52 protein-coding genes and 1 tRNA gene (2 of these 53 only partly in view) are annotated in these 57671 nt (G+C 57.8%); 32 read left to right on the top strand and 21 right to left on the bottom strand.

Annotated elements, in window-relative coordinates; all coding sequences use genetic code 11:
* The 3 genes from recF to dnaA all read right to left on the bottom strand — a co-directional run.
* Nucleotides 1–311, bottom strand: partial view of a DNA replication/repair protein RecF gene (gene recF / locus S7A_RS04390; protein ID WP_009088288.1) — the start only. Its footprint begins 775 nt before the window's first position; the window shows 311 of its 1086 coding nt (coding positions 1–311); its start codon is at nt 309–311; its stop codon lies off the left edge, out of view.
* A gap of 210 nt (nt 312–521) precedes the next feature.
* Nucleotides 522–1622: a DNA polymerase III subunit beta gene (dnaN, locus tag S7A_RS04395; RefSeq protein ID WP_009088289.1), complete on the bottom strand. Its 1101-nt coding sequence runs from the start codon at nt 1620–1622 to the stop codon at nt 522–524.
* A 4-nt stretch (nt 1623–1626) separates the two neighbouring features.
* A complete protein-coding gene (gene dnaA / locus S7A_RS04400) occupies nt 1627–3042 on the bottom strand; it encodes a chromosomal replication initiator protein DnaA (RefSeq protein ID WP_009088291.1) in 1416 nt (471 codons plus the stop codon).
* A 597-nt stretch (nt 3043–3639) separates the two neighbouring features.
* On the opposite strand from dnaA, the gene rpmH reads away from it, so the two are divergent.
* The 6 genes from rpmH to S7A_RS04420 all read left to right on the top strand — a co-directional run bounded on the left by rpmH (nt 3640) and on the right by S7A_RS04420 (nt 8321).
* A complete protein-coding gene (gene rpmH, locus S7A_RS20685; protein ID WP_003849659.1) occupies nt 3640–3780 on the top strand; it encodes a 50S ribosomal protein L34 in 141 nt (46 codons plus the stop codon).
* Nucleotides 3781–3794: 14 nt separating this feature from the next.
* Nucleotides 3795–4154 (top strand): ribonuclease P protein component, encoded by a 360-nt coding sequence (gene rnpA, locus S7A_RS04405; RefSeq protein WP_008926396.1) that lies wholly within the window; start codon nt 3795–3797, stop codon nt 4152–4154.
* Nucleotides 4118–4375 carry a membrane protein insertion efficiency factor YidD gene (gene yidD / locus S7A_RS20690; protein ID WP_008926397.1) on the top strand — a complete coding sequence of 86 codons (258 nt, stop codon included), beginning with the start codon at nt 4118–4120 and terminating at the stop codon, nt 4373–4375. The genes rnpA and yidD overlap by 37 nt, the downstream gene beginning before the upstream one ends.
* A 2-nt stretch (nt 4376–4377) precedes the next feature.
* A complete protein-coding gene (gene yidC, locus S7A_RS04410; RefSeq protein ID WP_009088294.1) occupies nt 4378–6024 on the top strand; it encodes a membrane protein insertase YidC in 1647 nt (548 codons plus the stop codon).
* 91 nt (nt 6025–6115) lie between these two features.
* Entirely contained in the window at nt 6116–7480 is a 1365-nt protein-coding gene (gene mnmE, locus S7A_RS04415; protein ID WP_009088296.1) for a tRNA uridine-5-carboxymethylaminomethyl(34) synthesis GTPase MnmE, read from the top strand.
* Nucleotides 7481–7730: 250 nt separating this feature from the next.
* Entirely contained in the window at nt 7731–8321 is a 591-nt protein-coding gene (locus S7A_RS04420) for a malonic semialdehyde reductase (RefSeq protein ID WP_009088297.1), read from the top strand.
* 78 nt (nt 8322–8399) lie between these two features.
* Here the strand turns inward: S7A_RS04420 and S7A_RS04425 are convergent, their stop codons facing one another.
* Both S7A_RS04425 and S7A_RS04430 read right to left on the bottom strand, forming a co-directional pair.
* The gene (locus S7A_RS04425) at nt 8400–8867 is read right to left on the bottom strand and encodes a helix-turn-helix domain-containing protein (RefSeq protein WP_009088299.1); all 468 of its coding nucleotides are present in this window, start codon (nt 8865–8867) and stop codon (nt 8400–8402) included.
* 144 nt (nt 8868–9011) lie between these two features.
* Nucleotides 9012–9380: a DUF4440 domain-containing protein gene (locus S7A_RS04430; protein ID WP_009088301.1), complete on the bottom strand. Its 369-nt coding sequence runs from the start codon at nt 9378–9380 to the stop codon at nt 9012–9014.
* Between the two features lie 200 nt (nt 9381–9580).
* Here S7A_RS04430 and S7A_RS04435 point away from each other — a divergent pair, with 200 nt between their 5' ends.
* The gene (locus tag S7A_RS04435; RefSeq protein WP_009088303.1) at nt 9581–10330 is read left to right on the top strand and encodes a 4'-phosphopantetheinyl transferase superfamily protein; all 750 of its coding nucleotides are present in this window, start codon (nt 9581–9583) and stop codon (nt 10328–10330) included.
* 41 nt (nt 10331–10371) lie between these two features.
* Here the strand turns inward: S7A_RS04435 and S7A_RS04440 are convergent, their stop codons facing one another.
* On the bottom strand, nt 10372–11685 hold the full coding sequence (locus S7A_RS04440; protein WP_009088305.1) for an NCS2 family permease: 1314 nt from the start codon (nt 11683–11685) through the stop codon (nt 10372–10374).
* A 152-nt stretch (nt 11686–11837) separates the two neighbouring features.
* Between S7A_RS04440 and yieH the strand changes: the two genes are divergently transcribed.
* Nucleotides 11838–12497 carry a 6-phosphogluconate phosphatase gene (gene yieH / locus S7A_RS04445; protein WP_009088307.1) on the top strand — a complete coding sequence of 220 codons (660 nt, stop codon included), beginning with the start codon at nt 11838–11840 and terminating at the stop codon, nt 12495–12497.
* Nucleotides 12498–12505: 8 nt separating this feature from the next.
* Nucleotides 12506–13438 carry a GlxA family transcriptional regulator gene (locus S7A_RS04450; RefSeq protein ID WP_009088309.1) on the top strand — a complete coding sequence of 311 codons (933 nt, stop codon included), beginning with the start codon at nt 12506–12508 and terminating at the stop codon, nt 13436–13438.
* On the opposite strand, the gene S7A_RS04455 is transcribed toward S7A_RS04450, so the two are convergent.
* Nucleotides 13423–14418: an acyltransferase gene (locus S7A_RS04455; protein WP_009088311.1), complete on the bottom strand. Its 996-nt coding sequence runs from the start codon at nt 14416–14418 to the stop codon at nt 13423–13425. The genes S7A_RS04450 and S7A_RS04455 overlap by 16 nt on opposite strands.
* Before the next feature lie 220 nt (nt 14419–14638).
* Between S7A_RS04455 and glyQ the strand changes: the two genes are divergently transcribed.
* Nucleotides 14639–15550: a glycine--tRNA ligase subunit alpha gene (glyQ, locus tag S7A_RS04460; protein WP_003849680.1), complete on the top strand. Its 912-nt coding sequence runs from the start codon at nt 14639–14641 to the stop codon at nt 15548–15550.
* Between the two features lie 9 nt (nt 15551–15559).
* Nucleotides 15560–17629, top strand: a complete 2070-nt coding sequence (gene glyS, locus S7A_RS04465; RefSeq protein ID WP_009088313.1) for a glycine--tRNA ligase subunit beta — start codon at nt 15560–15562, stop codon at nt 17627–17629.
* Nucleotides 17630–18232: 603 nt separating this feature from the next.
* Here glyS and S7A_RS20700 read toward each other — a convergent pair.
* Nucleotides 18233–18442, bottom strand: coding sequence for a SymE family type I addiction module toxin (locus S7A_RS20700; RefSeq protein WP_009088315.1), 210 nt, complete (start codon nt 18440–18442; stop codon nt 18233–18235).
* A 368-nt stretch (nt 18443–18810) separates the two neighbouring features.
* Here S7A_RS20700 and S7A_RS04470 point away from each other — a divergent pair, with 368 nt between their 5' ends.
* Nucleotides 18811–19095, top strand: a complete 285-nt coding sequence (locus S7A_RS04470) for a DNA-damage-inducible protein J (protein ID WP_009088317.1) — start codon at nt 18811–18813, stop codon at nt 19093–19095.
* Nucleotides 19092–19391 (top strand): type II toxin-antitoxin system RelE/ParE family toxin, encoded by a 300-nt coding sequence (locus tag S7A_RS04475; RefSeq protein WP_009088318.1) that lies wholly within the window; start codon nt 19092–19094, stop codon nt 19389–19391. The genes S7A_RS04470 and S7A_RS04475 overlap by 4 nt, the downstream gene beginning before the upstream one ends.
* 136 nt (nt 19392–19527) lie before the next feature.
* Here S7A_RS04475 and S7A_RS04480 read toward each other — a convergent pair whose 3' ends face one another.
* Genes S7A_RS04480 through fdnG form a run of 5 tightly spaced genes read right to left on the bottom strand, consistent with a single transcriptional unit; the run spans nt 19528 to nt 25687 of the window.
* Nucleotides 19528–20139, bottom strand: a complete 612-nt coding sequence (locus S7A_RS04480) for a glutathione S-transferase (protein WP_009088320.1) — start codon at nt 20137–20139, stop codon at nt 19528–19530.
* A gap of 21 nt (nt 20140–20160) precedes the next feature.
* Nucleotides 20161–21084 carry a formate dehydrogenase accessory protein FdhE gene (fdhE, locus tag S7A_RS04485; RefSeq protein WP_009088322.1) on the bottom strand — a complete coding sequence of 308 codons (924 nt, stop codon included), beginning with the start codon at nt 21082–21084 and terminating at the stop codon, nt 20161–20163.
* Complete coding sequence (gene fdoI / locus S7A_RS04490) at nt 21084–21725, bottom strand: formate dehydrogenase cytochrome b556 subunit (RefSeq protein ID WP_009088324.1); 642 nt, start codon at nt 21723–21725, stop codon at nt 21084–21086. Before fdoI ends, fdhE begins: the two co-directional genes overlap by 1 nt.
* Nucleotides 21725–22624 (bottom strand): formate dehydrogenase subunit beta, encoded by a 900-nt coding sequence (gene fdxH, locus S7A_RS04495; RefSeq protein WP_009088325.1) that lies wholly within the window; start codon nt 22622–22624, stop codon nt 21725–21727. The genes fdoI and fdxH overlap by 1 nt, the downstream gene beginning before the upstream one ends.
* A 12-nt stretch (nt 22625–22636) precedes the next feature.
* Nucleotides 22637–25687, bottom strand: coding sequence for a formate dehydrogenase-N subunit alpha (gene fdnG / locus S7A_RS04500; protein ID WP_009088327.1), 3051 nt, complete (start codon nt 25685–25687; stop codon nt 22637–22639).
* A 393-nt stretch (nt 25688–26080) separates the two neighbouring features.
* Here fdnG and fdhD point away from each other — a divergent pair, with 393 nt between their 5' ends.
* Nucleotides 26081–26905 carry a formate dehydrogenase accessory sulfurtransferase FdhD gene (fdhD, locus tag S7A_RS04505; RefSeq protein ID WP_009088329.1) on the top strand — a complete coding sequence of 275 codons (825 nt, stop codon included), beginning with the start codon at nt 26081–26083 and terminating at the stop codon, nt 26903–26905.
* A 22-nt stretch (nt 26906–26927) separates the two neighbouring features.
* Here fdhD and S7A_RS04510 read toward each other — a convergent pair whose 3' ends face one another.
* Nucleotides 26928–27704 carry a DeoR/GlpR family DNA-binding transcription regulator gene (locus S7A_RS04510; protein WP_009088330.1) on the bottom strand — a complete coding sequence of 259 codons (777 nt, stop codon included), beginning with the start codon at nt 27702–27704 and terminating at the stop codon, nt 26928–26930.
* Nucleotides 27705–27910: 206 nt separating this feature from the next.
* Between S7A_RS04510 and S7A_RS04515 the strand changes: the two genes are divergently transcribed.
* The 3 genes from S7A_RS04515 (at nt 27911) to S7A_RS04525 (ending at nt 31320) form a co-directional block, all read left to right on the top strand.
* The gene (locus tag S7A_RS04515; RefSeq protein ID WP_009088333.1) at nt 27911–29251 is read left to right on the top strand and encodes an aspartate aminotransferase family protein; all 1341 of its coding nucleotides are present in this window, start codon (nt 27911–27913) and stop codon (nt 29249–29251) included.
* 282 nt (nt 29252–29533) lie between these two features.
* Nucleotides 29534–30151 carry a superoxide dismutase [Mn] gene (sodA, locus tag S7A_RS04520; protein WP_009088335.1) on the top strand — a complete coding sequence of 206 codons (618 nt, stop codon included), beginning with the start codon at nt 29534–29536 and terminating at the stop codon, nt 30149–30151.
* 200 nt (nt 30152–30351) lie between these two features.
* Nucleotides 30352–31320, top strand: coding sequence for a VirK/YbjX family protein (locus S7A_RS04525; RefSeq protein WP_033736120.1), 969 nt, complete (start codon nt 30352–30354; stop codon nt 31318–31320).
* 8 nt (nt 31321–31328) lie between these two features.
* On the opposite strand, the gene S7A_RS04530 is transcribed toward S7A_RS04525, so the two are convergent.
* The 6 genes from S7A_RS04530 to S7A_RS04555 all read right to left on the bottom strand — a co-directional run bounded on the left by S7A_RS04530 (nt 31329) and on the right by S7A_RS04555 (nt 38543).
* Nucleotides 31329–31691 (bottom strand): YibL family ribosome-associated protein, encoded by a 363-nt coding sequence (locus tag S7A_RS04530; RefSeq protein ID WP_009088339.1) that lies wholly within the window; start codon nt 31689–31691, stop codon nt 31329–31331.
* A 102-nt stretch (nt 31692–31793) separates the two neighbouring features.
* The gene (mtlR, locus tag S7A_RS04535; protein WP_181161962.1) at nt 31794–32339 is read right to left on the bottom strand and encodes a mannitol operon repressor MtlR; all 546 of its coding nucleotides are present in this window, start codon (nt 32337–32339) and stop codon (nt 31794–31796) included.
* A 64-nt stretch (nt 32340–32403) separates the two neighbouring features.
* Nucleotides 32404–33552 carry a mannitol-1-phosphate 5-dehydrogenase gene (gene mtlD, locus S7A_RS04540; RefSeq protein WP_009088343.1) on the bottom strand — a complete coding sequence of 383 codons (1149 nt, stop codon included), beginning with the start codon at nt 33550–33552 and terminating at the stop codon, nt 32404–32406.
* Nucleotides 33553–33646: 94 nt separating this feature from the next.
* Nucleotides 33647–35581 (bottom strand): PTS mannitol transporter subunit IICBA, encoded by a 1935-nt coding sequence (locus S7A_RS04545; protein ID WP_009088344.1) that lies wholly within the window; start codon nt 35579–35581, stop codon nt 33647–33649.
* A gap of 443 nt (nt 35582–36024) precedes the next feature.
* Complete coding sequence (locus S7A_RS04550) at nt 36025–36741, bottom strand: DUF3053 domain-containing protein (RefSeq protein WP_009088346.1); 717 nt, start codon at nt 36739–36741, stop codon at nt 36025–36027.
* Nucleotides 36742–36944: 203 nt separating this feature from the next.
* Nucleotides 36945–38543 (bottom strand): gamma-glutamyltransferase family protein, encoded by a 1599-nt coding sequence (locus tag S7A_RS04555; RefSeq protein WP_009088349.1) that lies wholly within the window; start codon nt 38541–38543, stop codon nt 36945–36947.
* A gap of 731 nt (nt 38544–39274) precedes the next feature.
* Between S7A_RS04555 and S7A_RS04560 the strand changes: the two genes are divergently transcribed.
* A complete protein-coding gene (locus S7A_RS04560; protein ID WP_009088351.1) occupies nt 39275–39571 on the top strand; it encodes an HTH-type transcriptional regulator in 297 nt (98 codons plus the stop codon).
* Nucleotides 39572–39608: 37 nt separating this feature from the next.
* Here S7A_RS04560 and S7A_RS04565 read toward each other — a convergent pair whose 3' ends face one another.
* Nucleotides 39609–40205, bottom strand: coding sequence for an HD domain-containing protein (locus S7A_RS04565; protein ID WP_009088354.1), 597 nt, complete (start codon nt 40203–40205; stop codon nt 39609–39611).
* Between the two features lie 61 nt (nt 40206–40266).
* Between S7A_RS04565 and S7A_RS04570 the strand changes: the two genes are divergently transcribed.
* From S7A_RS04570 to S7A_RS04640, 14 genes are all read left to right on the top strand, one after another.
* Nucleotides 40267–40731 carry a MarR family winged helix-turn-helix transcriptional regulator gene (locus S7A_RS04570; RefSeq protein WP_009088355.1) on the top strand — a complete coding sequence of 155 codons (465 nt, stop codon included), beginning with the start codon at nt 40267–40269 and terminating at the stop codon, nt 40729–40731.
* A 95-nt stretch (nt 40732–40826) separates the two neighbouring features.
* Nucleotides 40827–41255: an organic hydroperoxide resistance protein gene (locus S7A_RS04575; protein ID WP_009088357.1), complete on the top strand. Its 429-nt coding sequence runs from the start codon at nt 40827–40829 to the stop codon at nt 41253–41255.
* Between the two features lie 305 nt (nt 41256–41560).
* Nucleotides 41561–43252: a kdo(2)-lipid A phosphoethanolamine 7''-transferase gene (gene eptB, locus S7A_RS04585; RefSeq protein ID WP_009088360.1), complete on the top strand. Its 1692-nt coding sequence runs from the start codon at nt 41561–41563 to the stop codon at nt 43250–43252.
* A gap of 125 nt (nt 43253–43377) precedes the next feature.
* Nucleotides 43378–43454: transfer RNA gene (locus tag S7A_RS04590), tRNA-Pro, on the top strand.
* A 929-nt stretch (nt 43455–44383) separates the two neighbouring features.
* Nucleotides 44384–45994 (top strand): dipeptide ABC transporter periplasmic-binding protein DppA, encoded by a 1611-nt coding sequence (gene dppA, locus S7A_RS04595; protein ID WP_009088361.1) that lies wholly within the window; start codon nt 44384–44386, stop codon nt 45992–45994.
* Nucleotides 45995–46165: 171 nt separating this feature from the next.
* Entirely contained in the window at nt 46166–47185 is a 1020-nt protein-coding gene (dppB, locus tag S7A_RS04600; protein ID WP_009088364.1) for a dipeptide ABC transporter permease DppB, read from the top strand.
* Nucleotides 47186–47194: 9 nt separating this feature from the next.
* The gene (gene dppC / locus S7A_RS04605) at nt 47195–48097 is read left to right on the top strand and encodes a dipeptide ABC transporter permease DppC (protein ID WP_009088366.1); all 903 of its coding nucleotides are present in this window, start codon (nt 47195–47197) and stop codon (nt 48095–48097) included.
* Between the two features lie 12 nt (nt 48098–48109).
* Nucleotides 48110–49096, top strand: coding sequence for a dipeptide ABC transporter ATP-binding protein (gene dppD / locus S7A_RS04610; RefSeq protein WP_009088368.1), 987 nt, complete (start codon nt 48110–48112; stop codon nt 49094–49096).
* The gene (gene dppF / locus S7A_RS04615) at nt 49086–50108 is read left to right on the top strand and encodes a dipeptide ABC transporter ATP-binding subunit DppF (RefSeq protein ID WP_009088370.1); all 1023 of its coding nucleotides are present in this window, start codon (nt 49086–49088) and stop codon (nt 50106–50108) included. The genes dppD and dppF overlap by 11 nt, the downstream gene beginning before the upstream one ends.
* A 453-nt stretch (nt 50109–50561) precedes the next feature.
* Nucleotides 50562–51176, top strand: coding sequence for a cellulose biosynthesis protein BcsO (gene bcsO, locus S7A_RS04620; RefSeq protein ID WP_009088372.1), 615 nt, complete (start codon nt 50562–50564; stop codon nt 51174–51176).
* The gene (gene bcsQ / locus S7A_RS04625; protein WP_009088374.1) at nt 51167–51970 is read left to right on the top strand and encodes a cellulose biosynthesis protein BcsQ; all 804 of its coding nucleotides are present in this window, start codon (nt 51167–51169) and stop codon (nt 51968–51970) included. The genes bcsO and bcsQ overlap by 10 nt, the downstream gene beginning before the upstream one ends.
* Before the next feature lie 52 nt (nt 51971–52022).
* Complete coding sequence (gene bcsA, locus S7A_RS04630; RefSeq protein WP_009088376.1) at nt 52023–54134, top strand: UDP-forming cellulose synthase catalytic subunit; 2112 nt, start codon at nt 52023–52025, stop codon at nt 54132–54134.
* On the top strand, nt 54131–57196 hold the full coding sequence (bcsB, locus tag S7A_RS04635) for a cellulose biosynthesis cyclic di-GMP-binding regulatory protein BcsB (protein WP_009088378.1): 3066 nt from the start codon (nt 54131–54133) through the stop codon (nt 57194–57196). Before bcsA ends, bcsB begins: the two co-directional genes overlap by 4 nt.
* 11 nt (nt 57197–57207) lie before the next feature.
* Nucleotides 57208–57671: the 5' end (the start) of a cellulose biosynthesis protein BcsC gene (locus tag S7A_RS04640; protein WP_009088379.1), read on the top strand. It continues 3340 nt past the right edge of the window; the window shows 464 of its 3804 coding nt (coding positions 1–464); the start codon lies at nt 57208–57210; its stop codon lies beyond the right edge, outside the window.

Consider the following 57671-nt stretch of genomic DNA (forward strand, 5'->3'; position numbering starts at 1 on the left):
TTGTGACCGTCGCTGCCATCAATGCGCACTTTGCTGTCACCGGCCCGGTTTTTGGTCAGTCCGACCGAAATTTCCCGCTCTTTGCTCTCGAGCCGTCCGTGCAGCACAAAGGCCGCCTCGTCGTGACGGATGACGCGCCCCGCCTGCAGGCTGCGAAACGACCGGCCATGCCCCAGCGTATGGATCGCCTCTAACACGCTGGTTTTGCCGCTGCCGTTGACGCCGACCAGAAAATTAAAGCCGGGAGCCAGTTGCAGGTCAGCCTGTTCGATATTACGAAAATCTTTAATAAGAAGGCGGGTTAAAGCCATGAATCAGTCCAGCGTGAGGGGCAATGATCGGGATAAAATGGGTTTTGCCTTGTAAAAATTCAGGATTTACCAGCACCAAACCAGGCCGTCGGCGTCGCAGCTACGTTGCGCCCCGCCAGCGCAGGGCCACCGGAGCGCACTGAAGTACGTGAGGATGGCGAGCACTGCCGGGGCGCAACGTAGCAAGTAAGCCAGGCCGATATATAACACCTACAAGCGCATGGGCATGACGACATAGGCCGCAGCAGGACTCGCCACATCCTCAATCTGCACGCTCGACACCGAATCGGTCAGCAGCAGACGCACGTTCTCACATTTCAGCGCGTTCAGCACATCCAGCACGTAACTGACGTTAAAGCCAATCTCCAGTTCGGTGCCGTTATAGCTGACATCCAGCATCTCTTCCGCCTCTTCCTGTTCAGGGTTATTGGCGGTGATCTTCAGCTGGTTTTCGGTGATATAGAGGCGCACCCCGCGGAACTTCTCGTTGGAGAGGATCGCCGCACGGGCAAACGCCTGTTTGAGCAGGTCACAGCCCGCTTCCAGCACTTTGTCGGGATTCTTCGGCAACACGCGGCGATAATCGGGGAAACGGCCATCAACCAGCTTAGAGGTGAAGATGTAGTCGCCGACGTGTGCACGAATATTGCTGCCGCCTATCTGCACCTGCAGCGGCGTCTCGCCGCCATCCAGCAGACGCAGCAGCTCAATCACGCCTTTGCGCGGCACAATCACCGAATGACTCGGCAGCGCCTGGCCAACCGGCATTGAGCAGACGGCCAGACGGTGACCGTCCGTCGCCACGGTGCGCAGTTCTTCCCCTTCGGTTTCAAACATCATGCCGTTGAGGTAGTAACGCACATCCTGATGCGCCATGGAGAACTGGGTCGCTTCGATCAGCCGCTTCATCGTCGCCTGCGGCAGGGTGAATTCGACTTCACTCTGCCAGTCGTCAAGATTCGGGAAGTCACTGGCGGGCAGGGTGGACAGCGAAAAACGGCTGCGTCCTGAGCGCACCAGCATGCGATCGCCTTCCAGCGCCAGCGTGATCTCTGCGCCATCCGGTAAGCCACGACAGATATCGAGGAATTTACGCGCCGGAACGGTGGTCGCGCCAGGCTCATGCGCCTGCGTCAGCGCCACGCGTGCCACCATCTCCATTTCCAGATCGGTACCGGTCAGCAGCAGCGAACCTTCTGTTACCTGCAGCAGCAGGTTTCCGAGGATTGGCAGCGTTGGACGCCCGCCCAGCGGGCCACTTACTTGTTGCAGCGGCTTCAGCAGCTGCTCACGTTCAACAATAAATTTCATAGCGTCACGAAGATAATGTTCTGATGAGATTAGAGAAATCTTCTTTGATATCGTGGCTCTCTTCACGCAGCTGCTCAATCTTGCGGCAGGCGTGAAGCACCGTTGTATGGTCGCGTCCCCCAAAAGCGTCGCCGATTTCCGGCAGGCTATGGTTCGTCAACTCTTTCGCCATCGCCATCGCCATCTGGCGCGGACGTGCAACCGAACGCGAACGGCGCTTGGAAAGCAGATCGGCGACCTTGATTTTGTAGTACTCAGCCACGGTCTTCTGAATATTATCGATGGTGACCAGCTTTTCCTGCAGCGCCAGCAGATCGCGCAGCGCTTCACGCACGAAGTCGATCGTAATCGCCCGACCGGTAAAGTTGGCGTTGGCGATCACGCGGTTCAGTGCGCCTTCCAGCTCACGCACATTGGATCGTAAACGCTTGGCAATAAAGAAGGCGACTTCACCCGGCAGGCGGATGTCATTCTCATCCGCTTTTTTCATCAGGATCGCCACCCGCGTTTCCAGCTCAGGCGGCTCGATCGCCACCGTTAACCCCCAGCCGAAACGGGACTTAAGACGATCTTCCACCCCGTTGATCTCTTTGGGGTAACGATCCGAGGTGAGGATGATCTGCTGATTGCCCTCTAATAAGGCATTAAAGGTGTGGAAGAACTCTTCCTGCGATCGCTCTTTATTGGCAAAGAACTGAATGTCATCGATCAGCAGGGCATCCACTGAACGGTAATAGCGTTTGAACTCTTCGATCGCATTGTTCTGCAGGGCCTTAACCATGTCCTGCACAAAACGCTCGGAGTGCATGTAAACCACTTTTGCATTGGGTTTACGGGCAATGATGCCGTTACCTACCGCATGCAGCAGGTGCGTTTTACCCAGACCGGTGCCGCCATACAGAAACAGTGGGTTATACGCGCCGCCGGGATTATCCGCCACCTGACGTGCCGCCGCGCGCGCCAGCTGGTTGGATTTACCCTCGACGAAGTTATCGAAGTTATGACGGTTATTCACATTCGAGCGGTAGGTCACGTCGGCCGGTGCCGGCACATTATCCCAGCTGGGACGCACGATCTGCGTCGGTGCCGGACGAACATGGCTCTGCACGGGCATCACCGGTGCGCTGACGCTGGCCATGACCGGCTGGCTGACCGCTGCCGCCTGCTGCTGAACCGGGCGCGTGCCGACTTCAAAACGCAGCGCGGGCACGTTCGGGCCACAGAATTCATTCAGCAGCGCATTGATACTATTGAGGTATTTATCCCGGACCCAGTCGAGTACGAAGCGATTTGGAGCATACAAGGCAAGCGTATTGTCGTTTAACTCAGCCTGCAGTGGACGGATCCACATGCTGAATTCGGTGGCAGGAAGCTCATCCTGCAAACGGGCAAGACACTGTTGCCAAAGCGTAAGTGACACGGCGGACTCCACTCGTACAAATTCGATAAGAATAGTAGGCGTTACTCTAAGAAACGTTCATTTTTTGACACAGACGAAAGAAAGCGCCTGCGACCGCTATCAGCGGTTTTCCAGCCTGCAATCAGCGGAGGATCGTCAGCGGAAGGGCGGATCATAGCGCAAAGCGAGACAGAGATCTTCCCTTTCTACACAGTTTTGATCCTTTTTATCCACAGGTCTGAGGCGCGCAAAGAAGTTTACGCCAGTTGCCGGAAAAACCCGCAGGGATCTGGCGAAAAGCGTCAGAATTTCGGACGATGTCTCGTTTTATCCCCACGATCCCGCCCCCCGATCGTAATAAGATCCCGTACGATCCTTGCGCTTTAGAGCGGAGCCCGTATAATTCCCCACCCGACATTGCGCCCCAAAGCAAAATGTCGGAACTCAGCGGGCTGTATGCGGGTTTTCAGGTACCGTGCCACGCGAAGTAAATTGACTCGGGACTGTACAATTATTACAATCCCGCCTCTTTATTAAAGACACATTGAGGCGTCGGTCGATTTACTGGCCCGAAACGCGTCACCCAGTGAAAATTTTCAAGTTTAGGTAGAAACCGCCATGAAACGCACTTTTCAACCGTCCGTACTGAAGCGCAACCGTTCACACGGTTTCCGTGCTCGTATGGCAACAAAAAATGGTCGTCAGGTTCTGGCACGTCGTCGTGCTAAAGGCCGTTCTCGTCTGACCGTTTCTAAGTAATAAAGCTAGCCCTCATGGGTAAGCTCGCATTTCCCAGGGAGTTACGCTTGTTAACTCCCACTCATTTCACTTTCGTCTTCCAGCAGCCACAACGGGCTGGCACGCCGCAAATCACTATTCTCGGCCGCCTTAACGCGCTGGGGCATCCCCGCATCGGTCTTACCGTCGCTAAAAAACATGTGAAACGCGCCCACGAACGCAACCGGATCAAGCGATTGACCCGCGAAAGCTTTCGTCTGCGTCAACATGAACTGCCGTCGATGGACTTCGTGGTGGTCGCGAAGAAGGGGGTTGCCGATCTGGATAACCGTATGCTGGCGGAAGCGTTGGAGAAATTATGGCGTCGTCACTGTCGCCTGGCGCGCGGCTCCTGATCGTCCTGATACGCGTCTATCAACGCGGTATCAGTCCATTACTGGGACCACACTGTCGGTTTCACCCGACCTGCTCTCATTACGGAATTGAGGCGTTACGCAGGTTCGGCCTGATAAAAGGCAGTTGGTTGACATTAAAACGCGTATTAAAATGCCACCCCTTGAACCCGGGTGGTGACGATCCTGTGCCGCCAAAAACCTTTGATACCAGAGAACATTAACGATGGATTCGCAACGCAATCTCTTTCTCATCGCTTTTCTGTTCGTGACCTTTATGATCTGGCAAGCCTGGCAGACGGACCACGCTCCGCAGCCACAGCAGACGCAGACCACACAGGGCACCAACAGCGTAGCGGGTGATACCGCCAGTCAGGGTGTACCGGCCAGCGGTCAGGGCCAGACGATCACCGTTAAGACCGATGTCCTGTCATTAAATATCAACACCCGCGGCGGTGATGTAGAACAGGCACAGCTGCTGACTTTCCCGGACAAACTGGGTTCTGACCAGCCGTTCCAGCTGCTTGAAACGACGCCAGCCTTCCTTTATCAGGCGCAGAGTGGTTTAACCGGCCGTAATGGTCCGGATAACCCGAACAACGGTGCGCGTCCGCTGTTCACCACGGCACAGGATCACTTCGAGCTGGCTGATGGCCAGGCTGAACTGCGTGTGCCGATGACCTATACCGCTGAAAATGGCGTGGTTTACACCAAAACCTTCATCTTCAGGCGTGGCGAATATGCCGTTAATGTCGACTATCATGTCAACAACACCACCCAGCAGCCGCTGGAAGTGTCGCTGTTTGGCCAGCTGAAGCAGACTATCGATCTGCCTAAGCATCGTGATACCGGCAGCAACAACTTTGCACTGCATACCTTCCGTGGCGCGGCGTACTCCACCAGCGAGTCGAAATATGAGAAGTACAAATTCGACACCATCGCGGATAACGAGAACCTGAACACCACCACCAGCAATGGCTGGGTGGCGATGCTGCAGCAGTACTTTGCAACCGCATGGGTTCCGCGTACCGAAGGCACCAACACCCTTTACACCAGCAACCTGGGTAACGGCGTGGCGGCGATTGGCTATAAATCTGCACCGGTGACCATCGCGGCAGGCGCACAGCAGAATCTGGGCGCAACCCTGTGGGTCGGCCCGGAAATTCAGGACAAGATGGCTGCTATTGCGCCGCACCTTGATCTGACCGTGGATTACGGCTGGTTGTGGTTTATCTCTCAGCCGCTGTTCAAGCTGCTGAAATTTATCCACAGCTTCATCGGTAACTGGGGCTTCTCCATTATCGTGATCACCTTCATCGTGCGCGGCATCATGTACCCGCTGACCAAAGCGCAGTACACCTCGATGGCGAAGATGCGCATGCTGCAGCCGAAAATTCAGGCGATGCGTGAGCGTCTGGGTGATGACAAGCAGAAGCAGAGCCAGGAAATGATGGCGCTGTATAAAGCAGAGAAGGTGAATCCGCTGGGTGGCTGTCTGCCGCTGGTGATTCAGATGCCTATCTTTCTGGCGCTCTACTACATGCTGTCAGGCTCGGTTGAACTGCGTCATGCGCCATTCATTCTGTGGATCCATGACCTGTCTGCGCAGGACCCGTACTACATCCTGCCGATTCTGATGGGCATCACCATGTTCTTCATTCAGAAGATGTCACCGACCACCGTGACCGATCCGATGCAGCAGAAGATCATGACGTACATGCCGGTGATCTTCACCGTCTTCTTCCTGTGGTTCCCGTCAGGTCTGGTGCTGTACTACATCGTCAGCAACCTGGTCACCATTCTCCAGCAGCAGCTGATTTATCGCGGCCTGGAAAAACGTGGTCTGCATAGCCGCGACAAGAAGAAAGCGTAAGCGATCCAGCGCGGGAGCCATCCCGCCCTATATAGTCTATTCTCAGGCGGTCAAAGCGACCGCCTGTGTTTTTTGTAGCGAGAGAAAATTTATGAGCCACAGCGATACCATTGTTGCCCAAGCAACACCGCCCGGACGCGGCGGCGTCGGCATTCTGCGCGTCTCTGGCGCACAGGCGGCAGAGGTCGCCCGCCAGCTGCTGGGCAAACTGCCTAAGCCACGCTACGCCGATTATCTGCCGTTTACCGACAGCGACGGCAGCGTGCTGGATCAGGGTATCGCGCTGTGGTTCCCTGGCCCCCACTCCTTTACCGGCGAAGATGTGCTGGAGCTGCAGGGCCACGGCGGCCCGGTGATCCTCGACCTGCTGCTGAAGCGCATCGTGGCCCTGCCAGGCGTGCGGATTGCTCAGCCGGGTGAGTTTTCCGAACGGGCGTTCCTGAATGACAAGCTCGATCTGGCGCAGGCCGAAGCGATTGCCGATCTGATTGATGCCAGCTCCGAACAGGCCGCTCGTTCAGCCGTTAACTCGCTGCAGGGCGCTTTCTCGGCCCGTATTCATCATCTTGTGGAAGCACTCACGCATCTGCGCATCTACGTCGAAGCCGCGATCGACTTCCCGGATGAGGAGATCGATTTCCTCTCTGACGGCAGAATTGAAGCGCAGCTGAATACGGTGGTCAGTGATCTGGATGCCGTCCGTGCCGAAGCGCGTCAGGGCAGCCTGCTGCGTGAAGGGATGAAGGTGGTGATTGCAGGCCGGCCAAATGCCGGTAAATCGAGCCTGCTGAATGCGCTGGCGGGCCGTGAAGCCGCCATCGTGACCGACATTGCGGGCACCACCCGCGACGTGCTGCGCGAGCATATTCATATTGATGGCATGCCGCTGCACATCATCGACACCGCCGGTCTGCGTGAGGCCAGCGACGAAGTGGAGCGCATCGGGATTGAGCGCGCCTGGCAGGAGATTGAACAGGCGGATCGCGTGCTGTTTATGGTGGACGCCACCACCACCGATGCCACCGAAGCGGCGGCCATCTGGCCCGATTTCGTTTCGCGTCTGCCGCCACAACTACCGATCACGGTCGTGCGTAATAAAGCGGATGTGACCGGTGAGTCTCCCGGTCTGACGGACGTCAATGGTCACTCACTGATTCGTCTGTCGGCACGCACCAGCGAGGGCGTCGATGCGCTGCGGGATCACCTGAAGCAGAGCATGGGCTTCTCCGGCAATATGGAAGGCGGCTTCCTGGCGCGTCGCCGTCATCTGCAGGCGCTGGAGTTAGCGGCAACCCACCTGCAGCAGGGCAAAGCACAGCTGCTCGGCGCCTGGGCGGGCGAGCTGCTGGCTGAAGAGCTGCGCCTTGCTCAGCAGGCGTTAAGCGAGATCACCGGCGAGTTCACCTCTGACGATCTGCTGGGACGCATCTTCTCCAGCTTCTGTATCGGTAAATAATCCCTCTGGCCTGGCGGCGTAGGCTGTCAGGCTGGCTTTCCCGCCGTGCGCGTTCCTCCGTTATTCCCCTCTCTGCAGTGATTCTTGCCGATATGTTATTTTGCGGCGGCACGCCATTATCGTATAACGGTAGAGGCGCCGATCTGATGTGCCGCCGTGAGCGATCCCGCTCCCGCCGCATCAGGCCGCAAGCCGACCCTATACGTGAAGCTATTCGGGCGAACCTTTTCGCCTGCTACAGGAGAGTTGCATGAGTACACCGCTCGATAAGACCGCTCTGGACACGCTGTTTAACGACGCCCGCACCCACAGTTACTGGCAGGATAAGCCGGTCGATAATGTCCTGCTGGAACAGCTCTATACCTTAACGGCTCTGGGGCCAACGTCGGCAAACTGCTCGCCTGCGCGTTTTGTTTTTGTGACCTCAGCGGAGGGGAAAGAGAAGCTGAAACCGGCCCTCTCTTCCGGCAATCTGGACAAAACCATGAGCGCACCGGTCACGGTGATTGTGGCGTGGGATCGTGAGTTCTATGAGCAGCTGCCCGCCCTGTTCCCGCATGCTGATGCGCGCAGCTGGTTTACCGGCAGCCCGGAAGCGGCAAAAGAGACGGCTTTCCGTAACAGCAGCCTGCAGGCGGGTTACCTGATTCTGGCGGCCCGTTCGCTGGGGCTGGATGCCGGTCCGATGTCCGGTTTTGATCCGGCGAAAGTGAACGACGCCTTCTTCCCGGACGGTCAGTATCAGGTCAACCTGCTGATCAATCTCGGCTATGGTGAGTCATCAAAACTGCATCCACGCCTGCCGCGTCTGAGCTTTGAGCAGGCAAGCCGTTTCGCCTGATGCTACCCGCGTCGCGATCCGCATCGCGACGCGCATGAACCGCACAGCCCATCATCAGAGACTCCCCCTGTGAACGCCTCAGCGGCGCAGTATCTTCTGCAGGCGCTTTTGCTGCCAGCGGTCCGCCAGCCCATGAAAAACAAAGGTCCGCATCGCGCGGATGAACAGCAAGGCCCCCCAGATAATCGCCACCCAGCGTGCCCAGTGATTGCCAGGCGCCGTCACGCCGTTAAGCGCGAAAAGCAGTGCGCAGATGACCACCGCGGTGATCAGGGAGCGATAAAAGCGTGCTTCCTCCGCGATCCTGCTGCGCGCATCAACAATCCGCTGATCCAGCGCCGGATTCTCGCCATTCTGCGGATCGGTCAGATCACTGACGCTGACCTCAAAGACCGCAGCCAGCGCACTCAGCGTCTCCAGACCCGGCCGCTCGCCATTTTCAATCCGCTGTACAGTACGGGTGCTTAATCCGGCCAGCTCTGCCAGTTGCTCCTGTGACCAGGCGCGGGCCAGGCGCAGTGCTTTAAATCGGTTGATGCTGCTCATTCGCGTTCTCCGTTGAATCGACAGGAAGAAAAGTGTGCGGCAGAAAGCCCGGCAGCAACACGATCCGGACCCGACAGCATCATGACACCCGCACGACAGCGGTGTCACCGTGTGTAAAACTCTTTCCGGGAACGGATGATGAGGTCAGGGTTCACGCATCAAATCCGGTTCCGATGCAGGTGTTCCCTGATGAAAAACCATACGCCAGGTTTGCCCCTCACGCACCCAGTGCGAGGCACGCAGTGCGGCCCTTTGACCGTCAGCATCCCAACTCCGGTAGTGCAGTATCAGACTCACCTCGCTTGTTCGCACCAGCTGAAAGCCACTGCTGAGCATGACGGGCTGTGGCTCTTCTTTTATCAGTGCTTCAATGGTTTGCGCCCGGGTGATAAAAATTCCTGAACGGGTTATCTCACAAAATTCAGGATGGAGTATCTGTTCAAGCCATGGCCGCTCGCGGCGCTGAGAACCGTGCAGGCTACGCTCTCGCTTCACCATCTCGTCCAGCAACATAGTTCATCCTCTTCTTACTCCGCATCCAGAGTTCGCAACAGTAATTTCTTTTAACTGTGATAATACTGTCCGCTTTGCCCCCGTGAATCCGTTCGTCCTATTCCGAATTTAGCCCAATCCGTGCGTTGCCGGGTGCATTAAGTTAAGAAAATTCTTACAATGCCTCTGATGATTATCTGACCATTTTCACGGAGCGACAGATGGCTGGTCATTTTGTACGCTGGACGGGTGACCCCGGTTTCCCGGCCAGTGAGATGCACATTCCCCAGGCAATCCGGGACACGGCACAGCAGTTTGCTGAAAAACGCCGTGGACGCTTCCTTGCCGCGCGTATCCTGCTGGCACAGCTGATGCAGCGGATTTATGGCATCAATGAGCTGCCGCGCTTAACCATTCAGGATAACGGACGGCCCGCCTTTGCCGACCGCGATCTGCCCGATTTCAGCATCGCCTATGCGGGTAATACCGTAGGGGTGCTGCTGGCTGAAGAGGGCGGGCGTGCCGGTCTGGATATGGAGATTGTGCATGCGCGGAGCCGTCAGACGCAGGAGCAGCTGATTCAGGGGCTGACCTCCGGCGAAATCGCCTGGATCAATGCCCAGCAGGATGCGATGGAAGCGGTGACCCAGATCTGGACGCTGCGCCAGAGCATTCTCAAGCTGACGGGAGAGGGCGATCGGGGGCTGGATTCGCTGCGTCTGCTGCCGGGTGCAGGGCGGCTGCGGTCGTCGCTCTATCCCGATATTCAGGTAGTCTGCGATGCAGAGCCTGTGCTGGTCTGGTCGTGTGCGCTCTCATCCGCGACCCAGCGGCTCTATCTGTGGGAGATGGATAACGCCTTTCAGTGGCGCGCATTACGGGAAATGGAGATGGGCAAGCCCAATATCGGGCCGCATGCGCTGCGGCTGACCAGCCTGCCCAGCGAGCGCAATCTGCATCCTGAGATGTGACAACGCCGCAACCGGTGGGTTGCGGCGCTCAGTCACTGCGCTCAGTGCGCGTCGATAAAGACAATCTTCAGTACGAACAGCAGGGCAACAATCACCACGCAGGGGCTGATCTCACGCCAGCGCCCGGTGCCCAGCTTCATCACGCAGTACGCGATAAACCCCAGCGCAATGCCTTCGGTGATAGAAAAGCTGAACGGCATCATGGCGGCGGTGACAAATGCCGGAACGGCTTCGGTTAAGTCATCCCAGCGCACGCGCGACAGGCTGGCCGTCATCAGCACACCCACGTAAATCAGCGCGCCCGCCGCGGCGTAGGCCGGCACCATGGCCGCCAGTGGTGACAGGAAAGTCACCAGCAGGAACAGCAGGCCGGTGACGACCGCCATCAGGCCGGTACGGCCACCAATCGCCACCCCGGAGGAGCTCTCGATATAGGCGGTCACCGAGGAGGTGCCCGCCAGCGCGCCACTCACTGAACTGATGCTGTCGACATACAGCGCCTGCTGCATGCGCGGGAAGGTGCCGGTTTCATCGGTCAGGCCCGCTTTATCGGTGACGCCAATCAGCGTGCCGGAGGAGTCGAACAGATTGACCAGCATAAAGGAGAAAATTACCCCGGCCATGCCGATATTGAATGCGCCTTTGATATCGACCTGACCGACCACCGACGTTACCGACGGTGGTGCGGAGAAGAGGCCGACAAACTTCACATCGCCCAGCATCCAGCCGATAGCCGTGGTGATCACCATGGAGATCAGCACCGCCGCGTGGATATTACGCGACGCCAGAATGGCGATAATAAAGAAGCCCAGCGCGCCCAGCAGCACGCTGTGCGAGGTCAGGTTGCCTACGGCCACCAGGGTATCGGGGTTAGCCACAATAATGCCCGCATTCTTCAGCCCCATCATGGCGATAAACAGGCCGATACCGGCGGTAATGCCGACGCGCAGGCTGAGCGGGATATTGGCAATCATCCAGTAGCGGACCCGCAGCAGCGTCAGGATCAGCAGGCCGACCGCACCCCAGAAAATGGCGCCCATGCCGACCTGCCAGGAATACCCCATCGCCCCGACCACCACAAAAGCGAAAAAGGCGTTCAGTCCCATAGCGGGTGCCAGCGCTACCGGCAGATTGGCAAACAGGCCCATCAGAATGCTGCCGAAGGCGGCAATCAGACAGGTGGTGACAAACACCGCCTGCGTATCCATGCCCGCGACGCCCAGGATCTGCGGATTGACGAAGACGATATAGACCATCGTCAGAAAGGTGGTGATACCCGCGATCACTTCGGTACGCACCGTGGTGCCATGTTCCTGCAGCCTGAAAATGCGCTGCAAAACGCCTTGCTTGCTCATGCCATCCATCCAGAAGAAAAAATCATCGGCGCGTATCCTGGCGATTTTACCGGGGCAATACAATGATTTTTCGCAACCGATTGCCAGTCTCGCAATCTGTACGGAGTGCGGTAAAGTGAGGAACCCACACCTGAATCGAAGGATAGAATCTGATGTCAGTAGAATGCGTCTTTTTTGATTGCGATGGCACGCTGGTGGACAGTGAACTGCTCTGCACCCAGGCCTACGTGAATACCTTTGCCCGCTATGGCCTGACGCTGTCGCTGCAGGAGATGTTTGAAAAGTATAAGGGCGTCAAACTTTACGACATCATTCGTGATGTGGGTGAGGCGCATCAGGTGTCGCTGCCGATGGAGGAGGTCGAAACCGCCTACCGCGCGGAAGTGGCGCGACTGTTCGACCAGCAGCTGCAGCCGATCGCCGGTGCGAAAGCGCTGGTGGAGCAGATCAGGGTGCCGATGTGCGTGGTCTCAAACGGAACGGTAAAGAAGATGCAGCACTCGCTGGGATTAACCGGCATGCTGCCGCTGTTTGCTGAGCACCTCTACAGTGGCTATGACATTCTGCACTGGAAGCCCGATCCGGAACTGATGTACCACGCGGCGGAGCAGATGCAGGTGCCGATTGAGCGCTGCATTCTGGTGGATGACTCCGAAGCGGGCGCCCGCGCCGGGATCGCCGCCGGGATTCCGGTCTACTACTACTGCGCAGACGCGCATAATCCGGAACTGGATCATCCGCTGGTGACGCGCTTCGATGACATGGCGCAGCTGCCTGCGCTGTGGCGAGCCCGTGGCTGGGATCTGGTGTAGCGCGGCCCATGAGTCACACCGTCTGGTTTTTAACCCTGCCTGGCGTCATGGTGCTGGATCTGACCGGTCCGGCCGAGACGCTGAAACTGGCGGGCGATCATTTTACGCTGCGCTACATTGGCCCGCAGCCGGAGGTCGTCTGCTCCACCGGCATGACCATTGGCGGCATCGAACCGCTGCCGGAACAGCTTCCCGCCGACAGTCTGCTGGTGGTGCCGGGCGTCTATGACTCCCGGCACTGCTTCGCCACGCCGCAGGCCGCCGAGGCGCGCCAGTGGCTGATCCGCCAGCAGGCTGCGCTGCGCGCGCAGACCTGTATGCTGGTCTGCGTCTGCTCAGGTGCCCTGCTGGCCGCGCAGGCGGGGCTGCTGGATGAGGTTGAATGCACGACGCATCATGATGTGATTGCCCGTCTGAAAGCGGCCGCCCCGCATGCCCGGGTCAAAGAGAACCGTGTCTTTGTCGGGCACGGGAACATCTGGACCAGCGCGGGCATCACGGCGGGTATCGACCTGGCGCTGCATCTGATTAATCAGCTCTGCGACACGCCCACGGCACTGGCGGTGGCGCGTGAAATGGTGGTCTGGTTTCGACGCGCCGGTGATGATCCGCAGCTCTCGCCGTGGCTGCGTTACCGCAACCATCTCCATCCCGCCATTCACCGGGCGCAGGATCTGATGATTGCCCATCCTGAGCATGGCTGGACGCTGACCGAACTGGCCGGACGCACGCACGTCAGCAGTCGCCATCTGGCGCGGCTCTTTCGTCAGCATCTGGGGATCAGCGTGCGTGAGTATCACGAACAGCTGCGGGTGGGCGTGGCGCGTCAGCGGCAGCAGCAGGGAGAGTCCGCCGAGAAAGCGGCGCTGGCGGCAGGATTTTCATCGGCGCGCCAGCTACGACGCGCCCGTCAGCGCGAAGCCGATCAGCTGACAAAGTGACGGGTGTCGACGCGTTTCAGTGCCATGCCCAGCAGCAGGCTGCCGCCCAGCGTCAGCCCGAACACCCAGGGCAGGTCGAGCCACGGGCGTGACATGTCATCGTAGTGATGCGTGCGCAGATAGTGGATAAACAGCGCGTGAAAGCCGTAGATCGGCAGTGAATAGCGCGCAATCAGCGAAAAACCGGGCAGGGTGCGCTGGTTGAGACAGTTTTTAAACACCACCAGCAGGCTGATCGCGGCGATAAACACCAGCGGTCCACAGTAGAGATACCAGGTATCGTTAAACGCGCCATTAACGATCAGCGCCTTTTTGGTGCCTAGGGTAATGCCCGCCACACAGGCGATAAACAGCCCGGCGGCGAGCGGTGTCAGGCCGCGCCGGGTGGTCTCCATCGAACCGATAGCCCGCCCCAGCAGCGCATAGAGCAGATAGTAGATACTGTCGCCACTGACATAGAGATTCACCGGCAGAAAATGAAAGGGGCCCAGCGACTGGCTGACCGTATTCGGGTTGGCCAGCACCGCCAGCACCAGTACCAGCAGCGCCACATAGCGCGCCTGGACCGTTTTCACCTGAATCAGCGGCGACAGCAGATAGATACCGATCAGCGCAAAGAAGAACCAGAGGTGATAAAACACCGGCTTCTGCAGCATCTTCAGGATCGATCGCCCTTCGCTGATGGGGGTCAGCCAGGTGATATAGGCGAGTGACACGGCGCTGTAGAACAGCAGGCAGAGAACCAGCCGGAGCATATGGCGCGGCTGGGCGCTGCGCTCACCGAAAAAGAGGTAGCCGGAGATCATAAAGAACAGCGGAACGCAGACGCGTGAGGCCGAGTTCAGCAGATTAGCGGCATCCCAGGCGACCCCCTTTACCGCCATCGGCCCGGTGATGTACCAGGTGGTGGTGTGAATGACGATCACCATCAGGCAGGCAACCGCGCGTAAATTATCGATCCAGTAAATCTTCTGCGGCATAGCGTCCTCTTGCGCATAGCGTCCGTGCGGGAAAGGGTAGCCAAATGCGACCAGTGCAACAACTGCCGCCAGCAGGATTCAGACCCCTCTGTACACCAGCGCGCTGAATCCCCCTTAAACGGGCCGCTATCGTCCGGGATTTACGGCTGCACATCGCGCGGTCAAAGGGTATACTGTCGGCCTCTTTTTTTAATCCAACCGAAGCGCGTGCACACTTAACATGCAAAAGTTTGATACCAAGACCTTTCAGGGGCTGATCCTGACCTTGCAGGATTACTGGGCGCGTCAGGGCTGCACCATTGTTCAACCGCTGGACATGGAAGTGGGCGCTGGCACTTCACACCCGATGACCTGCCTGCGCGCACTGGGCCCGGAGCCGATTGCCGCCGCCTACGTGCAGCCATCACGCCGTCCTACCGATGGCCGCTACGGTGAAAACCCGAACCGTTTACAGCACTACTACCAGTTCCAGGTAATCATCAAACCTTCACCGGATAACATTCAGGAGCTCTACCTTGGCTCACTGAAAGAGCTGGGTATGGACCCGACGGTGCATGATATTCGCTTCGTCGAAGATAACTGGGAAAACCCGACGCTGGGTGCCTGGGGACTCGGCTGGGAAGTGTGGCTCAACGGCATGGAAGTGACGCAGTTCACCTACTTCCAGCAGGTTGGCGGCCTGGAGTGTAAGCCGGTGACCGGCGAGATCACCTACGGCCTGGAACGTCTGGCGATGTATATCCAGGGCGTCGACAGCGTTTACGATCTGGTGTGGAGCGACGGTCCGCTGGGCAAAACCACCTACGGCGACGTGTTCCATCAGAACGAAGTGGAGCAATCCACCTATAACTTCGAATACGCCGACGTCGACTTCCTCTTTACCTGCTTTGAGCAGTATGAGAAAGAGGCGCAGCATCTGCTGGCGCTGGAAAAACCGCTGCCACTGCCCGCCTACGAACGCATTCTGAAAGCGGCGCACAGCTTTAACCTGCTGGATGCCCGCAAAGCGATTTCGGTCACGGAGCGTCAGCGCTATATCCTGCGCATCCGTACTCTGACCAAAGCCGTGGCTGAAGCTTACTACGCCTCTCGCGAGGCGATGGGCTTCCCGATGTGCAATAACAAAAAGTAAGAGGCAGCCATGACTGAACAAACCTTCCTGGTGGAGATCGGCACCGAAGAGCTGCCACCAAAAGCCCTGCGCAGCCTGGCGGAAGCCTTTGCTGCGCAGGTTACCGCGGAACTGGATGCCGCGAACCTGAGCCACGGCGAGGTCAGCTGGTTTGCTGCACCGCGTCGCCTGGCGCTGAAAGTGGCGAACCTGAGCGCCGCACAACCCGATCGGGAAGTGGAGAAGCGCGGACCGGCCGTCGCTGCGGCGTTTGACGCAGACGGCAACGCCACCAAAGCGGCCGAAGGCTGGGCGCGCGGCAACGGCATCACCGTCGACCAGGCCGAACGTCTAGCTACCGATAAAGGCGAATGGCTGGTTTATCGCGCCCAGGTGAAAGGCGAAGCGGCTCAGACGCTGCTGCCAGCAATGATTGCTAACGCGCTCGGCAAACTGCCGGTGCCAAAACTGATGCGCTGGGGCGACAGCGATGTGCAGTTTGTCCGTCCGGTACACACGGTGACGATGCTGCTGGGCGATGAGCTGATCCCTGGCACCATTCTGGGCATTGAGTCAGGACGTCACATCCGCGGCCACCGCTTCATGGGCGAAAACGACATCATCCTTGAGAGCGCCGATCAGTATCCTGACGCGCTGGAAAAGCGTGGCAAAGTGATCGCCGATTATCAGACCCGTAAGGCGATGATCAAAGCGGATGCTGAAGCGGCCGCGCGCCGTTTAGGCGGCAATGCCGATATCAGCGACAGCCTGCTGGAAGAGGTCACGTCGCTGGTGGAGTGGCCAGTGGTGCTGACTGCCACCTTTGAAGAGAAATTCCTCAAGGTGCCCGCCGAAGCGCTGGTTTACACCATGAAGGGCGATCAGAAATATTTCCCGGTGTATGACAACGACGGTAATCTGCTGCCGAACTTCATTTTCGTCACTAACATCGAATCCAGCGATCCGCGCCAGATTATCGCGGGCAACGAAAAAGTGGTGCGTCCACGCCTGGCCGATGCGGAGTTCTTCTTTAATACCGACCGTAAAAAACGTCTGGAAGATCACCTGCCGCGTCTGGAAACCGTGCTGTTCCAGAAAGAGCTTGGCACGCTGCGCGATAAAACCGATCGCATTCAGGCGCTGGCGGGCTGGATCGCCGGCCAGATCGGCGCCGATGTGAATCACGCCACCCGTGCCGGCCTGCTGTCGAAGTGCGACCTGATGACCAATATGGTCTTTGAGTTCACCGACACCCAGGGCGTGATGGGCATGCACTACGCGCGTCACGACGGCGAAGCTGAAGATGTGGCGGTCGCGCTGAATGAGCAGTATCAGCCGCGCTTTGCCGGTGACGATCTGCCGTCCAGCCCGGTCGCCTGTGCGCTGGCGATTGCCGATAAGATGGATACCCTGGCCGGTATTTTCGGCATTGGTCAGCATCCGAAAGGCGACAAAGATCCGTTCGCGCTGCGTCGTGCGGCGCTGGGCGTGCTGCGTATCATCGTTGAGAAGAACCTGCCGCTGGATCTGCAGACCCTGACGGAAGAAGCGGTGCGTCTGTATGGCAGCAAGCTGAGCAACGCCCGCGTGGTGGATGATGTGATCGACTTTATGCTGGGTCGCTTCCGCGCCTGGTATCAGGAAGAGGGTCACAGCATCGATACGCTGCAGGCGGTACTGGCGCGTCGTCCGACCCGTCCGGCTGACTTTGATGCACGTATGAAAGCGGTGTCGCACTTCCGTACGCTGGAGGCGGCGTCAGCACTGGCAGCGGCAAACAAACGCGTCTCAAATATTCTGGCAAAAGCGACTGAACCGCTGAATGAGAGCGTGCAGGCGTCGCTGCTGAAAGAGAATGAAGAGATCCAGCTGGCGACCTTTGTCACCGCGCTGAGCAGCAAGCTGCAACCTTACTTCGCGGAAGGCCGTTATCAGGATGCGCTGGTCGAACTGGCACAGCTGCGTACCGCGGTCGATAACTTCTTCGATAAAGTGATGGTGAACGCCGACGATCAGGCGGTGCGAATCAATCGCCTGACGCTGCTGTCAAAACTGCGCGAGCTGTTCCTGCAGGTGGCGGATATCTCGCTGCTGCAGTAATCCTCTCTGGTTGAGGCAAAAAGGGACGAGCAATCGTCCCTTTTTATTTTTTCTGGTCTGCATTCTGCATTCTGCATCCTGCATCCTGCATCCTGCATCCTGCATCCGGCGGTCAGCGTGACCGTTTCAGCGACTGCTTTTTTTATGCTTAGGCTCTCGGGGGCGTGGCGTCTGGCAGAACGTGGGAATAGCGGCAGGTGGCGTAGTGCTTACTGATGGGCTGATGTCAGCGCTATTAGTGGGGCGGCATCAGAGGAGAAATTATAAGTAATAAGTTTGAGGATAAAGTTCATGAAAAATAAAAAAGCACCGGACAGACCCACTTTTACTGTTATCCTGTTAAGCACGATTTATTATGGATTTTGTTCTTTTCGTTTGTTTTCTTGATTAATAACGTAGTCATGAAGTTAATTACATCCGGAGACATTGATTTATCCAACAGGTCATTAAGCTACCTGTCTATTGTGAGTCTGATTATTGGCATAGCGTTGGCATCAGGAATAGGGCTCTTTGCCACGATAGAAGAACGCAAAGCCCGCAAATCTCCCCCATCATATCCACAATAATCCCGGCCCAATTGAGCCGGTATTCTTTACCTGCCAATCACTCCTCAGTCAGGCGAATAATCAGCTGCCCCTGCCCGACAATGATGCTCACCGGCTGGCCTATAATAAATCCCCACTGTTCCAGCCATCGTCCTTTAATAGTCAGTTGAGGTAATGGATTCGGTCTGCCGCCATTGGGACGATATCCGACGATACTTTTGCGTGCTTGGGGTACAGCGGGTTCTGACGTAGAATCTGTTCCAGCCATAATTAACTCCAGTTCAGTTAGTTGTGGTCAGCGGGCTGTTGGTGTTCCACCACCTTCAGCCCGCGCTAATAATCTCTCGTTATGCTCTTCCTTTGCAGTTTTCTCCTGTTCAAATATACACCGCCTGCTTTGTAAACTCGCTGAAAGCCAGGTAATAGATTGCGAGGCGTCTCTGAGAAACGGATTGTTTCTCCGTTTACCATTTCGTTTGCACCCTCTTCCCCCTATCCTCTTCAGCACCCGTAATCGGTTATTTAGTTCTATTTGCGTGGCGATTTCCGGCATCGCTTAAGCGTGAGATGAAGGTGACAGAGAAAAGGATGACAGGCATGATGACACCACAAATGACACCACGCGAGAGGCAGCTTATGAGTACTATCCACTTCAGGATTGATGACGACGTTAAACGACTTGCCATGCAGGCAGCCGAGCGACAGAAGAAGACGCTGACAGAGGTTATGCGTCAGCGAGTGGAAGAGCTGGCTGCTGAAGAGCGGCAATATCAGGATGGCCAACATGATGCATGGCTGGAACAGCAAATCACGGCGGCGTTCAGCCGTTATGATGCCGGTGAAAATGAGTTCATCAGTAACGATGAAATGAATGCCCGCATGGAAGAGCTGAAAGCGCAGGCCGCGCGGGGAACATTGTGATATCAGGCGTTCAGTGGGAAAAACAGGCGCAGGCTGACAGGGAGACGATATTTCGTTATCTGTATCGTGAGGCTGGCCTGCTGGTAGCCAGTGCAACAGACGATAAGTTTACCCGTATGGCCAGTCTGCTTAGCGAGAACCCGCGGGCCGGAATAAAAGTCGGCACAGAAAAACAATATAAACTGGTGGTGCCGCGCTTTCCGTTCATCATTATCTATGTTGCCGAAACAGAGGGAGTTCGCATTCTGCGGATACTTCACACATCCCGGAAAATAACAGGCCGCTATCAGCGATAGTCAGCCAGTTCATCCTGCGTCAGATTGTCAGGCCTGAGGACGTCGTCAGATAAAACGGCACGCTTCGGAGCTGGATTAGACCATTAGCCCCCCAACCGCACCTTTTGATTTTGTCACCTGCCCTCTACAGCACCCATCACGCCGCAGGCGGCGTTGTCATTGCAAAGCTCTCACGCTGAAACAGCGTTTCCGCCAGCTTCACCAGTGCCGGACGCTCAACACACCAGTTAGGCACCACGCGGCGGAAATTGAGATAGCCAATCATACAGCCGGTGGCGATATCCGCCAGATTGAGCTGACCGTTGTTGAGCCATTTTCCGTCTGCGGCTTTCGCTTCCAGCATGTCGAGGCTGCGCTGAATCTTTTCCCGATTGCGCACCAGCACCTCCTCTGACTGCAAATCCCCCGGCCGCAGCTGCTCGCGCACGATCACCAGTGCGGCATCGCAGATGCCATCCGCCAGCTTCTCCAGCTGACGGATGTTAAGCGACGCAAGCGGATCAGCAGGCAGCAGGGCAGGCTCTGCCCCGCGTAGTTCCAGAAATTCCGCGATGATGCTGGAGTCAAACCAGATTTGCTTATCGTCAGCGACCAGCGCCGGGACTTTGCCCAGCGGATTGTAGTGCGGTACGTGGCTGTCATCGCTGTAGGGCGAGGCGTTGACGAATTCAAACGTAATGCCTTTTTCCAGCATGATAATCGAAATCTTACGCACAAACGGGCTGGTATAGCTGCCAATCAGTTTCATCGGGTTCTCCGGATTCATCGCCTATTCGCCAGGAAACATAAAGGGGTTGAGACTGCTGCGAGCAAAACCTTCCTGCTCCATCCGGGCATCCAGTATCAGCGATGCCAGATCGTCGGCCACCGGTTCGATGGCCGGATCTTTCTCCTGATAGAGCATCTTCAGGTAGGTGCCACAGTCGCCGCAGCTCTCTGCCTTCACCGCCGCCAGCTCGCTGTTGAGCGACCAGTAGTGCAGATCGCGGGACTGCTCGCACTGGGTACACTTACTGCGTACCACATGCCATTCACTTTCGCACAGATTACAGTGCAGGTAACGCGCGCCTTCATCACTGCCCATATGGACCACGCTGGCGACCGGCATACTGGCGCACACCGGACAGAACTGCCGCTGATCGCCCATCTCCGCCCGCGCTTTGCCCGGGATCAGGGCCGCCATCTGCGCCCAGTAGAGCGAGAGCGCCGCCCAGATAAAGGGCGCTCTGTCGCTGCTGACCTGCGCATAATCGCCGGTAAACAGCGCACTGGCCAGCGTCTCCAGCTCGGTGGCGGAGGCTTTTTCCAGATTCTCCAGCACCGCCAGCGCCTGACCGCTCATCTCCGGCTTCAGTTCGGCAATCAGCGAGTGCAGCAGCCGCTGCCAGTGCGGATCGCGCGGCAGGGTGTGGATGTTCAGCGGCGGCTTACCCTCGCTGGCGCTCTGCGTCAGTCGGGCATGCAGATCGATGTGCAGCGGGTGGTCATACAGCACAATCTCCTGCGCTTCGGCGATCGTTGCCGCAAAGCGCAGATAGTCGCCGAGTGGATTTTTCGCCGCCAGGTCGCGCAGTCGCGCAGCACGACGGCTGTATAAATTTTTCAGCCGTGGAAAAAGTAACGGCGGAATCCTCTCCGCCGTCTTCTTTTCGCCTTTCTCCAGCTGATCTTGCGGGATTATGCGAATACTCATCAGGGGCGTTTATCCTGTTTTTCTGGCAGTTTACGCTGCTCACGAAACCAGCGGGGATGGTGATGTCTGGCCCAGTCGGCGCTGACCCAGCCCTCAACCATCGCGGTCAGTGTGCCTTTGACCCACAGTGCAGCATAAACATGCACCATGATGACGATAATCAGTACCACTGCTGACACCGAATGCACCACCAGTGCCAGACGAATCAGCGGAATGGCGAAGGCATCAGCAAAGTAAGGTCGCCAGATCACAATGCCGCTGGCAAGCAGCAGGACTAAGCTGATGATAGCAGCCCAGAACACACACTTCTGACCAAAGTTATATTTACCGGTGTCACCCACCTCTTCATTGCGTGCAATCCGGTGAATATTTCTGGCCCAGCAGAGGTCATCACGATTGATCAGGTTCTCTTTCCAGTAGCGCAAAAACATCAGCATAAAAGCGGCAAACATCACCACACCGGTGAAAGGATGCAGAATACGCGCCAGTTGTGGCGTGCCGAATATCTGCATCAGCCAGTTGAAGGAGGGAAAGAAAAACCCCAGACCGCTTAAGGCCGTGATGACAAAGCAGATTGCGACAATCCAGTGATTAATGCGTTCCGGTGCGCGGTAGCGCACCAGACGATCGGATTTGTTCATTATTTATCCTCCCTTTGCTGATCGTCGTCACTGTCGTGCGCGTCGGTGACGCGATTCGGACCGACGCCGACATAGTGGAAAATTGATGCGGCGAACGTGGCGGCAAAACCCACCGCCGCCAGCGGTTTCCAGATCCCCTTCCAGAAGGTCACGGTCGGGCTGATGCCCGGATTCGCCGGCAGGCCGTGATAGCGCTGAGGCTTGTCAGCATGATGCAGCACATACATCACATGGGTGCCGCCCACGCCTTCCGGGTTGTAGAGACCCGCCTGTGCAAAGCCGCGCGACTTCAGCTCTGCTACGCGCTCCTCCGCCAGCGTCAGCATGTCGCTTTTGCTGCCGAAATGAATGGCGCCGGTCGGACAGGTCTTCACACAGGCGGGTTCCTGGCCGACGCTGACGCGGTCCACGCACAGGGTGCATTTATAGGCGCGGTTATCCTCTTTATTGATGCGGGGCACGTTGAAGGGACAGCCCGCGATGCAGTAGCCGCAGCCAATGCACTGCTCAGACTGAAAATCGACGATGCCGTTAGCGTACTGGATGATGGCGCCTGCTGACGGACAAGCCTTCAGGCAGCCGGGATCGGCGCAGTGCATGCAGCCATCTTTGCGGATCAGCCAGGCGAGCCTGCCGTTCTCTTCCACTTCTGAAAAGCGCATCACTGTCCAGGATTTGGCGCTCAGATCGGTGGGATTGTCATAGACCCCGATGTTGTGACCGACCTCATCGCGGATGTCGTTCCATTCGGAGCAGGCAACCTGGCAGCCTTTACAGCCAATGCAGGTGGTGACGTCAATAAGCTTCGCCACTTCGCGCTGGTGATCGCGCGCCTGCGGCGGCGGGGTAAAGCCACTGGTCGCAGAGCGACGGATAATATCTTGTGATTGATAAGCCATGGTCATCCACCGTTACGCTTTTTCGACTTTCACTAAAAATCCCTTGTACTCCGGGGTCTGCGAGTTGGCGTCGCCAACGGAAGGCGTCAGCGTATTGGCGAGGAAGCCCTTACGCGTGGTGCCCTCAAAGCCCCAGTGACAGGGAATACCCACGGTATCCACCGGCCTGCCGTCAATCATCAGGCGCGGGAGACGGCGGGTAACCACCGCTTTGGCCTCGATATAACCCCGGCGTGACGAGACTCTGACGCTGTCACCGGCCTGAATGCCTTTCTCCTCCGCCAGTTCGGTGCCGATTTCGACAAACTGCTCCGGCTGCGCAATGGCGTTCAGCAGGGCGTGCTTGGTCCAGTGGCGGAACAGCTCAGTGATGGAGTAGGTGGTGGCGACGCAGGGATAGTCAGCGACCTCGCCCAGCTGCGATACGTCACTGCTGAACAGACGAACGACCGGGCTGTGACGCTGCTGCGGATGCAGGGGATTGTCGGCGAGGGGACTCTCCATCGGCTCATAGTGTTCCGGGAACGGGCCATCCGCCATTTTATCCAGCGCAAACAGGTGACCCATGCCGTCGGGCTGCATGATAAACGGCCCGGCCTGTTGCTGAGGTGGCAGCGTGACCGGATAGTCCGGCACATCGATGCCGTGCCAGCGTGCGCCGTCCCACTCAATCAGGCGGCGCTGCGGATCCCAGGCTTTACCCTGCGCATCCGCAGAGGCGCGGTTGTAGAGAATGCGGCGGTTGGCCGGCCACGACCAGGCCCAGCCGGAGACCGCGCCCAGCCCGGAAGGATCGGCATTATCGCGCCGCGCCATCTGATTACCGTCCGGCGTCCAGCTGCCGCTGTAGATCCAGCAGGCGCTGGCGGTGGTGCCATCGTTACGCAGCTCTGAAAAGCTGTTGAGCTGCTGACCTTTTTTCAGCAGCAGTTTGCCACTGGCGTCATAAATATCGGCCAGCGCCTGGCCATTGCTCTCCTGCGCCACCTCTTCCGGCTCAGGATTGAACGGATCGCGGTAGTCCCAGCGCATGGCCATCAGCGGCTCAGGGTTTGCACCGCCTTCGAGACGATAAAGTTCACGCAGCCGCATAAACAGATTGCCGAGAATTTTTCCGTCGTGCAGCGCTTCTCCGGGCGGCTCGGCGGCAGCCCAGTGCCACTGCAGCCAGCGTGACGAGTTTGCGACTGAGCCCGACTCTTCCGCGAAGCAGGAGGAGGGCAGACGGAACACTTCGGTCTGGATTTGCGCCGGGTCGACGTCGTTGAACGCGTCGTGATGTTGCCAGAAGCTGGCGGTTTCCGTGCTGAGCGGATCGATCACCACCATAAACTTCAGCCGGGAAAGGGCCCGCACCGCCTTATTTTTGTCCGGAAAGGCGGCCAGCAGGTTAAAGCCCTGAATCAGACAGCCATTCAGCGCGCCCTGTTCCATCATCTCCGCCTGCGCCATGCAGTCGTAACTTTTGTCCCATTTTGGCAGCCAGTCGTAGCCCCACTGGTTTTCCGCCGTAGCCTTATCGCCGTAGAAACTCTTCATCAGGCTGACAAAAAATTTGTCGGTGTTCTGCCAGTAGTTGACCTGCCCCGGCAGAGGCGCAACCGGCGTGGCCTTCTCCAGCCAGCTGGCCAGTGTGGTCATCTTCTCGGAGGGCAGCGGCAGATAGCCCGGCAGACTCTGTGACAGCAGGCCGAGATCGGTAAATCCCTGCACATTGGAGTGACCACGCAGCGCATTGATGCCGCCACCCGGCATACCAATATTGCCCAGCAGCAGCTGGATCATTGCCGCCGTGCGGATAATCTGCGAGCCGTTAGTGTGGTGGGTCCAGCCCAGCGCATAGAGGATGGTGGCGGTGCGATTCGGCACGCAGGTCGATGCGAGCTGTTCGCACACCGCGATAAAAGCGTCCTGCGATGTGCCGCACAGGCGTGTCACCATCTCCGGCGTATAGCGGCTGGCATGGGTTTTCAGCAGATTCAGCACGCAGCGTGGATGAGTGAAGCTCTCATCCCGTCGTGCATGGCCGTTTTCATCCAGCTCATAGTGCCAGCTCTGGCGATCGTACTGACGGGTGTCGGCATCATAGCCGCTGAACAGACCGTCGCTGAAGCTGAAGCCGTCGCTGACAATCAGGGCCGCGTTGGTGAAGGCGCGAACATACTCCTGCTGGATCAGGTTGTGCTGCAGCAGATAGTTAATCACCCCCATCAGGAACACGACGTCGCTGCCCGCCCGCACGGGCGCGTAAAAATCGGCAACGGCGGCAGAGCGGTTAAAGCGCGGATCGACCACAATGACCTGCGCCTTGTTCCGGGTTTTCGCTTCAATGACCCATTTAAAGCCGACCGGATGCGCCTCGGCCGGGTTGCCGCCCATGATCATCACCACATTGGCATTTTTGATGTCGTTCCAGTTGTTGGTCATGGCTCCGCGACCAAAGCTGGGGGCCAGCGCTGCCACGGTCGGGCCGTGACAGAGACGCGCCTGATTCTCCAGCGCCAGAATCCCCAGCGAACGGGCAAACTTCTGGTCGAGCAGGCCGGTCTCATTACTGGCGGCGGACGAGCAGAACATGGAGGTGGTTGGCCAGCGGTTTACCGTGACCCCTGCGGCGTTGGTGGTCTGGAAGTGGGCATCGCGATCCTGCTTCATCAGGCGGGCAATACGATCAAACGCCTCCTCCCAGCTGATGCGCTGCCATGTGTCAGAGCCCGGTGCACGGTATTCCGGGTACTTCAGCCGCTGCTCGCTGTGAATAAAGTCGATCACGCCCGCGCCTTTGGGGCAGAGCGATCCGCGACTGACCGGATGGTCCGGGTCACCTTCAATATGGTAAATCGAGGCGCTGGCATTTTTAGCGCCATCCCCCAGGCTGTAGATCAGCATGCCGCAGCCGACGGAACAGTAGGTGCAGTTATTCCGTGTCTCTCTGGCGCGTATGAGCTTGAACTCCCGGACACTGGCTAAGGCTGTGGTGGGGGCAAAACCGAGCAACGCCGCGCTGGTTCCCGCCAGTCCGCCCGCACAGATCTTAAAAAAACTCCGTCTGTTAATTTGCATGTTATCGTTCTTCTTTTCCGGCTCCATTGCGAAGCCCTGCAAAATAACAGCCCTGATTGCCTGTAAGTTGACCGGGGTCAACAGGTTAGCGATTAGTAATTCTTTTTCTAAATTTTGTTAAAAACCTGCGGCGAGGGAGCGGCATTGCAAGTCCATTTTCAGCGTCAGCCGCGGATGGCGGGGGTGATTTGCTCCCGGATGTTAATGCCGGAGCCGTTCCCTTCTCATTTTGCACACCCGCGGCCGTGGCCGCGCCCCTGACACACCTGAAACCGCATGAATTGCCCCGCTGTTTATTTGCGCTGTGCCGGGCCTGCAGGCAAAATCAGACGATGTCAGCCCCTCGCCGTGCAGCCGCACCGGCAATTATTTATTAACAACAGGTCCTATTTTTTGAAAGCTATCCAGCCTGACTCAGGCGAAGATTTAACAATTCAGGCCGGCGTCAGCACAACGCAGGTCTGGCAGCGTGCCGATCTGATGACAGCTCAGCCTGACTGGCTGGCGGATGAGGTGCCGGTGGCGCTGGTCTATAACGGCATCTCTCACGTGGTGATGATGACCACCCCCAAAGACCTGGAGGCCTTCGCGCTGGGTTTTTCGCTGTCAGAGGGCATTATCGACGCGCCGGGTGATATTTTCGGCATGGACATCGTGCCGGGCTGTCACGGTATTGAAGTCCAGATAGAGCTTTCCAGCCGCCGCTTTATGGCGCTGAAAGCGCAGCGCCGTGCGCTGGCGGGCCGGACCGGCTGTGGCGTGTGTGGCGTTGAACAGCTGGATCAGATCGGCAAGCCGCTGTCGCCGCTACCCTTTACCCAGACCTTTGCGCTGGATCAGCTCGATCGGGCGCTGGGACAGCTGAAAGAGTATCAGCCTGTCGGACAGAAAACCGGCTGCACCCATGCGGCGGCGTGGATCCAGCCCGATGGTCAGCTGGCCGGCGGCTGTGAAGATGTAGGTCGCCATGTGGCACTCGATAAGCTGCTGGGCTATCGCAGCCAGGCCTCATGGGGGCCGGGGGCGCTGCTGGTCTCCAGCCGCGCCAGCTATGAGATGGTGCAGAAGTCCGCCATGTGCGGCGTCGAGATCCTGTTCGCCGTCTCTGCCGCGACCCGTCTGGCGGTTGAGGTGGCTGAGCGCTGCAACCTGACGCTGGTCGGCTTCAGCAAGCCGGGCCGGGCCACGGTCTACAGCCACCCGCAGCGGCTGCGTTAAATTACCTGCCGTTGCCGCTTCGCTAGACCACGATCAACCGGGGCAGCGCCTGCTGCAACGCATCCAGTTCGGCACCGTTATCCCCGCCGCTGTCGGTAATCAGCAGGCTGATCGCCTGAGGCGGCGCGTAAATTGTCCGGCTGACCACGCCCAGCTTGGTGTGATCGGCCAGCAGATAGCAGGCGGCGGATTGCTGAACCATTGCCCGGGCGATGGCCGCTTCATGCGGATGAAAACTGCTGGCACCACAATCGGCCTCAATGCCAACCGGCGACAGCAGCGCCACATCGGCGCGGTAGCGGATGATTTCGCCCACGGTGATCTCACCGCGCGTCTGTTGCGCCCCGGCGGACATATTCCCGCCCAGCAAAATAATCTGATTATTCAGAGGCTGGTCTTCCTCTCCGGCGCTCAGCGCCAGCGCGGCCTGCAGGCTGTTGGTCACGATCGTCAGGCCGGACAGGGCGTGCAGCTCTTCTGCCAGCAGCGTGGTGGTACTGCCCGCATCAAGGAACAGCGTCTGTCCGGGCTGCAGCAACTGCGCGGCGGCGCGGGCGATCGCGCGCTTCTCCCGGGTCTGCGTACTGCGACGTTCCGTCAGCGGCGGCTCCGCCGAGGGCTCTATCGCCACCAGTCCGCCATGGACGCGGCGCGCCAGCCCCAGCGCTTCCAGCTCGATGATATCGCGGCGCGCGGTTTCGCGTGAGACCCCCAGCTCCCTGATGATGCGCTCGGTACTGACCTGATTGAGTCGGGTCAGCAGGGCGCGGATGCGATGAAGGCGCGTTTCCTGCAGCATAGCGGTTTCCTTTTTAAGCGCGAAGAGCACGGATAATACGCCAGTGAGGCGCAGGAGTCCGTCTGAATCAGGCATCAGCTTAACGCGGCGATCTCCCTGCGTCATGTGTATTTTGTTGTATTTGTGTATTTGGTTGCATTTTATTTTCAGGCAGGCATGATGAAGGGGTCTGATCTTCCTCCTTCATCCTTGTCACGGGAGTCATTATGGCCACGCGTTCCACCATTATGGATACCAACAGTTTTCGTGCTGAACATGCCGATGCGCTGGACAGCGACACGCGCAAACTGACCGATAAACGCAGCAAAGTGCTTGGCGAATCCTATCGTCTGTTCTATCGCAAACCGGTTCATCTGGTGCGGGGTGAAGGGCAATACCTGTGGGATGCCGCAGGTGATAAATATCTCGATGTGTATAACAACGTGGCGAGCATCGGCCACTGCCATCCGGCGGTGATCGAGGCGGTGACGCAGCAGATGAAAATGCTGAACACCCACACCCGTTACCTGCATGAAAATATCCTCGATTACAGTGAAGCGCTGCTGGCGACCACACCTGCGGCGATCGATCGTGCGATGTATATGTGCACCGGCTCGGAAGCGAATGACCTGGCAATCCGCGTCGCGCGCGCCTTCAGCGGCGGCACCGGCATCATTGTCAGCAAGGAGGCCTATCACGGCACCAGTGAGCTGACCTCCGGTGCGTCGCCGGCGCTGGGCAGCGGACAGCCGCTGGCCCCCACCACACGGCTGGTGATGCCGCCGGATGCCTACCGGGTGGATGCGCCCGACCTTGGCGACTGGTTCGCTGACCAGATTCAGCAGCAGATTGATGACATGGCGGCGCACGGCATTAAATTTGCCGGTTTCCTGGCGGACTCGATTTTCTCCTCGGACGGTGTGCTGCCCAATCCGCGCGGCTTCCTGAAAAAAGCGGTCGATGTGGTGCACGCCAACGGCGGGATCTTTATTGCCGATGAAGTCCAGCCTGGCTTTGGCCGCACCGGCGACGCCTTCTGGGGCTTTGGCCGCCACGATGTCGTGCCCGATCTCATTACCACCGGCAAGCCAATGGGCAATGGCATCCCCGTTTCCGGGCTGCTGGCAAAAAGTGATGTGCTGGCCGCCTTCAGCGACTCGATTCCTTACTTCAACACCTTTGGCGGCAATCCGGTCGCCATGGCCGCGGCGCAGGCTGTGCTGAAGGTGATCACCGAAGAGGGGCTGCAGGAACACAGCCGGGTCGTCGGCGCGAAGCTGCTGGCTGAGCTGAAAACCCTGATGGATCGTTATGAGTGCGTAGGGGATGTGCGCGGTGCCGGACTCTTTATCGGCTTCGAGCTGGTGACCGATCGTCACAGTAAAACGCCGGATAAAACCCTGGCGCTGGATTTAATCGAGAAGCTGCGTGAACATCGCGTGCTGACCTCGGTCGCGGGCCCCTATGGGAATGTGCTGAAACTGCGTCCGCCATTGGCATTCCAGGAGAGTGACATCGACTGGCTGGTCGGCGCACTCGACAGCGCACTGCGCGAGCTGGGCAGGTAGTCCGCAGGTCAGGGCTGACGCGGCAGGCGGGCGGACAGACCGCCTGCTCTGCGTGCGGGATCGGCATCCCGGTCCGGCGGACGGAGAGGGTCAAAAAGGCAGGGTGAGGCACAGCATCTTGTAAAAACAACGGGTTGCTATTGCCGGATTTCTCAATTCCTTAGGTTTTATAGGGCATTGATTACCCTTTTACGCTACATGAATTTAACTATAATGATTCGACTGCTTACGCGGCACGTCCTGAATCCGTCGTGCTGCACCCACTAAATGGAGAGGAAGAACATGAGTTATTCACTGCCATCCCTGCCTTACGCATACGACGCACTGGAACCGCATTTCGACAAGCAGACGATGGAAATCCATCACACCAAACATCACCAGACCTATGTGAACAACGCTAACGCGGCGCTGGAAGGCACTGAATTTGCCAATCTGCCGGTTGACGAGCTGATCACCAAACTGGATCAGCTGCCAGCAGACAAAAAAGGCCCACTGCGCAATAACGCAGGTGGTCACGCTAACCACAGCCTGTTCTGGAAAGGCCTGAAAACCGGCACCACGCTGCAGGGCGACCTGAAAGCCGCGATTGAGAAAGATTTCGGCAGCGTAGAAAAATTCCAGGAAGAGTTTGAGAAAGCGGCAGCCACCCGTTTCGGTTCTGGCTGGGCATGGCTGGTTAAGCAGGGTGACAAACTGGCTGTGGTATCCACCGCAAACCAGGATAACCCACTGATGGGCGAAGCGGTTGCCGGCGTGTCTGGTTTCCCGATCATCGGTCTGGACGTGTGGGAACACGCTTACTATCTGAAGTATCAGAACAAACGTCCTGATTACATCAAAGCGTTCTGGAACGTCGTTAACTGGGACGAAGCGGCTGCGCGTTTCGCTGCTGCTCAGTAAGTTAACCAAACGTAAACATAATGAAGATAAACCGGTAAATTCTATTTTGCCGGTTTTTTTATCCCTATTTTATGCAGTCTCAAAGTGAACCAGAAATCGTAAAATATCCGCTTTAATGTTGTCCGATATTAACCTGCCGTTGATATTGGCCATGTTATTTTCAGTGACATCGTTGCTTAACTCTTTGTGTGTCGCTGATTATGTCAATTATAACTACTCATGAATCCACGACCGATTCAACTGCCTCGCTTTTTTTCCAGTTAATCAGTGGGAAATATGTGCCGGATAAACTCTGGCTGAGTAAACGCTTCCGGCTGAAATTTGTGTTAAGAACATTAATATCGCCGCTGACTACGCTACATTATCTGGATGCCCTGTCGCAATTACCACAGCGCGCCCTGCTGATGAGCACCCAGGGACTGCTGCCAGCCAAGCTGCACCGGCCCTATCTGCGCTCGGGGATGAGCATTGCTGCCCGCGCACAAGCCATTCTCGATCACTACACTCTGATGAATAATCTGGCGAATCCGACGCTGCGTCAGCTGCTGCAGAGCGCGTCTGATAATCCGCTGGCGACGCTGACCGGTAAAAATGGCGAGAAATTCCTGCTCTCCTGCAGCTCGGGTTATTTCGACCGTGAAGGTGAAGTGACGCTGGTATTGCGTTATAACGACGAAGTCATCGCCTCGCTCTCTTTTTCTATTCTGAACGAGAATAACCAGCGCACCTTATTAATTGGCGGATTACAGGGCCCGCGGAAACATATCAATAATGAGGTGATCCGCGAGGCGACCAAAGCGGCGCAGGGTCTCTTTCCGAAACGCCTGTTAATGGAAGCAGTATTTATTGTGGCGAAGCAGTGCGGCGTGGAAGCTATTCTGGCGGTGGGCGATGAGACGCACGTCTTCCGCAGTCTGCGTTATCGTCACAGCAAAGGGGATAAGTTCTTTGCCAGCTACAGTGAGTTCTGGCTGTCGCTGAGTGGCGAGGCTCGCCCGGACGGGATGTTCAGACTGCCGCTGAGCCTGCCGCGTAAAACGCTGGAGGAGATCGCCAGTAAGAAGCGGGCAGAGTATCGCCGTCGCTATGAACTGCTGGATTCGCTGGCGGAGCAGGTTTATGCCGCCGCCGGCGAACACAAAGCCGATGTCGATCAGGCTGCCGCCTGATCGCGGGCTCAGAATGCGGTTCTGGCGAAGCCGGTCATCACTTTCAGACCCATTTCACGTCCCAGTGCGGTCATTGGATGCACCACGACCAGGCCGCGCACGCTTTTCTTCAGCGCACCCAGATTTGCCTGCTCTTTTTTGGTAATTTCGCGGCTGAAGCCCATCTTTTGCAGCTTCTGCGCTTCTGCACTCAGCTTTTCAACCCGCTGATTGCGCAGACGCTCAATTTCCGTGACCAGCGTTTCTTTCTCTTTCAGCAGCGCGCCCAGTTTCTGGGCATCACCCGATTCCAGTAACTGCGGCTCTTTGCGGTTCAGTGCGTCCAGCTGATCGCTGAGACGTTTGATTTCGTTCTTTTCTTGCTCTTTCATGACAACAACTCGTTGAGGAAAACAGGCCAAGGATACACCAAATCTGGCGCCGGTTCCCGACAGGTTAAGGCAAAAAAGGCGCCGCAAGGGCGCCTGACGGGATTAGCTGCCGGACTTTTTAAACGCCTGCTTCATACTGATGCGGGCGATAAGCTCGGTGAGGGAGAGAACCATGGTGGATCGCACCATCTGCAGATAGCGCTGCTGCTGCATGCTGCGCAGTTCTGCATCGTCGGTATGAAACACCGGTGCGGGCGGCCAGGCGGTCACGCAGTGCAGCTCGCCAAAGGGGCCCAGAATTTCATCGTCGGTAAAACGATACTCTCCGGTGTCGTGATTCAGCTCTTCGCGGAGCGCCAGCAGCAGCTCAGCATCTTCATATTCGTGCCGGCTGATGACGCCCAGACCGTAGATCAGCTTCAGGCGAACCGAGAGTTCGCCTAAAGGCCCATCGCCCAGCAGCAGCGGTTCTACCGCATATTTGACCGCATAGTCATCTTTGCGGAACACCTGCAGCACCAGCAGATTGACGGCTTCCGCCAATAGCTCAACGGCGGCGATCAGAAAGCTTCTCACCGAACGACCGGCGTTCAGGCGCTCAAGCACCCGGTTCTCAAAAGCTTGCTTCTCTTCCATTATTGCCTGCATGGGTTCAATACCGCCGTTGGGCGCAGGCGAACTGCGCCCGGCTTGCGTCACTAACACGCGCGCATTATGCCATAGCGTGCCAGGCGCTCACCACCGAAGCCACGACCTCGCTGTCAGCATCCAGCCCTGAGATCTCCGCCAGCGTCGCCTGAGGACCTTTCTCTGCCAGCAGCGCAGCCAGCTCCTGCGCCTGCGGGTCCTGGTCGCTGTGATAGTGCATCGCCGCGGCAATTCCCTGCACCAGGCTGGCGTGCGGTAAACCGTACTCCAGCGTCCCCAGCGTCGGCTTGATCAGGCGATCGCCCGCGCTGAGTTTACGCAGTGGCTGACGCCCGACGCGCTCAACCTCATCTTTCAGATAGGGGTTTTCAAAACGGCCGAGGATCTTGCGGATGTAAGCCGCATGTTTCTCTGCGTCAAAACCGTAGCGCTTAATCAGCACGGCGCCGCTCTCCTCCATCGCGCCTTTCACCACGGCCCGGATTTTTTCGTCAAGAATGGCATCGCGAATGGTCTGGTGACCTGCCATCTGGCCGAGATAGGCGGTAATCGCGTGGCCGGTATTCAGGGTGAAAAGCTTACGCTCCACAAACGCCATCAGGTTATCGGTCAGTTCCATGCCCGGAATGGCCGGCAGGTCACCTTTGAACTGGGTTTTATCCACGATCCACTCGCTGAAGGTTTCAACCGTCACCTCCAGCGGATCGCTGCTGCCTGCTTCGGTTGGCGGCACGATGCGGTCAACGGCAGAATCCACGAAGCCAACATGCTGCTCCAGCCAGGCGTGATACTGTTCGGGCAGCGCCTTCAGCACATGCTGTTTCAGCTGGCTGGTGCCGCGCACCATGTTCTCGCAGGCGATGATATTCAACGGACGGGTATTACCTTTGTCGCTGCGTTTTGCCAGCCCTTTGGCTACGCTCCCGGCGATACGCTCCAGGATTTGCGGCCCCACGGCGGTGGTGACCAGATCCACCTCCGCAATCAGGGTGACGATTTCATCACTGGTGCTGTTTACCGCACTGACGCCTTTAACGGTTTCTGTTCTGGCCTGCTCGCCAACCACATGAACGGGATACTCATGACGCGCGTTCAGTGCATCCAGCACCGCCTGATTCACATCAGCAAAAACCAGTTCGATACCTGCATCAGCCAGTAATTTGCCGATAAAGCCGCGACCAATGTTTCCTGCTCCGAAATGTAACGCTTTCATAATTTTTGACCCATATCAAATGACGATGGGGCGGGCAAACCCGCCCCAGGAAATCGGGACGGGCATGACCGCCCCAGGGAAAAACAGCCTTGAATTACGCGAGTGCCGGTTTGCCTGACAGGAGATCCAGCACTTCCTGCACGCTGCTGGTGTTCGCCAGCTTCTCAATCACGCTGTCATCATCCAGCGCATTGGTCAGGCTGGTGATGACCTGAATGTGCTCGTTGTTGCGGGCAGCAATACCAATCACCAGGCGCGCCACATCGTCCGCATCTTCGCCGAACAGGACGCCTGCCGGATACTGGCAGAACACCACGCCGGTTTTCAGCACGCGATCTTTGGCTTCAACCGTGCCGTGCGGCACCGCGATCGACTCGCCGAGGTAGGTCGGCGTCAGTTTTTCACGCGCCAGCATCGCCTCAACATATTCAGGCTCAACGTAACCGCCTTTCACCAGCTGCTCACCCGCAAAGCGGATGGCCTGCTCTTTGTTGCTGGCGCTCAGGCCGAGGAAGACGTTATCCGCGCCCAGCTTAAACAGGTGTGCGTTGCCTTCATCGTAACTGTCAGACAGGGCAGTGTTGACCGTTTCACGATGGAGGTCGCTGCGGTTTGCCGCCACCAGACGCTCGGTCAGGGTGCTGTAGAGCGCGCTGTCGAGGAAGTTGTTCAGCGAAATATGCTGTGCATGTGGTGCCTGACGAATGGCGCGTTCGGTCAGGTCGCGGTGGGTGATCACCAGGTCGACATCGCCTGGCAGAGCGTTGATGGCAGTATTGGTTACCGAAACATTGCTCAGACCCGCGTCCTGCACTTTCTTACGCAGCACGCCTGCGCCCATGGCGCTGGAGCCCATACCGGCATCACAGGCGACGATGATTTTACGGACGTGATGCAGATCGACGCTCATGGCATCGCTGGCGATAGCGCCACCCGCTGCACCCTGACCTTTCGACTGCGCTTTCATCTCATGCATGCGCTGGGTTGCCGCTTCGATATCGTCATCTTCTTTGACTTTGCTGGTTTTCAGCAGAATCGCAGAGACCACGAAGGAGACAGCGAAGGCGGCAGCAATCGCCGCGATGTTGGCGAAGTAGGCACCTTTTGGCGTCATCGCCAGCACCGCCAGGATAGAACCGGGTGAAGCCGGAGAGACCAGGCCGCCGTTCAGCACGGTCAGCGTGAAGACACCGGTCATCCCGCCCAGGATCACCGCCAGCAGCAGGCGAGGGGCCATCAGCACATACGGGAAGTAGATTTCATGGATGCCGCCCAGGAAGTGGATAATCGCCGCACCCCCCGCAGACTGTTTGGCACTGCCGCGACCAAAGAACATGTAGGCCATCAGCACGCCCATACCCGGACCCGGGTTGGCTTCGATCAGGAAGAAAATCGATTTGCCCGCTTCACTCGCCTGCTGGATACCGAGCGGCGAGAAGATGCCGTGGTTGATGGCGTTGTTCAGGAACAGGATTTTCGCCGGTTCAACGAAGATGGAGGTCAGTGGCAGCAGGTTGTTCTGCACCATCAGGTTCACGCCGGCGGCGAGAATGTGGGACAGACCTTCCACCAGCGGGCCGATGGCCAGGAAAGCCAGCAGCGCCAGGATCATCCCGATAATACCGGCCGAGAAGTTGTTAACCAGCATCTCGAAGCCGCTTTTGATTTTGCCGTCGATCGCCCGGTCAAACGAGCGAATGGCCCAGCCACCCAGTGGACCGGCAATCATCGCGCCGAGGAACATCGGCATATCGGCACCCACGATCACACCCATGGTGGTGATAGCACCGACCACGCCGCCGCGATCGCCGCCTACCAGACGCCCGCCGGTAAAACCGATCAGCAGCGGCAGCAGGTAGGTGATCATCGGGCCGACCAGTTTGGCCAGCGTTTCGTTAGGGATCCAGCCGGTTGGAATAAACAGTGCGGTGATGATACCCCAGGCGATAAACGCCCCGATGTTTGGCATCACCATATTACTCAGAAAGCGACCAAAGCTCTGTACTTTGACCTTGACTGATGAGGACATAAACCCACCCCTTATTGAGACGCGCTGCAATAGGAGAGCGCGTTTGTTTTTGTTTAGCCACCCCGACCAGAGCCGGTGGTATTACTGTATGCACGCGGACTCTATCACGCGAATCTGGCACTGCGTAGGGCCCGGAATAAGTGTGATCCACATCACTCATTTGCGGTGGGAACGGGGGTTATTAGCGTGACTTTGATCACAAATACAGAGGCGGGCACGGTGACTTTGCCTGAATTCTGACCGGCGCACCGGCTTATCTGTGATGAATATCACATTCGTGATGGCAGGGTTTGTTATGTAAATGTGACTGAGATCACAAACTATTTTTGGTCGAAAATGCGCCAGATCACACTTCAGTCAGCGGGGAATTCAGGGGCAGAAGAGGCGGGGAAAAAAAGGGGCAGGGAGAGGGGCAGGCGATCGGTGCCTGCCCGTAAAAAGTGTTACTGCAGACCCGCCTGAACGGCGGCCTGAGCCTGAGGCAGAGCCTGCGCATTGGCTGACACGGTGCTCATCAGCGCATTGTATTGCGAAGCCTGCTCCTGGGTCGGGAACTGCACACCGCCATCATTGAAGCTGACGCGGGTTCCCTGCGATTGCAGGAAGTCGCCGGCCTGGACCGCGCCCTGACTCAGCGCCTGGAGCTGAGGCAACAGCGGGATCAGTTGATTGGCAGGCACCGTCACCACTTTGTTGTAGGCGCTGTCGTAGACTTTTTTCAGATCATCCTGCTGCTTCAGGGTCGCTTTGCTGCTGTCCGCCTGCATTTTGGCGCTCTCAATCTGCTGCGTGACGATCACCAGGGCGCTGGTGGCCTGGCGGAGTGAGTCACGACGGCTGAGGTAATCCTGCGGCACGCGAATGGCAGACAGCTCATCGACCACCGGGCGCATCCCCTGCTCAACGGCTTTATTCGCCTGCTGCGAGAAGCCATACAGGATGGCGTAGTCGCTGGCGAAGTTGCCAAAACTCTGCTTCTGATTTTCGCTCAGGCTGGGCAGATGCTCGCCGCTGCGCATAACGGTATTCTGGAGGAAATCGATAAATGCTTTGCGCTGCTCGCCTTCTTTATCACCGCACGCGGTGAGTTGCAGCACGATCAGCACGCCAGCGATCATCATGCCGCTGCGTGCCAGGATGCGGGTAAGTCCTGAAGCCATGGGTTCAACTCCTGTCGGTGATACTGTCTGATATCCAGGTAAGAATGGCCTAAAGAATAGAACAATCCCTGGTCACGGCACAATGTGAAACCACACGTGAAACAGAGACTTTCTGCAACCCGCGCCGTCGCACCTCTGCGCCGGGGCCTCGGGGCGTGCCGGGCAGCACGCCCTCTGTGATGCTGAGGAGGCTGAACCTCGCTTCAGAACACCACCGCCTGACCATCTTTGCGGCTCTCGCTGGCCGCAATGTAGAAGCCCTGAGGATCGCGCACGATTGCCTGCGCACCGCCAAAATTGTAATTGCTCAGCGGATCTTCCAGCACCACGTTGTGTCCCATGCGGCGCAGGGTGCTCAGGGTGTTGCGATCGATCGTTGACTCAAACACCACCTCGCGTCCCTGCACCACCCGCCAGCGCGGCGCATCAATCGCCGCCTGAGGATTTTGCCGGTGAAGCATGATGCGCAGCGCCAGCTGGACATGCCCCTGCGCCTGCATCGGGCCGCCCATTACGCCAAACGCCATCAGCGGCTGGCCCTGCTCATCCCGCGCAAAGGCCGGAATGATGGTATGGAAGGGGCGCTTACCCCCCGCCACAAGGTTGGGATGAGAGGGGTCGAGTGAAAACCCGGCACCCCGGTTCTGCAGGCTGATACCCGTGTCAGGCACCACCACCCCGGAGCCAAATCCCATGTAGTTAGACTGAATAAATGAAACCATCATGCCGCTGGCATCGCCGGTTGCCACATAAACGGTGCCGCTTTGCTGCGGCGACCCAAAGCGAAAATCGCCCGCCTGGCCGGGGTCAATCAGCGCGGCGCGCTGGCGGAGGTAGTCGCTGCTCAGCAGGCGGTCAGCCGGAAATTCGAGGTGATCTTCATCGGTGACATAGCGCTCCAGATCGACCAGCGCCAGCTTCATCGCCTCAATCGACAGATGCAGCCACTGCGGAGAATCGGGCGCGTAGCGATGAATCTCCCACTCCTCCAGTATGCCGAGCGCAATCAGGGTGGCGATGCCCTGACCGTTAGGCGGCAACTCCTGAACCGATCCGCCGGCAAACGGATGGGAGAGCAGGGTGACCCAGTCGGCGCGATGATTTTTCAAATCCTCCAGCGTCAGGGCTGCGCCATGCTCGCGGGCAAAGGCTGCCATCTTCTGCGCCAGTTCGCCGCGATAAAAACTCTCTCCCCGGCTCTCAGCGATCGCCTGCAGGGTGGTGGCCTGCGCCGGGTTGCGGAAAATGTCACCCGCGCGCGGCGGGCGGCCCTGCGGCGCAAAGCAGCGGCTGAAGCCAGGCTGATCCCGCAGCTTGTCATAGCCGCGCTGCCAGAGCTGAGCAATCAGCGGTGAAACCGGAAAACCGTCGCGCGCATAATCGATTGCTGGCTGCGCCAGGGTGGTCAGCGGCAGTGTGCCGAAGCGCTCAGCCAGGGTGACCCAGGCCGAGACAGCCCCCGGCACGGTGACGGACTCCCAGCCGGTTTCAGGCATGGTGTCTGAAGCGGCAAAGCGTTCAGGATGCCAGGCGGCGGGCGCACGGCCGGACGCGTTCAGCCCGTGCAGCGTGTGACCGTCCCAGACAATGGCAAAGGCATCGCTGCCGATGCCGTTTCCGGTCGGCTCCAGCACGGTTAAGGCCATGGCCGTGGCGACCGCCGCATCCACGGCGTTACCTCCCTGTTGCAGCATACGAAGACCGGCCTGCGCCGCCAGCGGCTGGGAGGTGGCGACGGCGTTACGTCCCATCATCGGTACGCGATAAGAGGGATAGCCGACATTGAAATCTGTTTCACGCATCGCTTTTCCTTATAGAGATCAGCTCCCGGTCTGGCCGTCATTGGCGTGTCATAGCGCCTGCACTTCTTTCGCGCAGGCGCATCAGCATTGACGGAGCGCTGCACCGGCAGAAGGCAGAGACCGTTTCATCAGGGAGTCTGCTGTTTTATCCGGTGATGTCTGGCCGTGCAGAATAGGTGATTCATCCACAACCTGCTGTGAGCCGCCGCGCGGCCGCGCACAGGGGGTTACCAGGACTATTCTTAATTTCATAAAGGCAGTGAATATAAGTGTTCAGGAAGTAAACCATTGGCGTATATTTTGCACTCACTATCTGAAGAGGCAGACCGCCTCACAAAATTGAGAAGATGCCTGCAAAAAGCATGACGGCACCCGCATAAATAGCAAACAGCATTTGATTTTTTTGTCCGCTATGAGGGCACAAAAACCAGCTGCCTCAGCGTGTTAGAGGCGTCGGAACAACTCCGGCAAAAGATAGTGAAAAAAATAATGAGAAATTGCGCGGCAAATAGTCAGGTCTCTATCCATACTTAGTCTCCCGGCATTTGTTGCATTGAACTGACACCTTTTAAAGCAGTGCACAGCAGGCTGCGTCCCGTAGTGGTTTCAAAAATAACAAAAACAAACCCTTGCGGGATCCAGCCTGTAACAGGCCCGGTTTCAGAGCCCCAGGTTGAGGCTCTTACCTCTCTACTTTCACGTGCTTCATAGCGAGTTTTAAGGAGTTCTCTATGGAATTAAAAGACCCGATGTTTGAATTGCTCAGCAGCCTTGAGCAGATTGTTTTGACACGTGATGATCGCGCCGCCGACTTACTGATTCAGCGTCAGCAACCCGCTCAGCCAGAGCCACAGCGCCTGCGCGAAATGACCGGCATGCAGGTTGATGAGTTTGCTAAAGTGATGGGCGTGAGCGTTTCTTCCGTGAAAAGCTGGGAAGCCCGGCGCACCCGTCCTTCTGCGACGGCACAGAAACTGATGAAGTTGTTACATGCTAATCCCTATCTGGGACGGCAGTTGCTCGACTAACCCTGCTTCAGAAAAGAACCCGCCGCTGGCGGGTTTTTTATGCGCGTAATTCGCTGTATTTGGCGGCCTGCTTCACGAACCAGCTTTCCGGGACGTTATAGGGTGATTCGCGCAGCTGTGCGATCCCACTCTCTATAATGGTGGAAGCCTGCTGCCATAACTGTGCATCGCCCTGTTTCAGCAGCGTAATCTGTATCTGCTTTTCCACCAGATAGACGCGGGCAAAGTCAGGATCGAAGCGCACAATCGCGCGGGTATTGTCGATGATATCGGCCAGTTTTATGGTTTGCGCCTCAGGACTGGCGCTGGCAGTATGGCGAAAGTGCGCCAGTTTACGGGCTGCCCGATTTCTGGCCGTGGCAGGCGCGCTGTCGGTCAGCATTTCTACCAGGCTGGCCACGCGCGCGCCGAAGTGGGCTTCTATATCGCCCGGCGTGGTCGGTGTATCTTCCACGGTGTCGTGCAGCCAGGCGGCTGCCAGCAGGGCATCATCATGGCTGACGCTGCGGACCAGCTCCACGACCGCCGCCGGATGAACGATGTAAGGCTCGTCGGTATATTTGCGGCGCTGACCGGCCCGGGCATGCGCCTCGGTGGCGAAACGACGCGCCTGTTCTTCCAGTGAATTCTGCATGCCTGTTCCCCTGATAAAAGTTTGCTTGCAATTATCTAGTGCGCTACCTATATTAAACACCATGAACAGTGATCAAGATGACAAAAAAGTGAAACCGATGCCACTGTTGGTCGATCAGCAGCTCTGCTTTGCGCTTTACTCTGCCAACCTGGCGATGAATAAAGTCTATCGCCAGTTGCTGAGCCAGCTCGACATCACCTATCCACAGTATCTGGTGATGCTGGTGCTGTGGCAGAAAGATGATGTCACCGTCTCAGAGATCGGCGAGCAGCTCTTTTTAGACTCCGCCACCCTGACGCCCCTGCTGAAACGATTGGAGAGCGCAGGTCTGATTAACCGGCAGCGTACCCGTCAGGACGAGCGTCAGGTTGCTGTGACGCTCACCGAAGCGGGCGAGGCGCTGCGCATTAAAGCCGCCTCAATTCCTGAAGCGGTGAAATGCGCCACAACCTGTGACGATGAGACCCTGCTGGCGCTGAAAACAGAGCTGGATGGGCTGCGGGATAACCTGAACCAGTCCCGATAAAAATTGCTGACGGGTGCGTGGCACCCGTTAAACCTCATCGCCTGATACCGCACAGATAAGTAGCGGGCGATTAAATAGCGTAACGGAGAAATGTCATGTCTTTAGAACAAGTGGTTTACCGCGCCAAAGCCAAAGCAACCGGTGGTCGTGATGGTCGTGCAACCTCTTCTGACGGTGTACTGGACGTGAAACTGGGTGTCCCGAAAGAGATGGGCGGTGCAGGCGGCGAAGCGACTAACCCTGAGCAGCTGTTTGCTGCGGGCTACTCTGCCTGCTTCATCGGTGCGATGAAGTTTGTGGCGGGCCGTGACAAGATCGCCATGCCAAAAGATGCCTGGATCGAAGGTGAAGTTGGTATCGGTCCTATTCCCAACGGCTTTGGTATCGAAGCGACCCTGAACATCCATCTGCCAGGCATGGATGAAGCAGAAGCGCAGAAGCTGGTTGATGCGGCGCATATCGTTTGTCCTTACTCAAACGCGACCCGCAACAACATTGACGTGACGCTGAATATCATTCGCTAAGCGAACAGCGGGCCTGAGTCTCTCAGGCCCCTCTTTTTTCCATCCCCGATTCCGCTCTGCCACCCTCTGTTTGCCCGCCACGATCTGTCTTGTACAAAAAATGTGCTAATCAGGTCGACAAAGATTATTTTCTGGTCTATCAAACGCAGCCATGTTTTACTGGGCCACCTCGCGTTATAGCCCATAAACCCGTTCAGAATTTTCCTTCATCTTGTCCGGCCCGCTTATTCAGCGAACTCTGCCGCGTTTCGGCAGTCACATTAAAGATTTGTCAGGCGCTTCACACCGGAGAAACCCCCTTTTTCATGAATTACATTAAAACGCTAACGCAGCAAAAGTTATCGCTATTGCTGGCGCTCTATCTCGGTATCTTGCTGAATTTACCGATTTTCTATCGTCGTTTTGACGGTTTTCTGAAGCAATCTACAGTCACGAACTGGCTGACGGCGGTCACCGAGGTCGTGGCGATCGTGCTGCTGACATTCTTCCTGATGCGCCTGCTGTCGCTGGGAGGCAAGTGGTTTTATCGCGTGCTCGCCACGCTGATTGTGCTGATTTCTGTTGCCGCCGCCTATTACATGGCGTTTTTCAACGTGGTGATTGGCTACGGCATTGTGGCGTCGGTGATGACCACCGACACCGATCTCTCTAAAGAGGTGATCGGCTACCACTTCGTTCTGTGGATGGTGCTGGTCAGTGCGTTACCGTTGCTGATGATCTGGCGCAACCGGCTGAGCATGACGCTGAATGAGCAACTGCGTACGCCGGGACAGCGTCTGAAACCGACCCTGATTATGCTGCTCTGCGTGGCGCTGGTCTGGCTGCCAATCCGTTATTTCGACAAGCTGCAGAAGCATAATGAAGAGATCACGAACATCGATCTGCCGAGCTACGGCGGCGTGGTCGCGCACTCCTATCTTCCTTCCAACTGGCTGGCGGCGGTCGGACTGTTTGCCTGGACCCGCATGGATGAGTCGCTGCAAAGCGAGGAGCTGCTGGACCCGGCGAAGAAGTTTACCTACGTCGCGCCTGCCGGGCTGGATGATACCTATGTGGTGTTTGTAATTGGTGAGACCACGCGCTGGGATCACATGGGTATGCTGGGTTATGAGCGTGACACCACGCCTAAACTGTCGAAAGAGAAAAATCTGGTCGCGTTCCGGGGTGAATCCTGTGATACCGCGACCAAGCTGTCGCTGCGCTGCATGTTCGTGCGCGAAGGCGGCACGATGAATAATCCGGGCCGTACGCTGAAAGAGCAGAATGTGTTTGCGGTGATGAAAGAGCTGGGCTTCACCTCTGAGCTGTTTGCGATGCAAAGCGAAGTCTGGTTCTACGACAACGTTAATGCCAATAACTTTGCCTTCCGTGAGCAGATCGGTTCCGAGAAGCGCAATCAGGGCAAAGCCGTGGATGATATGCTGCTGGTGCCTGAGATGAAGGCGTCGCTGGATCGTTTCCCGAAGGGCAAGCATCTGGTGATCCTGCATACCAAAGGGTCGCATTATCTCTATTCACAGCGTTACCCGCGCAGCTTCGCGAAGTATCAGCCGGAGTGTATGGGGGTGGATGAGACCTGCAGCAAAGCGCAGTTGATTAACGCTTACGATAACTCGGTGCTTTATGTGGATAGCATGCTGGACAGCGTGCTGGATCAGCTGCGTGATAAGAAGGCGATTGTCTTCTATGCCGCCGACCACGGGGAGTCGATCAGCGAGAATATGCATCTGCACGGCACGCCGCGTGAGATGGCGCCGCCTGAGCAGTTCCGCGTGCCGATGATGGTCTGGGCGTCCGATAAGTATCTGGAAGACAGCCAGAACCGCAGTAATTTTGAGCGTCTGCAGGCGCAGCAGCGTGTGGGGCGAACCCATCGTCACGTTGAGCTGTTCGATACCATCCTGGGTTGTCTGGGGTATACCTCGCCAGATGGCGGCATTAACCCGGCCAATAACTGGTGCCAGGCACCGGCGAAAAGTCAGGCTAAATCGCTGTAATGGTGTACGAAAGGGGGAGGGCAGGCAGCTGATTTCCGGTAACCGCATGCTTTCCAGGCGATCGGCGGCAAAAGCTTAAAAAGCGGTTGACGCTAATCCGGGGTAGCAGTAACATGCGCCCCCATCGGCGAGTAGCGCAGCTTGGTAGCGCAACTGGTTTGGGACCAGTGGGTCGGAGGTTCGAATCCTCTCTCGCCGACCATCTTTAAGAAACCTGTCTGAAAAGACAGGTTTTTTTTCGTCTGTTGAAAGGCAAAGAGTGATTTTTGAGCGGGCTTCAGAATACGTGTTTTCAGCAGCCGCAGATTAACTCAATGCGCAGGTAACCCGGTCAGAAGAGGAAAGCGTCCCACGCCATGGATGGCGTGGGCCGAGCGTCCAGGGATGGTTTAAGCGACTTTCCGATCTGACCGGGTTACCTGAGCAGGCTCGATCTCCCCGCTAAGCAGATACGATCATAGACGCGCTCTCACAGCGAATCGGCTCACCCTGTCCTTCACAGCTTCACGTTTTATCTGTCCTCTTCCAGAAAGTTCCAGAAAAAGGCATTCGCCGCGCCAGATGCTTACCAGCCGTTATTATCGCCGTTTTCCTGCTCGCAGGCCTTGCCACATCAGAGATGCCACCATAATTCGCGACACGTTCTTCTTATGACCGAAAGCAGCAACATGCTGATTTCTTATACATCAAAACCAGCATATTCCGCTGGATGAACGTCATAACGCACGGTGAATCGTTCAGTTATTCAACATTTGCCGGTAAAAGTTTTAAGTTTTTTAGCGGTGAGAATCACTAGCGATAAAGCTGGCATCCAGCACAATGCACGGATATCGGGGCTGCAGCACTGTGCATTGTATGGCTTTTGTGCGGAAACGGTATTTATTACCGTTGCATGCTATTCCTCACACTCTGTGTAAATAAGTAACCCTTGTATTGACGTTCTTTGCAACTGTTGACAAATTGATGCGTCAATAAGCCGCAGTTACGGAATTTTCTGAATGCCCAACCCGCTTCGGAAAAACAAAAAAACGTAGCGCGATTTAACCACCTGTTCGGTGGTACGCCTGAACCGCATAAAAAAACCAGAGGTCAGGCAATACACACAACATCACATCACAATGGAGCAAAAGCATGATCAACTCCCTGGCTAAATCCGGGATGCTGAAGGTCGGTCTGAGCCTGATTGCTATGACTGTCGCCGCCGGTGTTCAGGCAAAAACCCTGGTCTACTGTTCTGAAGGTTCTCCGGAAGGCTTTAACCCGCAGTTATTCACTTCGGGCACCACCTACGATGCCAGCTCACGTCAGATCTACAACCGACTGGTTGAGTTCACTGTCGGCACGACCGAACTGCATCCTGCGCTGGCAGAGAAGTGGGACGTCAGCGACGATGGCAAAACCTACACCTTCCACCTGCGTAAGGGTGTGAAGTGGCAGACGACCAAAGATTTCAAACCTACGCGTGACTTCAACGCGGATGATGTGGTGTTCACCTTTGAGCGCCAGCTGGATAAAAACAACGCCTATCACGGCGTCTCCGGCGGCAGCTATGAATATTTCGAAGGCATGGATATGCCGAAGCTGATCAGCAAAATCGAGAAGGTGGACGACAACACCGTACGCTTCGTGCTGACCCGCCCTGAAGCGCCGTTTCTCGCCGACCTCGGCATGGACTTCGCCTCTATCCTGTCCAAAGAGTATGCGGACAACATGCTGAAAGCCGGCACGCCGCAAAACGTCGACCTGAACCCGGTCGGAACCGGTCCGTTCCAGCTGCTGCAATACCAGAAAGATTCGCGCATCCTCTACAAAGCGAACCCGAACTACTGGGGCGAAAAGCCAAAAATCGACCGCTTAGTCTTCTCCATCACCCCGGATGCGTCAGTGCGCTACGCCAAACTGCAGAAGGGTGAGTGCCAGGTCATGCCTTATCCGAACCCGGCTGACATCGCACGCATGAAGCAGGACAAAAACATCAACCTGTATGAGCAGGCTGGCCTGAACGTCGGCTATCTCTCTTACAACGTTGAGAAAAAACCGCTGGATAACCTCAAAGTGCGTCAGGCACTGACCATGGCCGTCAACAAAAAGGCCATTATCGACGCGGTCTATCAGGGTGCAGGCCAGCCGGCTAAAAACCTGATCCCGCCAACGATGTGGGGCTACAACGACGCGGTCAAAGACTACGCCTACGATCCTGAGAAAGCCAAAGCGCTGCTGAAAGAAGCGGGCATGGCCGACGGCTTCTCCATCGACCTCTGGGCGATGCCGGTTCAGCGTCCTTACAACCCGAACGCACGCCGCATGGCGGAAATGATCCAGAGCGACTGGGCGAAGATTGGCGTGAAAGCCAAAATCGTTACCTACGAGTGGGGCGAATACCTGAAACGCGCCAAAGCGGGTGAGCATCAGACCGTCATGATGGGCTGGACCGGTGACAACGGAGATCCGGACAACTTCCTGGCGACCCTGTTCAGCTGTTCAGCCGCGAAAGATGGCTCTAACTACTCGCGCTGGTGTGATAAATCCTTTGAGGATCAGATCCAGCCTGCGCGCGCGACCGCCGACCAGGCGAAGCGTATCGAGTACTACAAACAGGCACAGGTTGTGATGCATGACCAGGCACCGGCGCTGATGATCGCGCACTCTACGGTATACGAACCGGTCAGCAAGAAAGTCACCGGGTACAAAGTCGATCCGCTGGGCGGACACTACTTTGCTCAGGTAGACATTCAGGAATAATTGTCGCCTTTTCCGGGGCGGCCCTGCGTCGCCCCGGCTTTTTCTCCCTGTTTTACTGGAAACGGTAGAGGCGCAGTCTGACTGCGTCGCGGTCGGACCTACCCGATCGTCAGATGTAAGCAATAACAACCCTCGCGGCGACGGTCGCGCGGAGAAGAGAGAACCCGGATTATGCTGCAGTTCATACTCCGACGTCTGGGCCTTGTCATCCCAACGTTCATCGGTATTACATTACTCACTTTCGCTTTTGTTCACATGATCCCCGGCGATCCGGTGCTGATCATGGCGGGCGAGCGCGGGATTTCTCCTGAACGTCATGCACAGTTAATGACGCTGCTGGGTCTGGATCAGCCGCTGTGGAAACAGTACCTGAACTACATCAACGGCGTACTGCATGGCGACCTGGGCGTTTCACTCAAGAGCCGCATCCCGGTCTGGGATGAGTTTGTTCCGCGCTTCAAAGCGACGCTGGAACTCGGCATCTGCGCCATGATATTTGCCGTTGCGGTGGGCATCCCGGTTGGGGTCCTGGCCGCCGTGAAGCGTGGCTCCATTTTCGATCACACCGCCGTGGGCATCTCACTGACCGGCTACTCCATGCCGATCTTCTGGTGGGGCATCATGCTGATCATGCTGGTCTCAGTGCAGCTCAACCTGACGCCGGTTTCCGGGCGGGTTGGCGACACCGTCTTCCTGGATGACAGCATGCCGCTGACCGGCTTTATGCTGATCGACACCTTCTTCTGGGGTGAGCCGGGCGACTTCCATGACGCGGTCATGCACATGATTTTGCCAGCCATCGTGCTGGGCACCATTCCGCTGGCGGTGATTGTGCGTATGACGCGCTCGGCGATGCTGGAAGTGCTGGGTGAAGATTACATCCGCACGGCGCGCGCCAAAGGCCTGACGCGGATGCGGGTGATTGTGGTGCATGCGCTGCGCAACGCCATGCTGCCGGTGGTCACGGTCATCGGTCTGCAGGTCGGCACGCTGCTGGCCGGGGCGATTCTGACCGAAACCATCTTCTCGTGGCCGGGTCTGGGTCGCTGGCTGATTGAAGCGTTGCAGCGCCGTGATTATCCGGTGGTGCAGGGCGGTGTGCTGCTGACGGCAGTACTGATTATCCTGGTCAACCTGCTGGTTGATCTGCTGTATGGCGTGGTGAACCCGCGCATACGTCACAAGAAATAAGGGGGCATCATGTCTGTTGTTGATCCCGGCAGCGTTACCGTTGCACCCAAGCCGATGACCCCGTTTCAGGAATTCTGGCACTACTTTAAACGTAACAAAGGCGCGGTAATTGGCCTGGTGTACATCATCATCGTGTTGCTGTGCGCCATTTTTGCCGATGTGCTGGCTCCGCATGCGCCGGCTGAGCAGTTCCGCGATGCGCTGCTGCATCCGCCGGTCTGGCAGGACGGGGGCAGCTGGAACTTTATTCTGGGCACCGATGATGTGGGCCGCGATGTGCTGTCGCGCCTGATGTACGGCGCGCGCCTGTCGCTGCTGGTGGGCTGCCTGGTGGTGGTGCTGTCGCTGATTTTCGGCGTGATATTCGGCCTGCTGGCCGGTTATCTCGGCGGCCTGGTCGACGTCATCATCATGCGTGTCGTTGATATCATGCTGGCGCTGCCCAGCCTGCTGCTGGCGCTGGTGCTGGTCGCCATCTTTGGCCCCTCGATCGTCAACGCCTCTATCGCGCTGACCTTTGTGGCGCTGCCGCACTACATCCGTCTCACCCGTGCGGCGGTGCTGGTGGAGGTGAACCGCGACTATGTCACCGCCTCCGGCGTGGCCGGTGCCGGTATGCTGCGTCAGATGTTCGTCAATATTCTGCCTAACTGCCTTGCCCCGCTGATCGTGCAGGCGTCATTAGGCTTCTCCAACGCCATCCTGGATATGGCGGCGTTGGGCTTTCTCGGTATGGGTGCGCAACCGCCAACGCCGGAGTGGGGCACCATGCTCTCCGACGTGCTGCAGTATGCGCAAAGTGCCTGGTGGGTGGTGACCTTCCCTGGATTGGTCATCCTGCTCACCGTGCTGGCATTTAACCTGATGGGCGATGGTTTGCGTGATGCACTCGACCCGAAACTCAAGCAGTAAAGAGGCACCGAGATGGCGTTATTAAATGTAGACAAACTGTCGGTGCATTTCGGCGACGACAAAGCACCGTTTCGTGCGGTTGACCGCATCAGTTATCAGGTTGAGCAGGGCCAGGTGGTCGGCATTGTCGGCGAGTCCGGCTCCGGCAAGTCGGTGAGTTCACTGGCGATCATGGGGCTGATCGATTTCCCCGGCAAAGTGATGGCGGAAAAGCTGGAGTTTAACCAGCGCGATCTGAAGCGCATCTCCGAAAAAGAGCGCCGTCAGCTGGTTGGCGCAGAAGTGGCGATGATCTTTCAGGATCCGATGACCAGCCTTAACCCCTGCTACACCGTGGGTTTCCAGATTATGGAAGCGATCAAGGTGCATCAGGGCGGCAATAAACGCACCCGGCGTCAGAGGGCAATCGACCTGCTGACCCAGGTGGGAATTCCCGATCCCGCATCGCGGCTTGATGTCTATCCTCACCAGCTGTCGGGCGGTATGAGCCAGCGTGTGATGATCGCGATGGCGATCGCCTGCCGGCCTAAGCTGCTGATTGCGGATGAGCCGACCACGGCGCTCGACGTGACCATTCAGGCTCAGATCATCGAACTGCTGCTGGAGTTACAGCGGCAGGAGAACATGGCGCTGATCCTGATTACGCACGATCTGGCGTTAGTGGCGGAAGCCGCACACCACATCATCGTGATGTATGCCGGTCAGGTGGTGGAGAGCGGTAAAGCGAGCGATATCTTTAAAGCGCCGCGTCATCCTTACACGCAGGCGCTGCTGCGTGCGCTGCCGGAGTTTGCGGCGGATAAAGCGCGTCTGGCCTCGCTGCCTGGCGTGGTGCCGGGCAAATATGACCGCCCGACGGGCTGTCTGCTTAACCCACGCTGCCCCTATGCGACCGATCATTGTCGTCAGGTGGAACCTGAATTGCGCACCATTCCAGGACGCCAGTCCAAGTGTCACTATCCGCTGGACGATGCCGGGAGACCAACGTATGAGTCATGAAACAACCAGAGATCAGTTCCTGTTGCAGGCGATTGATCTGAAGAAGCACTACCCGGTGAAAAAGGGTCTGTTTGGTCAGGAGCGTCTGGTTAAGGCGCTGGATGGCGTCTCCTTTAATCTGGAGCGGGGCAAAACCCTGGCGGTCGTGGGCGAGTCAGGCTGTGGTAAATCCACCCTTGGCCGTCTGCTGACGATGATTGAAACCCCGACCGAAGGGCAGCTCTACTGGCACGGTCAGGATCTGCTGAAACACGATCCCCAGGCGCAGAAGCTGCGCCGTCAGAAAATCCAGATCGTGTTCCAGAACCCCTATGGCTCGCTCAACCCGCGTAAAAAGGTGAGTCAGATTCTGGAAGAGCCGCTGGTGATCAATACTCAGCTGACTAAAGCGGAACGCCGTGAGAAGACGCTGGAGATGATGGCGAAAGTCGGCCTGAAAACCGAGCACTACGATCGTTATCCACATATGTTCTCTGGCGGACAGCGTCAGCGTATTGCGATTGCGCGCGGGCTGATGCTCGATCCGGACGTCCTGATCGCCGATGAGCCGGTGTCGGCCCTCGACGTCTCGGTGCGCGCCCAGGTGCTTAACCTGATGATGGATCTGCAGCAGGATATGGGGCTCTCCTACGTCTTTATCTCGCACGATCTGTCGGTGGTGGAGCACATCGCCGATGAGGTGATGGTGATGTACCTCGGCCGTTGCGTTGAGAAGGGCAGCAAAGAGGCGATTTTCAGTAATCCGCGTCACCCTTACACCCAGGCGCTGCTCTCCGCGACACCGCGACTGAATCCTGACGATCGGCGTGAGCGGATTAAGCTGACTGGCGAGCTGCCCAGCCCGCTCAATCCGCCGCCGGGCTGCGCCTTTAATGCGCGCTGTCACCGTCGTTTTGGTACCTGTGTGCAGCTGCAACCGAAGCTGAAAAACTACGGCGGACAGGAGATTGCCTGTTTTGCGGTGGATCAGGATGAGAATCAGCCGGTCGGTGTGGCAGAAAAGGTCAGTTAAGGATCGGCAGGCCCCGTCGGGGGCCTGAGTTTCCTGATATCGCACGGGCTCCGCCCTCTTCAGCCTGAAACGGCAGAGTCATGGCCTGGCGATCGGTCCCCCCGCTTTATTTTCCCCCTCCCTTATCACAGCCCGTCGCTGTTATTCGCCAGCAGCGCTGCATCTTCCTTTAGCGGTGCCATCCTGATATGAGTGCGTCTGGCTGTACCAGGCAATGTCTGAGCCCTCTCTGCTGAAACATTATTCAGACAGGAATAGCCAGTTTAACTTAAGTTTAATTTATTAATTTTGAGTGCCGGTTGGCTATGGAAGGCGAATTTTGAAGATTAGCGATTCTGTATGATTAAAATCGTTAATTAAATATGCTTTTTTTATAATCAGGTTTTCCTGACTGCGAATAAAAGGATGTGGTATATTCCAGGAAAATTCCCCCCTTGTGGCAGGCCACCTCAAATGAAGAATTATGATGATTTGCAGCGTTTTAAAGAAAAAACACAAACGCTCGACATCGCCTTTAAAGATATGTCTGGCCAGACGCAGGAACCGGCGGAACAGAGTAAATGGGCACTGCTTCGTCAACTGGCGAAGGAGGAGCATCACACGCCGTTCGGTGGCGGTCAGCGAATAGACCTGCCACAACCGCAGCCGCTGCGCGGTGATGAGTTTACGGCACCTCCGCCAGAGCCACCGCGCCCCGCAACGCTCTCTGCGTCGCCGGCAGAGGCACAGCCCCGTTACGCCGCGCTCAGTGCGCAACCGGCGGCGGCCCGCAGTTCGATTCTCGATAGCCTGGCAGGCAGCAGCGTCCCTGCGGCCACGCCAGCGTCTGAGCGGGGCCCGTCGTCCTTATTTCCGCCACCCCCGCCGCCACAAAAAGCCATCGTCGCGGAACCTGTCGCCGCGCCGGTCCGGCCCGCCAGCGTGGCTGAACTTCAGCCCGCGGTGGCACCGTCCGCGCCTCATGCTGAGCCGGGACGGTTTGGCGCGCTGTTCCGCTCACGCGAAGTCAGCCTGCCGAAAGAAACCTTACTGAAACCGTTACTGGAGAAGATTGCGCTATGCCGTTAGTTTGTGTGTGCTCGCCGAAGGGGGGCGTGGGGAAAACCACGCTGGCGGCGAATCTGGCCTGGAGCCTGGCGCGATCCGGTAGCAAAGTTCTGGCCATCGATTTTGATGTGCAGAACGCATTACGTCTGCATTTTGGCGTGCCGCTCCACGACGGCCGCGGATTTGTGGCGCGTTCAGAAGAGCAGGCGGACTGGAGTCAGTCGATTCTCACCACCGGCGGCAATATCTTTGTTCTGCCTTATGGCGACGTCACAGAGCCGCAGCGCGAACGGTTCGAAGAGAACCTGATGAAAGATCCCCACTTTATTCAGCGCGGTCTCGACACGGTGCTCAATTATCCCGGCCTGGTGATTGTGGCTGATTTTCCGCCCGGCCCCGGTCCGGCCCTTAAAGCCATGACGGCGCTGGCCGATATGCATTTAGTGGTGATGTTAGCGGATACCGCATCGGTCTCATTATTACCGCAGATAGAAGAGAACCGGATGATCGGTAAACCGCTTAATAATAAGCAGGGGCACTATTTTATCCTGAACCAGTGCGATAACCGCCGCAATATTAATCGCGATGTGACGGCTTTTATGCAGCAGCGGCTGGGGGATAATTTACTGGGCGTGGTTCACCGTGATGAAAGTGTTGGCGAAGCCAACGCGTCTCAGCAGTCTGTTTACGATTTCAGCCCCGCTTCCGCCGCGGCATTTGATATTGAACTGATCGCGAAACGCGTCAGCAGCATTCTCAATATCACCGTAGGCAATGGCGAAGTTCAGGCACCTATCCGTACTCACCATTTTTAACCGGCTGGTTTCGCCAGACAGCTGATTTACACAGCGCTTCTCAGGGTGAATCATGAGTAAAATCGGGTTTTACCTGCTGCTGCTGGTGCTTGCACCCGTTGCGGCGGTGATCATCACTACGCCGATGGACAGCCAGAAACAGTATATTTTTGGTCTGATCAGCATCGGCATGATGTTTTTATTGGGTTTCAGCAAGAGCCGCAAAATTACCGTGGTGATGGTGATCCTCTCGGCATTAATGTCCAGCCGTTATATCTGGTGGCGGACGACAGAGACGCTGCATTTTAATTCCGAAGTCGAGGCTATCTTAGGGATTGGCTTATATCTGGCGGAGCTTTACGTCTGGCTGATTTTAATTCTGGGCTTCCTGCAAACCACCTGGCCTTTAAAACGCACCATCGTTCCGATGCCGGACGATACCCGGTTGTGGCCGACGGTGGATATTTATATCCCCTCCTACAATGAAAGCCTGGAAGTGGTGCGCGACACCGTGCTGGCGGCGCAGTGTATTGATTACCCGCGCGACAAACTCAGGGTCTACCTGCTGGATGATGGCAAGCGCAGCGAATTTGCCCGCTTCGCGGCCGATGTGGGGGTGGGCTATATCACCCGCGACGACAACAGACACGCCAAGGCCGGTAACCTTAACCATGCCATGAAAATCACCAAAGGTGAGCTGATCTGCATTTTCGACTGCGACCACGTTGCAACCCGCACCTTCCTGCAGGCGACGGTTGGCCCCTTTCTGAACGACCCAAAACTGGCGCTGCTTCAGACGCCGCACTACTTCTACTCACCCGATCCCTTCGAGCGTAACCTGCGCGCCGCGCGCAGCATGCCAAACGAAGGGTCGCTGTTTTATGGCCCGGTGCAGCAGGGCAACGACAACTGGAACGCCACCTTCTTCTGCGGCTCCTGTGCGGTGATCCGCCGTTCCGCGCTGGAAGAGATTGGCGGCTTTGCCGTTGAAACCGTGACGGAAGATGCGCATACCGCCCTGAAAATGCAGCGGCTGGGCTGGGGGTCGGCCTTTCTGTCGATCCCGCTGGCGGCCGGTCTGGCCACAGAACGTCTGGGGCTGCACATCATTCAGCGTACCCGCTGGGCGCGCGGCATGACGCAGATTTTCCGCGTCGATAACCCGCTGTTTGGCCGGGGTCTGAAGTGGCAGCAGCGTCTCTGCTATCTCAATGCCATGCTGCATTTTCAGTTTGGTCTGCCGCGCGTCGCCTTCCTGACCGCACCGCTGGCTTACCTGCTGTTTAACCTCAACATTATTCACTCCTCGGCGTCACTGATTTTCGCCTACGTGCTGCCGCATCTGGTGATGTCACTCTACGTCAACTCCCGCATGAATGGCCGTTTCCGCTACACCTTCTGGGGCGAGATTTATGAGACGGTGATGTGCTTCCACCTGGTGATCCCGACCATCCTGACCCTGCTGTCGCCTAAACATGGCAAATTTAACGTGACCGATAAAGGCGGCGTGCTGGATCAGGGCTTCTTCGACTTCCATATTGTGCGTCCGCACGTGATCGTGGCGCTGCTGCTGAGCATCGGCATTGTGGCTGGCGTGGTGCGGGCGGTGATGCATGACTACTTTGGCGTCGATCCCTACGTGATTGCCCTGAACGTCGGCTGGGCGATTTTCAGCCTGATCATTCTGATGGCCGCAATTGCCGTGGCGCGCGAAACCAAACAGGTGCGTAAAACCATCCGTATTGAGGTGCAGATCCCGACGATTATTCACTACGCCAGCGGCATTTCATCGCGCACGCTGACCAGTAACCTCTCCATGGGGGGCGCGCAACTCGACGCGCCCGACGGGCGTCACGAGTCTGATGAAATCGAAGAGATCGATCTGCTGCTGAAGTCAGGCGCGATTACGCTTCCGGTCACGAAGATTTCCGGCGATGCGGAGAGCATTCGTCTGCGCTTTGAAGCGATGCCGCTGGCGCGCCGTCGCGAACTGGTGCGCGTGGTGCTGGCGCGTGCCGATGCGTGGATTCAGCCGGAGTATAAACAGGACAACCCATTGATCTCGCTGGGCACCATTATCCGTACCGTGTTTGAGCTGTTCTGGCTGACCTGGAAGGGCCGCCACGATAAACGTAAAAATGTCGACCCGGTTGCCGCGGCGGCAAAAGAGGATGGCGCGGCATGAAGATCCTGACGCAGACATTGCTGGCCAGTTCACTGACGGCGGCATTGTGGCTGACGCCTGCCGGCGCGGAAACGCCAGCGGCGGTGGACAATAGCGGCGCGACCCCGTTAAACAGTTCAGCCCCGACGCCGCCCGGGGCGGCTTCGGTCACGCCGTCTGTCACAGAGGGTACGGCGTCTGCCACGCCGGGAACCGATTCGGCGCAGGCTCCGGCCAGTGAGACGCCGTCAGCCGCGCCAGCCGGGAACAGCGCAGCGTCTGCCACGCCGGGAACCGATTCCGCGCAGGCTCCGGCCAGCGAAACGCCGTCAGCCGCGTCAGCCGCGCCAGCCGGGAACAGCGCAGCGTCAGCCGCGCCGGGAACCGATTCCGCGCAGGCTCCGGCCAGCGAAACGCCGTCAGCCGCGCCAGCTGCGGCAGCCGGGAACAGCGCAGCGTCTGCCACGCCGGGAACTGATTCCGCGCAGGCTCCTGTCAGCGAAATGCCGCCAGCCGCGCCCTCTGTAGCACCAGCGACCAGCGCGGCCCAGTCATCCGCCACCGATGCGCCCTCTGCCGCACCGGTGAACAGTGCGGCCCCGGCCAGCGGAGCGGTTCCCTCCGCAGCGTCACCATCCGCCTCACCCGGTGACACGCCAGGATCAGCGCCAGCCGCAGCGGTTCCTGCCGCTGAGGCGACAGCCGCTCAGCAGAATCCTGCCGCGACGGGCGATGCTGCGACCCCGACGGCGCACAGCGGAGCCGTCACGCAGGACAGCAGTGCGCTGTCAGCGGTGCCGTTGCCGCAGGGGCTGAGCAGTGCGGACCCGGCGCTGGAAGCGGCCGCCAGCGCGCTGCCCTATGCGCCAGGCCAGGCGACAGCACCGGCGGCAGACGCGCCGTTACCGGTCATGGCGGCGATCAATCAGCCGATCAGCAGCACCCTCTCCGTGGCGCAGATGGGCCAGACACGCGGCATCACGCTGACCGGCGGCCAGTTGCAGTCAGGCATTACCTTTACCCTGCCCAGCGATGAGGTGATTACCAATGCGCGGCTCAATCTGTCGCTGCGCGTCTCAGCCGCACTGGCAGCACGGAATACGTCGCTGCAGCTGATGCTGAACGGTCAGCCGCTCGGCACACTGCCGCTGGGCGCGACCGACAGCGATGTCAGCGACTATGAGCTGGAGATCCCGGCGGCGATGGTGGTCTCTGAAAACAACCTGAGTTTTAAAATCAACGATGCGGACAAGTTGCTGTGTGAGAAAGAGAGCGCACAGCAGTATCAGGTCACCATCCTGCCGCAGACCTCCCTGCACCTTGAGGGGCAGCAGCTGAATATCGGCACCCGCCTGCGCAATTTCCCGCGACCGTTCCTCGATCCTCAGCGGATGACCGCCGCCACCGTGACCATCGGCTTCGCCAGCAACCTCTCTCCCGATGCGGTGAGTGCGGCGGCGCTGGTGGCATCCTGGCTCGGCATCCAGAGTGATTATCGCGGGATTCGTTTCCCGGTGGTGCGCGGTGAGCTGCCGGAGAACAATGGCATCCTGTTTGGTCATCCCGGAGAGCGCATCGGCACGCTGACCTTCCCGGCCAGCAACGGCCCGATGCTGCAGCTGGTGGATAACCCCATCAACCCGGTCTACAAACTGCTGCTGGTCAGTGGCAACAACGCGGATCAGCTGCGTCAGGCGGCAAACCGGCTGACGCAGCCCCTGGCGACCGATGAGAGCCAGCTGCCGGTCGCTTCGCCGCTCCCTGACAGCCGTAAGCCTTACGATGCCCCGCGCTGGATCAACACGGACCGCCCGGTGCGCCTGAGCGAACTGCTGCGCAAAGATCAGAGCCTGACCAGCAGCGGCATCTGGCACGACGCCCTGCGCGTGAACTTCCGCGCCGCGCCTGACCTTTTCCTGTGGGATGGCGACACGGTGCCGGTCAATCTGCACTACCGCTTCCCGTCGGAAACCTGGATTGATGAGGAGAATTCGTTCCTTAACGTCATGCTTAACGGCACCTTCCTGCGCAACCTGACGGTGAACAAAGTCGGTCTGCTGGAGAGCGCCTGGCACCGTTTAGGCGGGGATGCGCGGCAGGAGCAGTATCGGCTTAACCTCGAACCCTATCTGATCTACGGCGATAACCAGCTGGCGCTCTACTTCAATATTAAACCGCGCGCCGACGCGCCCTGCGGCGTGCTGCTGAATAACAACATCAAGAGCCGGATTGAAGAGGACTCGTGGATCGATCTGAGCCATACCCGCCACTTCAGTATGCTGCCGAACCTCTCTTACTTTGTCGGGGCCTCATTCCCGTTCTCGCGTCTGGCCGACTTCGGTCAGACCACGCTGCTGCTGCCGGAAACCCCCAGCAACGCCGAGCTGTCGACGCTGCTGGATCTGGCGGCGCGCGCCGGGAATGCCACCGGCGTGGCGCTGACGCAGAATCAGGTCATGTTTGGTCTGCCCGCTGGTGGCACCCATCTGGCACGTTTACAGCAGAGCGATCTGCTGGCGGTCAGCACCACCGGCAACAGCGCCTTTAATCAGGCGATGCTGGCGGCGTCACCGTACGACGCCAGCGGCAACACCTTTGGCGTGAAAGAGCCGGATACGCTGGAACAATTACGCGGCTGGCTGACCGGCGACTGGAGTCGGCAGCAGCTGGATGCCGATCGCTACTTCTCCTCCAACGAGGCGTGGCGCGGCTTCCTCAGCTATCGCTCGCCGTGGAACCCCGATCGACTGGTGGTGATGACGGTCGCAACCAGCGACGACCAGCTGCTGCGACTGCACAACGATTTAAGTTCGGCGCAGATCAACGCCGCCGTGCGCGGCGATACCGCGATCATTACCGATGAAAACGGCATTCGCAGTTTCCGCGTCGGCGCACAGTTCCCCAGCGGCGAGATGCCCTGGTACATGATGGTGGTGTGGTACGCCAACCAGCACTCGGTGCTGCTGGCACTGGCGGCGCTGCTGGTCTCTGCGCTGGTGGGCAGTGCGGCCTGGGCGATGCTGAAGCGCCATGCCTGGCGGCGTCTGCATCCAAAGCAGGACCGTGATTCCGGCAGGAAGTAAGGATAAAAAGAATGAAAACGACTCTGATAAGTGCCGGAATCCGCCATGCGCTGCTGCTGGGCAGCACGCTGATCTTCTCTTCGCCGCTGCTGGCGGCGGAAAGCAGCAACCCGGCGTTGCAGGCGCTGTTCGACCAGGCTTCTTACTGGCACCAGAAGGCGCATGACGATCTGGCGAAGGCTTCGCTGCAGAAGGTGCTGATGGTGGAACCCGGCAACACCCAGGCGCTCTACCTGCTGGCGCTCTATTCCCAGCAGGGCGGCGACACGGCGGCGGCGGCGCAGTATCGCGCCCGCCTGAGTCAGGTTGCCCCTGGCGATCCCCATCTGAGCGAGCTGGATAATGCGCGCCAGATGCAGACCATTCCGCAGGCGCAGCTTTCGCTGGCGCGTCAGCAGGCGCGCAGCGGCAATATACCGGCGGCGTTACAGACCTGGCGCAACACCTTCAGCGGCAATGAGCCGCCCGCCAGCGT

It is taken from the genome of Pantoea sp. Sc1, assembly GCF_000255315.1.
In the GTDB taxonomy this organism is placed as follows: domain Bacteria; phylum Pseudomonadota; class Gammaproteobacteria; order Enterobacterales; family Enterobacteriaceae; genus Pantoea; species Pantoea anthophila.

Excerpts from the sequence above, each read along its gene's own strand:
- dnaN (WP_009088289.1), bottom strand. The coding sequence starts at position 1,622 with ATGAAATTTATTGTTGAACGTGAGCAGCTGCTGAAGCCGCTGCAACAA.
- rpmH (WP_003849659.1), top strand. The coding sequence starts at position 3,640 with ATGAAACGCACTTTTCAACCGTCCGTACTGAAGCGCAACCGTTCACAC.
- rnpA (WP_008926396.1), top strand. The coding sequence starts at position 3,795 with ATGGGTAAGCTCGCATTTCCCAGGGAGTTACGCTTGTTAACTCCCACT.
- yidD (WP_008926397.1), top strand. The coding sequence starts at position 4,118 with ATGGCGTCGTCACTGTCGCCTGGCGCGCGGCTCCTGATCGTCCTGATA.
- yidC (WP_009088294.1), top strand. The coding sequence starts at position 4,378 with ATGGATTCGCAACGCAATCTCTTTCTCATCGCTTTTCTGTTCGTGACC.
- mnmE (WP_009088296.1), top strand. The coding sequence starts at position 6,116 with ATGAGCCACAGCGATACCATTGTTGCCCAAGCAACACCGCCCGGACGC.
- S7A_RS04420 (WP_009088297.1), top strand. The coding sequence starts at position 7,731 with ATGAGTACACCGCTCGATAAGACCGCTCTGGACACGCTGTTTAACGAC.
- S7A_RS04425 (WP_009088299.1), bottom strand. The coding sequence starts at position 8,867 with ATGAGCAGCATCAACCGATTTAAAGCACTGCGCCTGGCCCGCGCCTGG.
- S7A_RS04430 (WP_009088301.1), bottom strand. The coding sequence starts at position 9,380 with ATGTTGCTGGACGAGATGGTGAAGCGAGAGCGTAGCCTGCACGGTTCT.
- S7A_RS04435 (WP_009088303.1), top strand. The coding sequence starts at position 9,581 with ATGGCTGGTCATTTTGTACGCTGGACGGGTGACCCCGGTTTCCCGGCC.
- S7A_RS04440 (WP_009088305.1), bottom strand. The coding sequence starts at position 11,685 with ATGAGCAAGCAAGGCGTTTTGCAGCGCATTTTCAGGCTGCAGGAACAT.
- yieH (WP_009088307.1), top strand. The coding sequence starts at position 11,838 with ATGTCAGTAGAATGCGTCTTTTTTGATTGCGATGGCACGCTGGTGGAC.
- S7A_RS04450 (WP_009088309.1), top strand. The coding sequence starts at position 12,506 with ATGAGTCACACCGTCTGGTTTTTAACCCTGCCTGGCGTCATGGTGCTG.
- S7A_RS04455 (WP_009088311.1), bottom strand. The coding sequence starts at position 14,418 with ATGCCGCAGAAGATTTACTGGATCGATAATTTACGCGCGGTTGCCTGC.
- glyQ (WP_003849680.1), top strand. The coding sequence starts at position 14,639 with ATGCAAAAGTTTGATACCAAGACCTTTCAGGGGCTGATCCTGACCTTG.
- glyS (WP_009088313.1), top strand. The coding sequence starts at position 15,560 with ATGACTGAACAAACCTTCCTGGTGGAGATCGGCACCGAAGAGCTGCCA.
- S7A_RS20700 (WP_009088315.1), bottom strand. The coding sequence starts at position 18,442 with ATGGCTGGAACAGATTCTACGTCAGAACCCGCTGTACCCCAAGCACGC.
- S7A_RS04470 (WP_009088317.1), top strand. The coding sequence starts at position 18,811 with ATGAGTACTATCCACTTCAGGATTGATGACGACGTTAAACGACTTGCC.
- S7A_RS04480 (WP_009088320.1), bottom strand. The coding sequence starts at position 20,139 with ATGAAACTGATTGGCAGCTATACCAGCCCGTTTGTGCGTAAGATTTCG.
- fdhE (WP_009088322.1), bottom strand. The coding sequence starts at position 21,084 with ATGAGTATTCGCATAATCCCGCAAGATCAGCTGGAGAAAGGCGAAAAG.
- fdoI (WP_009088324.1), bottom strand. The coding sequence starts at position 21,725 with ATGAACAAATCCGATCGTCTGGTGCGCTACCGCGCACCGGAACGCATT.
- fdxH (WP_009088325.1), bottom strand. The coding sequence starts at position 22,624 with ATGGCTTATCAATCACAAGATATTATCCGTCGCTCTGCGACCAGTGGC.
- fdnG (WP_009088327.1), bottom strand. The coding sequence starts at position 25,687 with ATGCAAATTAACAGACGGAGTTTTTTTAAGATCTGTGCGGGCGGACTG.
- S7A_RS04510 (WP_009088330.1), bottom strand. The coding sequence starts at position 27,704 with ATGCTGCAGGAAACGCGCCTTCATCGCATCCGCGCCCTGCTGACCCGA.
- S7A_RS04515 (WP_009088333.1), top strand. The coding sequence starts at position 27,911 with ATGGCCACGCGTTCCACCATTATGGATACCAACAGTTTTCGTGCTGAA.
- sodA (WP_009088335.1), top strand. The coding sequence starts at position 29,534 with ATGAGTTATTCACTGCCATCCCTGCCTTACGCATACGACGCACTGGAA.
- S7A_RS04525 (WP_033736120.1), top strand. The coding sequence starts at position 30,352 with ATGTCAATTATAACTACTCATGAATCCACGACCGATTCAACTGCCTCG.
- S7A_RS04530 (WP_009088339.1), bottom strand. The coding sequence starts at position 31,691 with ATGAAAGAGCAAGAAAAGAACGAAATCAAACGTCTCAGCGATCAGCTG.
- mtlR (WP_181161962.1), bottom strand. The coding sequence starts at position 32,339 with ATGCAGGCAATAATGGAAGAGAAGCAAGCTTTTGAGAACCGGGTGCTT.
- mtlD (WP_009088343.1), bottom strand. The coding sequence starts at position 33,552 with ATGAAAGCGTTACATTTCGGAGCAGGAAACATTGGTCGCGGCTTTATC.
- S7A_RS04545 (WP_009088344.1), bottom strand. The coding sequence starts at position 35,581 with ATGTCCTCATCAGTCAAGGTCAAAGTACAGAGCTTTGGTCGCTTTCTG.
- S7A_RS04550 (WP_009088346.1), bottom strand. The coding sequence starts at position 36,741 with ATGGCTTCAGGACTTACCCGCATCCTGGCACGCAGCGGCATGATGATC.
- S7A_RS04555 (WP_009088349.1), bottom strand. The coding sequence starts at position 38,543 with ATGCGTGAAACAGATTTCAATGTCGGCTATCCCTCTTATCGCGTACCG.
- S7A_RS04560 (WP_009088351.1), top strand. The coding sequence starts at position 39,275 with ATGGAATTAAAAGACCCGATGTTTGAATTGCTCAGCAGCCTTGAGCAG.
- S7A_RS04565 (WP_009088354.1), bottom strand. The coding sequence starts at position 40,205 with ATGCAGAATTCACTGGAAGAACAGGCGCGTCGTTTCGCCACCGAGGCG.
- S7A_RS04570 (WP_009088355.1), top strand. The coding sequence starts at position 40,267 with ATGAACAGTGATCAAGATGACAAAAAAGTGAAACCGATGCCACTGTTG.
- S7A_RS04575 (WP_009088357.1), top strand. The coding sequence starts at position 40,827 with ATGTCTTTAGAACAAGTGGTTTACCGCGCCAAAGCCAAAGCAACCGGT.
- eptB (WP_009088360.1), top strand. The coding sequence starts at position 41,561 with ATGAATTACATTAAAACGCTAACGCAGCAAAAGTTATCGCTATTGCTG.
- dppA (WP_009088361.1), top strand. The coding sequence starts at position 44,384 with ATGATCAACTCCCTGGCTAAATCCGGGATGCTGAAGGTCGGTCTGAGC.
- dppB (WP_009088364.1), top strand. The coding sequence starts at position 46,166 with ATGCTGCAGTTCATACTCCGACGTCTGGGCCTTGTCATCCCAACGTTC.
- dppC (WP_009088366.1), top strand. The coding sequence starts at position 47,195 with ATGTCTGTTGTTGATCCCGGCAGCGTTACCGTTGCACCCAAGCCGATG.
- dppD (WP_009088368.1), top strand. The coding sequence starts at position 48,110 with ATGGCGTTATTAAATGTAGACAAACTGTCGGTGCATTTCGGCGACGAC.
- dppF (WP_009088370.1), top strand. The coding sequence starts at position 49,086 with ATGAGTCATGAAACAACCAGAGATCAGTTCCTGTTGCAGGCGATTGAT.
- bcsO (WP_009088372.1), top strand. The coding sequence starts at position 50,562 with ATGAAGAATTATGATGATTTGCAGCGTTTTAAAGAAAAAACACAAACG.
- bcsQ (WP_009088374.1), top strand. The coding sequence starts at position 51,167 with ATGCCGTTAGTTTGTGTGTGCTCGCCGAAGGGGGGCGTGGGGAAAACC.
- bcsA (WP_009088376.1), top strand. The coding sequence starts at position 52,023 with ATGAGTAAAATCGGGTTTTACCTGCTGCTGCTGGTGCTTGCACCCGTT.
- bcsB (WP_009088378.1), top strand. The coding sequence starts at position 54,131 with ATGAAGATCCTGACGCAGACATTGCTGGCCAGTTCACTGACGGCGGCA.